This window comes from Nocardiopsis sp. NPDC049922 (assembly GCF_040660275.1).
Lineage (GTDB): Bacteria > Actinomycetota > Actinomycetes > Streptosporangiales > Streptosporangiaceae > Nocardiopsis.
Genome location: NZ_JBFAME010000004.1, coordinates 224635 through 281097, shown reverse-complemented (window position 1 = coordinate 281097; position 56463 = coordinate 224635). Strand labels below are relative to the sequence as shown.

50 protein-coding genes and 1 tRNA gene (2 of these 51 cut by a window edge) are annotated in these 56463 nt (G+C 73.4%); 22 read left to right on the top strand and 29 right to left on the bottom strand.

Features of this window, described 5'->3' with window-relative positions; translation table 11 throughout:
- The 8 genes from AB0I72_RS10230 to AB0I72_RS10195 all read right to left on the bottom strand — a co-directional run.
- Positions 1 to 1302, bottom strand: partial view of a TIGR02678 family protein gene (locus AB0I72_RS10230; protein WP_358565225.1) — the 5' portion only. The gene continues 75 nt to the left of window position 1, outside the view; 1302 of the gene's 1377 nt are visible here — the first part of the coding sequence; the start codon lies at positions 1300 to 1302; its stop codon lies beyond the left edge, outside the window.
- 9 nt (positions 1303 to 1311) lie between these two features.
- Positions 1312 to 2172: a DUF2397 family protein gene (locus AB0I72_RS10225; RefSeq protein ID WP_358565222.1), complete on the bottom strand. Its 861-nt coding sequence runs from the start codon at positions 2170 to 2172 to the stop codon at positions 1312 to 1314.
- 137 nt (positions 2173 to 2309) lie between these two features.
- Entirely contained in the window at positions 2310 to 2792 is a 483-nt protein-coding gene (locus tag AB0I72_RS10220; protein WP_358565219.1) for a hypothetical protein, read from the bottom strand.
- Positions 2793 to 2919: 127 nt separating this feature from the next.
- A complete protein-coding gene (locus tag AB0I72_RS10215; protein WP_358565216.1) occupies positions 2920 to 3186 on the bottom strand; it encodes a hypothetical protein in 267 nt (88 codons plus the stop codon).
- A 12-nt stretch (positions 3187 to 3198) separates the two neighbouring features.
- Positions 3199 to 3447 carry a hypothetical protein gene (locus tag AB0I72_RS10210; protein ID WP_358565213.1) on the bottom strand — a complete coding sequence of 83 codons (249 nt, stop codon included), beginning with the start codon at positions 3445 to 3447 and terminating at the stop codon, positions 3199 to 3201.
- Between the two features lie 12 nt (positions 3448 to 3459).
- Entirely contained in the window at positions 3460 to 3708 is a 249-nt protein-coding gene (locus AB0I72_RS10205; RefSeq protein ID WP_358565210.1) for a hypothetical protein, read from the bottom strand.
- Positions 3709 to 3763: 55 nt separating this feature from the next.
- The gene (locus AB0I72_RS10200; RefSeq protein WP_358565207.1) at positions 3764 to 4009 is read right to left on the bottom strand and encodes a hypothetical protein; all 246 of its coding nucleotides are present in this window, start codon (positions 4007 to 4009) and stop codon (positions 3764 to 3766) included.
- Positions 4010 to 4650: 641 nt separating this feature from the next.
- Positions 4651 to 4732, bottom strand: a tRNA-Tyr gene (locus AB0I72_RS10195).
- A gap of 232 nt (positions 4733 to 4964) precedes the next feature.
- Between AB0I72_RS10195 and AB0I72_RS10190 the strand changes: the two genes are divergently transcribed.
- Complete coding sequence (locus AB0I72_RS10190; RefSeq protein ID WP_358565204.1) at positions 4965 to 5462, top strand: YajQ family cyclic di-GMP-binding protein; 498 nt, start codon at positions 4965 to 4967, stop codon at positions 5460 to 5462.
- Positions 5463 to 5533: 71 nt separating this feature from the next.
- Here AB0I72_RS10190 and AB0I72_RS10185 read toward each other — a convergent pair whose 3' ends face one another.
- Positions 5534 to 6394: a M48 family metalloprotease gene (locus AB0I72_RS10185; RefSeq protein WP_358565201.1), complete on the bottom strand. Its 861-nt coding sequence runs from the start codon at positions 6392 to 6394 to the stop codon at positions 5534 to 5536.
- A gap of 463 nt (positions 6395 to 6857) precedes the next feature.
- On the opposite strand from AB0I72_RS10185, the gene AB0I72_RS10180 reads away from it, so the two are divergent.
- The 6 genes from AB0I72_RS10180 to AB0I72_RS10155 all read left to right on the top strand — a co-directional run bounded on the left by AB0I72_RS10180 (position 6858) and on the right by AB0I72_RS10155 (position 12076).
- On the top strand, positions 6858 to 8711 hold the full coding sequence (locus AB0I72_RS10180) for a 2-oxoacid:acceptor oxidoreductase subunit alpha (protein ID WP_358565198.1): 1854 nt from the start codon (positions 6858 to 6860) through the stop codon (positions 8709 to 8711).
- Positions 8712 to 8739: 28 nt separating this feature from the next.
- On the top strand, positions 8740 to 9816 hold the full coding sequence (locus AB0I72_RS10175) for a 2-oxoacid:ferredoxin oxidoreductase subunit beta (RefSeq protein WP_358565631.1): 1077 nt from the start codon (positions 8740 to 8742) through the stop codon (positions 9814 to 9816).
- Between the two features lie 84 nt (positions 9817 to 9900).
- The gene (locus tag AB0I72_RS10170; RefSeq protein ID WP_358565195.1) at positions 9901 to 10563 is read left to right on the top strand and encodes an NAD(P)H-binding protein; all 663 of its coding nucleotides are present in this window, start codon (positions 9901 to 9903) and stop codon (positions 10561 to 10563) included.
- Between the two features lie 153 nt (positions 10564 to 10716).
- Positions 10717 to 11256, top strand: a complete 540-nt coding sequence (locus AB0I72_RS10165; protein WP_358565192.1) for a hypothetical protein — start codon at positions 10717 to 10719, stop codon at positions 11254 to 11256.
- Between the two features lie 322 nt (positions 11257 to 11578).
- Positions 11579 to 11788 (top strand): hypothetical protein, encoded by a 210-nt coding sequence (locus AB0I72_RS10160; protein WP_358565189.1) that lies wholly within the window; start codon positions 11579 to 11581, stop codon positions 11786 to 11788.
- 78 nt (positions 11789 to 11866) lie between these two features.
- Positions 11867 to 12076, top strand: a complete 210-nt coding sequence (locus AB0I72_RS10155) for a hypothetical protein (protein ID WP_358565186.1) — start codon at positions 11867 to 11869, stop codon at positions 12074 to 12076.
- A gap of 51 nt (positions 12077 to 12127) precedes the next feature.
- On the opposite strand, the gene AB0I72_RS10150 is transcribed toward AB0I72_RS10155, so the two are convergent.
- Positions 12128 to 12667, bottom strand: coding sequence for a GNAT family N-acetyltransferase (locus AB0I72_RS10150; RefSeq protein WP_358565183.1), 540 nt, complete (start codon positions 12665 to 12667; stop codon positions 12128 to 12130).
- Positions 12668 to 12882: 215 nt separating this feature from the next.
- Between AB0I72_RS10150 and sigJ the strand changes: the two genes are divergently transcribed.
- Together sigJ and AB0I72_RS10140 are read left to right on the top strand one after the other, a co-directional pair.
- Positions 12883 to 13797, top strand: a complete 915-nt coding sequence (gene sigJ / locus AB0I72_RS10145; RefSeq protein WP_358565180.1) for an RNA polymerase sigma factor SigJ — start codon at positions 12883 to 12885, stop codon at positions 13795 to 13797.
- A 4-nt stretch (positions 13798 to 13801) separates the two neighbouring features.
- Positions 13802 to 14950: an FAD-dependent oxidoreductase gene (locus AB0I72_RS10140; protein ID WP_358565177.1), complete on the top strand. Its 1149-nt coding sequence runs from the start codon at positions 13802 to 13804 to the stop codon at positions 14948 to 14950.
- Between the two features lie 167 nt (positions 14951 to 15117).
- Here AB0I72_RS10140 and AB0I72_RS10135 read toward each other — a convergent pair whose 3' ends face one another.
- The gene (locus tag AB0I72_RS10135; RefSeq protein WP_358565175.1) at positions 15118 to 15552 is read right to left on the bottom strand and encodes a hypothetical protein; all 435 of its coding nucleotides are present in this window, start codon (positions 15550 to 15552) and stop codon (positions 15118 to 15120) included.
- A gap of 282 nt (positions 15553 to 15834) precedes the next feature.
- Here AB0I72_RS10135 and AB0I72_RS10130 point away from each other — a divergent pair, with 282 nt between their 5' ends.
- On the top strand, positions 15835 to 16440 hold the full coding sequence (locus AB0I72_RS10130) for a redoxin domain-containing protein (protein ID WP_358565172.1): 606 nt from the start codon (positions 15835 to 15837) through the stop codon (positions 16438 to 16440).
- Positions 16437 to 17339: a cytochrome c biogenesis protein CcdA gene (locus tag AB0I72_RS10125; protein ID WP_358565169.1), complete on the top strand. Its 903-nt coding sequence runs from the start codon at positions 16437 to 16439 to the stop codon at positions 17337 to 17339. Before AB0I72_RS10130 ends, AB0I72_RS10125 begins: the two co-directional genes overlap by 4 nt.
- Positions 17340 to 17396: 57 nt before the next feature.
- Here AB0I72_RS10125 and AB0I72_RS10120 read toward each other — a convergent pair whose 3' ends face one another.
- Positions 17397 to 18296 (bottom strand): hypothetical protein, encoded by a 900-nt coding sequence (locus AB0I72_RS10120; protein WP_358565166.1) that lies wholly within the window; start codon positions 18294 to 18296, stop codon positions 17397 to 17399.
- A gap of 34 nt (positions 18297 to 18330) precedes the next feature.
- A complete protein-coding gene (locus tag AB0I72_RS10115; protein ID WP_358565163.1) occupies positions 18331 to 19347 on the bottom strand; it encodes a methyltransferase in 1017 nt (338 codons plus the stop codon).
- A 212-nt stretch (positions 19348 to 19559) separates the two neighbouring features.
- On the opposite strand from AB0I72_RS10115, the gene AB0I72_RS10110 reads away from it, so the two are divergent.
- From AB0I72_RS10110 to AB0I72_RS10100, 3 genes are all read left to right on the top strand, one after another.
- Entirely contained in the window at positions 19560 to 21215 is a 1656-nt protein-coding gene (locus AB0I72_RS10110) for an FAD-dependent monooxygenase (RefSeq protein ID WP_358565160.1), read from the top strand.
- A 51-nt stretch (positions 21216 to 21266) separates the two neighbouring features.
- Positions 21267 to 22505, top strand: coding sequence for a cytochrome ubiquinol oxidase subunit I (locus AB0I72_RS10105; protein ID WP_358565157.1), 1239 nt, complete (start codon positions 21267 to 21269; stop codon positions 22503 to 22505).
- Positions 22506 to 22666: 161 nt separating this feature from the next.
- Positions 22667 to 22939: an AbrB/MazE/SpoVT family DNA-binding domain-containing protein gene (locus AB0I72_RS10100; RefSeq protein ID WP_358565628.1), complete on the top strand. Its 273-nt coding sequence runs from the start codon at positions 22667 to 22669 to the stop codon at positions 22937 to 22939.
- Positions 22940 to 23303: 364 nt separating this feature from the next.
- Here AB0I72_RS10100 and AB0I72_RS10095 read toward each other — a convergent pair whose 3' ends face one another.
- From AB0I72_RS10095 to AB0I72_RS10070, 6 genes are all read right to left on the bottom strand, one after another.
- Positions 23304 to 31799 carry an SDR family NAD(P)-dependent oxidoreductase gene (locus AB0I72_RS10095; protein WP_358565154.1) on the bottom strand — a complete coding sequence of 2832 codons (8496 nt, stop codon included), beginning with the start codon at positions 31797 to 31799 and terminating at the stop codon, positions 23304 to 23306.
- 47 nt (positions 31800 to 31846) lie between these two features.
- A complete protein-coding gene (locus AB0I72_RS10090; protein WP_358565151.1) occupies positions 31847 to 32557 on the bottom strand; it encodes a sulfotransferase family protein in 711 nt (236 codons plus the stop codon).
- 29 nt (positions 32558 to 32586) lie between these two features.
- Complete coding sequence (locus AB0I72_RS10085) at positions 32587 to 33366, bottom strand: putative hydro-lyase (protein ID WP_358565625.1); 780 nt, start codon at positions 33364 to 33366, stop codon at positions 32587 to 32589.
- 53 nt (positions 33367 to 33419) lie between these two features.
- The gene (locus AB0I72_RS10080) at positions 33420 to 34637 is read right to left on the bottom strand and encodes a Xaa-Pro peptidase family protein (protein ID WP_358565148.1); all 1218 of its coding nucleotides are present in this window, start codon (positions 34635 to 34637) and stop codon (positions 33420 to 33422) included.
- A gap of 26 nt (positions 34638 to 34663) precedes the next feature.
- Complete coding sequence (locus AB0I72_RS10075) at positions 34664 to 35713, bottom strand: cysteine synthase family protein (protein ID WP_358565145.1); 1050 nt, start codon at positions 35711 to 35713, stop codon at positions 34664 to 34666.
- Between the two features lie 73 nt (positions 35714 to 35786).
- Positions 35787 to 37622, bottom strand: coding sequence for an asparagine synthetase B (locus AB0I72_RS10070; RefSeq protein WP_358565142.1), 1836 nt, complete (start codon positions 37620 to 37622; stop codon positions 35787 to 35789).
- Positions 37623 to 37943: 321 nt separating this feature from the next.
- Here AB0I72_RS10070 and AB0I72_RS10065 point away from each other — a divergent pair, with 321 nt between their 5' ends.
- Positions 37944 to 38138, top strand: coding sequence for a DUF5957 family protein (locus AB0I72_RS10065; protein WP_358565139.1), 195 nt, complete (start codon positions 37944 to 37946; stop codon positions 38136 to 38138).
- Positions 38139 to 38378: 240 nt separating this feature from the next.
- Here AB0I72_RS10065 and AB0I72_RS10060 read toward each other — a convergent pair whose 3' ends face one another.
- Complete coding sequence (locus tag AB0I72_RS10060) at positions 38379 to 40337, bottom strand: BTAD domain-containing putative transcriptional regulator (protein WP_358565136.1); 1959 nt, start codon at positions 40335 to 40337, stop codon at positions 38379 to 38381.
- Between the two features lie 506 nt (positions 40338 to 40843).
- Between AB0I72_RS10060 and AB0I72_RS10055 the strand changes: the two genes are divergently transcribed.
- From AB0I72_RS10055 to AB0I72_RS10045, 3 genes are all read left to right on the top strand, one after another.
- The gene (locus tag AB0I72_RS10055; RefSeq protein ID WP_358565133.1) at positions 40844 to 42040 is read left to right on the top strand and encodes an aminotransferase class V-fold PLP-dependent enzyme; all 1197 of its coding nucleotides are present in this window, start codon (positions 40844 to 40846) and stop codon (positions 42038 to 42040) included.
- A gap of 185 nt (positions 42041 to 42225) precedes the next feature.
- Positions 42226 to 43500, top strand: a complete 1275-nt coding sequence (locus AB0I72_RS10050; RefSeq protein WP_358565130.1) for a cytochrome ubiquinol oxidase subunit I — start codon at positions 42226 to 42228, stop codon at positions 43498 to 43500.
- Between the two features lie 10 nt (positions 43501 to 43510).
- A complete protein-coding gene (locus tag AB0I72_RS10045; protein ID WP_358565127.1) occupies positions 43511 to 44503 on the top strand; it encodes a cytochrome d ubiquinol oxidase subunit II in 993 nt (330 codons plus the stop codon).
- Positions 44504 to 44624: 121 nt separating this feature from the next.
- On the opposite strand, the gene AB0I72_RS10040 is transcribed toward AB0I72_RS10045, so the two are convergent.
- Genes AB0I72_RS10040 through AB0I72_RS10030 form a run of 3 tightly spaced genes read right to left on the bottom strand, consistent with a single transcriptional unit; the run spans position 44625 to position 46806 of the window.
- On the bottom strand, positions 44625 to 45290 hold the full coding sequence (locus AB0I72_RS10040) for a response regulator transcription factor (protein WP_358565124.1): 666 nt from the start codon (positions 45288 to 45290) through the stop codon (positions 44625 to 44627).
- A 54-nt stretch (positions 45291 to 45344) separates the two neighbouring features.
- A complete protein-coding gene (locus AB0I72_RS10035; RefSeq protein ID WP_358565122.1) occupies positions 45345 to 46610 on the bottom strand; it encodes a histidine kinase in 1266 nt (421 codons plus the stop codon).
- A complete protein-coding gene (locus AB0I72_RS10030) occupies positions 46597 to 46806 on the bottom strand; it encodes a DUF5957 family protein (RefSeq protein ID WP_358565120.1) in 210 nt (69 codons plus the stop codon). The genes AB0I72_RS10035 and AB0I72_RS10030 overlap by 14 nt, the downstream gene beginning before the upstream one ends.
- Positions 46807 to 47067: 261 nt before the next feature.
- Here AB0I72_RS10030 and AB0I72_RS10025 point away from each other — a divergent pair, with 261 nt between their 5' ends.
- Positions 47068 to 47949 carry a DUF6410 domain-containing protein gene (locus AB0I72_RS10025; protein ID WP_358565118.1) on the top strand — a complete coding sequence of 294 codons (882 nt, stop codon included), beginning with the start codon at positions 47068 to 47070 and terminating at the stop codon, positions 47947 to 47949.
- Between the two features lie 249 nt (positions 47950 to 48198).
- Here the strand turns inward: AB0I72_RS10025 and AB0I72_RS10020 are convergent, their stop codons facing one another.
- The 6 genes from AB0I72_RS10020 to AB0I72_RS09995 form a co-directional block, all read right to left on the bottom strand.
- Positions 48199 to 48396 (bottom strand): hypothetical protein, encoded by a 198-nt coding sequence (locus AB0I72_RS10020; RefSeq protein WP_358565116.1) that lies wholly within the window; start codon positions 48394 to 48396, stop codon positions 48199 to 48201.
- Between the two features lie 152 nt (positions 48397 to 48548).
- Positions 48549 to 49460 carry an NADP-dependent oxidoreductase gene (locus AB0I72_RS10015; protein WP_358565113.1) on the bottom strand — a complete coding sequence of 304 codons (912 nt, stop codon included), beginning with the start codon at positions 49458 to 49460 and terminating at the stop codon, positions 48549 to 48551.
- Between the two features lie 64 nt (positions 49461 to 49524).
- Positions 49525 to 51111: a multicopper oxidase family protein gene (locus AB0I72_RS10010; protein ID WP_358565110.1), complete on the bottom strand. Its 1587-nt coding sequence runs from the start codon at positions 51109 to 51111 to the stop codon at positions 49525 to 49527.
- 125 nt (positions 51112 to 51236) lie between these two features.
- Complete coding sequence (locus AB0I72_RS10005) at positions 51237 to 52325, bottom strand: acyltransferase domain-containing protein (RefSeq protein ID WP_358565108.1); 1089 nt, start codon at positions 52323 to 52325, stop codon at positions 51237 to 51239.
- Positions 52325 to 53863 (bottom strand): MFS transporter, encoded by a 1539-nt coding sequence (locus tag AB0I72_RS10000; protein ID WP_358565105.1) that lies wholly within the window; start codon positions 53861 to 53863, stop codon positions 52325 to 52327. The genes AB0I72_RS10005 and AB0I72_RS10000 overlap by 1 nt, the downstream gene beginning before the upstream one ends.
- On the bottom strand, positions 53860 to 54336 hold the full coding sequence (locus tag AB0I72_RS09995) for a DUF1772 domain-containing protein (RefSeq protein ID WP_358565622.1): 477 nt from the start codon (positions 54334 to 54336) through the stop codon (positions 53860 to 53862). The genes AB0I72_RS10000 and AB0I72_RS09995 overlap by 4 nt, the downstream gene beginning before the upstream one ends.
- A gap of 234 nt (positions 54337 to 54570) precedes the next feature.
- Between AB0I72_RS09995 and AB0I72_RS09990 the strand changes: the two genes are divergently transcribed.
- The 3 genes in view from AB0I72_RS09990 to AB0I72_RS09980 are tightly spaced (at most 53 nt apart) and all read left to right on the top strand, a layout consistent with a single transcriptional unit that may run on beyond the window.
- Positions 54571 to 54894, top strand: a complete 324-nt coding sequence (locus tag AB0I72_RS09990; RefSeq protein ID WP_358565102.1) for a TcmI family type II polyketide cyclase — start codon at positions 54571 to 54573, stop codon at positions 54892 to 54894.
- 53 nt (positions 54895 to 54947) lie between these two features.
- A complete protein-coding gene (locus tag AB0I72_RS09985) occupies positions 54948 to 55379 on the top strand; it encodes a cupin domain-containing protein (protein WP_358565099.1) in 432 nt (143 codons plus the stop codon).
- A protein-coding gene (locus AB0I72_RS09980; protein WP_358565096.1) for a beta-ketoacyl-[acyl-carrier-protein] synthase family protein crosses the window boundary here: on the top strand, positions 55376 to 56463 show its 5' portion. The gene runs 184 nt beyond the window's last position; only the first 1088 of its 1272 coding nucleotides appear in the window; it begins with the start codon at positions 55376 to 55378; the stop codon falls past the right edge of the window. Before AB0I72_RS09985 ends, AB0I72_RS09980 begins: the two co-directional genes overlap by 4 nt.

The window sequence follows — 56463 nt, the reverse complement described above, 5'->3', positions numbered from 1 at the left end:
CGCGAGCAGCACGGACGCCACGCGGCTCAGATCACCGTGGGGGTCGGCGGGGGCCCCGGGCGCACCGTGGTCGGCGCCGCTCGTTTCGTCGGGGTGTGTCCGGCTGTTGTCGTCATTGTCCTGGATCGGGGGGACACGCTCGTCCGTGTCGGCTCCGTAGCGGGCGGCCGCGGCGGTGAGCCGCCGGTGTCCGGGTCCGCCGCGGAGGAGACCGAGGTCGGCCAACAGGGCGAGCACCCGTGCGCGGAGCCGGTCCGGGTCGGGGACCTCGGGACCGGCCGTGCGGGCCCACTCGGCCCGTTCGGGGGTCCCGTGTGCGCACAGGACGTCGAGCGCGCCGTCCAGTTCGGCGTCGGGGACGAGGACGGAGGTGGCGGGGCGACCGGGGTGCAGGCGGCCGGAGAGGTGTCGGACCAGGGTCAGGGCGACCTGGCCGACGGGGTCGTCGGAGGGGAAGGCGGGGCGCGGGGCGGTCTCGTCGGGGAACACGAGCGCCACGCCCTCGGCGCGGACCTCGGTGTCGGCGCCGAGGAGGTTGCCGAGCGCGGCGGCCGCGCGCCACTGGTGGGCGGCGAGGCGGTCGCGCTGGCGGTCGGGGAGGTCCTCGCGGTAGACGACGGCGGTCTCGGCGAGCAGGCGGCGCAGGGCGATCTCGCCCGCGTGGTCGCCGGAGGGGTCGGGGTCGGCGGCCTCGCCGAGGAAGGTGTCGGGGGTGTCGCCCGCGCGGGGCGGGTGGGGGGCGACGGAGCGGAGGACCTGGGGTTCGGGGCGCAGGCTCGGGTCGGCGGTGGCGTCGTCGCGGTGGTCGGCGAGGGTTCCGGACACCTCGGTGAGCGCGCCGAGGTCGACCAGGCGGGTCAGGGCGGCGCAGAACGCGCGGCGTTCGCCGAGCCCGAGGGCGGGGTCGGCGTCGACGCCGGCCTCGCGCGCGGCGGAGCGGACGCGGGCGGCCAGGGTCCGGACCGGGACGGTCTCGGTCTCCTCCAGCAGGACGGCCAGGGACAGCGCGAGGTAGGTGTGGACGCGCGGGGTGAAGCGGGCGCCGGTGTGCCGGGTCTGGGGACGGGTGACCTCCGCGACGAGGCCGCGCTTGGCGAGCCGGGCGTGGTCGTCGGCGACGGTCAGCCGGTAGCCGAGCACGCGTTGGAAGCGTTGCACGAGCCATTCGGCGTGGGAGCTCACGAGCGCGAACTCGGCCGGGTGGGTGCGCGCGCTGATCAGCGGGTGCGCCATGAGGGCGCGTGCGGCCGCCTGGCGCTCGCCGAGGAGGGCGGCGTCCTCGCTGTGGGTGTCCGTCTCCATCACCCCCGTCTACAGGGCCTCGCGCCGGTGCGCGGACAGGTCGATCGGTCCGGTGGTCTCGTTGTCGGGGTTGGGGGTCCCGTCGTGGGGAGGGGTGTCCGTGCTCGCCCGGATCTGGTCGCGGTGGCCCCCGTCGACCGGGGGTTCGGGGATGTCGGCCGTGACGACGGGGATGGGGCCGGTGACGGCGTCGGCCGCCGACGGGGCGGTCGGGGCGGCTGGGAGTTCGAGGACGTGCTGGTCGTAGGGGGTCACGCACAGCCGCAGCCCCTCGAGGGTGAGCTCACCGCCCTCCCCCAGGATCGTGACCTCGGCGCCGGGCGCGGAGAACACGTGCAGCCGGAGGGCGAACTCCAGGTCCCCGGCGGAGGTGGGGCGTCGGCTGGCGTCACCGGACCCGAGGGCCGCGGTGAGCAGCTCCATGAGGACCTCCATCCCGGGCCCGGACAGGTCCAGGCGGGCGCGGTCCCCGGTGGGCTCGGCGAGCAGCGCGCGGATCCGCGAGGCGCCCGCGCGGCGCCAGTGCGCGGAGGACTCGGCGGCGTCGCGCAGCCGGGCCCGCTGGTCGCGGTGGTCGCGGACCGGCTCGGGCGGGCGGGTGCCGGGGCGCTCGGTGACCGTGCCGCGGTCCGGGTCGGCGTGCCACCAACTGGTGGTGGCGGCGACGCCGTCGTCCGCGCGGCCCGCCAGGCGCAGGTCGGAGTGCAGGCCGTAGGCGGCGGTGGCCAGCGCCTCGGCGCGGTCCGGGTCGGCCTCCTCGAACCACGAGGCCAGGCGCAGCAGGGCGGCGCGGCCGTGCCGTGGCACCGGCGGGTCGCCGAGGCCCTGTCCGTCGTCCGCGCGGTCGTCCGGCCGCTCCTTGAGTCCCACAACTCAGCAGAGTAGAGACCTCACGGACACGCCACGCCCGGATCGGCCCGGCATAGTCCGGGTGGACCACCCCCATCACCCGTTCTGAGCAGGGATTATGTACTTTTTCGGAAGTTTGGGAGGATTCCTGGTGGGCGCTACTCCGGCGGCAGGTCCAGGCGGCCCCCGTCCGCCTGCTCCATCGCCTCGCGGGCCTCGTCGGGCATGTCCCCGGCCGGGTCGCTGATCGTGTACGTCGTGAAGTACTCGGTGCCGCCGACCTCGCGCGGGCCGGAGAGTTCGACGTCCACCTCGTAGGGGTCGTCCGTGCAGTCCCACTCGAAGCACCAGGTCCCGGACAGCTCGCCGTGGCCGCGCGCGGTCTCGGCGGACCACTCCTCCCAGTTCATCCGGCCGAAGGTGGTGAACTCGGTGGCGACGTAGTCGGTCGGGCGCTGGTCGTCGAACCCTTCGGGGTCGCCGTACCGGTTGAAGACGTAGGGCGCGCCGTTGGGACCGCCGGTGTTCGGCGAGACCACCTCGTCCGGGCCGCCGTCCTCGGGCTCCCTGGGTGTGGCGACCTGCTCTCCGCAGGCCGTCACCAACAGCAGGACCGCGCCGCTCAGGAGAACACGCTTCATTCCGACCTCCTCCGTGTGCGCCCCATCATGCCCCCGAACCGCGAGAAGGCCCCCCAGCACACGCCGGGGGGCCTCCGAACCGCTCTTTTCCGTCACTGTGGGGCCGTCAGGCCCCGCCACTCAAGGACTAGTACCTGTCGTTCTCGTGGCTCAGGTTGAGGCTCTCGGGGCCGTTGGTGCAGTCGCCCGTGGTCTGCGGCGACAGAACCGGAACGTTGACGGCCACCAGACCCACAGCCGCGCTGGTGTTGCACAGCTGGACGGGAATGACCTGCAGGTTCTGGTTGTACTGCTGGTCGCCGCCGTGTGAGTCCGCGGAGGCCGGGGCGCCCATGAGAGCCGCCCCGAACGCGATCCCCGCGAGAGCACCGGCCGCGGTGAGCTTTCGCAACATGACCTGGTGCTCCTAGTGGACGTTGGTGCTGGCCGGCCCGTTGACGCAGTCGCCCGTGGTCTGCGGCGACAGGATCGGGATGTTCACGCCGGCCAGGAGACCCACGGTCAGCTCGGTGTTGCAGAGCTGGATGGGAACGACCTGCAGGTTCTGGTTGAACTGCTGGTCGCCACCGTGCGAGGCGGAGGCGGGCGTGGCGGCCAGGACGGCGCCCAGAGCGATTCCGGCGACGGCGCCGGCGGTGGTGAGTTTGCGCAGCATGTCAGAGATCTCCTAGTCGATGTTGGTGGCGACCTGGCCGTTGGTGCAGTCACCGGTGGTCTGCGGCGACAGGACCGGGATGTTCACGGCCACCAGGCCGACGGCCGCGCTGGTGTTGCACAGCTGGACGGGGATGCCCTGGAGGTTCTGGTTGTACTGCTGGTCGCCACCGTGCGAGCCGGCGGAGGCCGGGGAGCCGGAGAGAACGACACCGAAAGCGGCACCAGCGACGAGGCCGGCAACACCGAGCTTACGCAGCATTTGTATTACCCTTCAGAAAAGTTGGAGAACTGTCTCGGCGAGCTAATTGCCGGAACTAGCTGATGTTGGTGCCGATGGGCCCGTTCACGCAGTCGCCCGTGGTCTGCGGCGACAGGATCGGGATGGTGACGGCAACCAGGCCGACGCTGCCGGTCAGGTTGCAGGACTGGATCGGAACCACCTGCAGGTTCTGGTTGAACTGCTGGTCGCCACCGTGCGAGGCGTACGCGGGAGCCCCCGTGAGGATCGCGCCCATCGCGGCACCGGCGACCAGGCCAGCAGCGGCCATCTTCTTGATCATGACTTCCCCCGAGTATCAATGCGAGGTGTTGACAGAAAAAGACGCAGGCGCTTCTTGCACCTGTGTCGCGGTGGACTGGGGCAATCATCATCCGACCCCGGTTTTTTGTCAACGCCGAAACTCGCAAAGCAATTTGCCCGAATTGTCGGTGACATTCTTTTTGTTCGGGGGCGAATCCCTACCGATCCGACACTTCCACGTGACCGACGTCAACGCAGCGAAACCCCTCGGGTCCTCCCACCCACGGCGAGACGGGCGAAACGAGCCAGACCCACGCGGAGCACACCGACCGTGAGCCGCCGATTCGCCCACCCCGTCGGCGAATCCGCAGTTCAGGGGCGCGCGAGGGACAAGCCCGGCCCATGAGGGGGTCACGACACACCCATTACCGTGCGTAATTCGCCCGTGACGCTAACGCGATCGATTCGCGATCGGCCGAATCCCCCGAGGGCGACCGCGGCGCCGTGGAGAGTGACGCACGCCACTCCCATCGCCCTCCAAGCACCCCGGGGACCACGCGGGGCGGACCCCGCCATCCGCCCGTGACCACCGCCACACCCCACGGGCGGGCACGGACCCCCGACATGCGAAAGGCCCCGGTGGTCAGCGTTTTCGCTGACCACCGGGGCCTGATCCCAGTGTGGCAGGTGAAGGATTCGAACCTTCGAAGGCTAAGCCGACGGATTTACAGTCCGCTCCCATTGGCCGCTCGGGCAACCTGCCTGGGCTGCGGCGACGTGTTCGTCGCGGCGCATGAACGAGAATAGCGGATCTTCGCCCCGAACCTGAAATCGTTTACCCGCGCGCCTCCCCAGCAGGGCGTTCGGGCGTCCTGAGCAGCGCACGGCTAAGCTCGTGACCCCACCCGGCCGGACCGTCGGCGCGGGCAGGACGAGACCGCGCGGGCGCCCACGAGCGCCCGCGACCCATGACAGACAACGGGGTGTGAGCGTACGTGGCCGCCGAATCCAGTTTCGACGTGGTGTCCAAACTCGACCGTCAGGAGGTCGACAACGCCCTGAACCAGGCGGGCAAGGAGCTGGCCCAGCGGTTCGACTTCAAGGGCACCGGAACCACCATCGCCTGGCAGGGCGAGGACGGGGTCGAGATCAGGAGCGGCTCCGAGGAGCGCGCCAAGGCCGCCCTGGAGCTCTTCAAGGAGAAGCTGGTCAAGCGGAAGATCTCCCTCAAGGTCCTCGACCCCGCCGAGGAGCCCAAGGTCTCCGGCAAGGAGTACCGCCTCCCCATCAGCCTCAAGGAGGGCATCTCCTCCGAGGACGCCAAGAAGATCTCCAAGCTCATCCGCGACGAGGGCCCCAAGGGCGTCAAGGCGCAGATCCAGGGTGACGAGCTGCGCGTCAGCTCCAAGAAGAAGGACGACCTCCAGAGCGTCATGAAGCTCATCGAGGCCAAGGACTTCGACCTGGCGCTCCAGTTCGTCAACTACCGGTAACCGCCGCCGGGTACCGGACGCGAACACGGCCGCCCTCTCCCGAGCCGGGAGCGGGGCGGCCGTGGCGCGTCTCAGCCCAGGTCCCACCCGCTCCGCAGGCCCCGCAACCGCCGCACGCGCTCGGCCACCGGCGGGTGCGCGGAGAACAGGCGGCCGATCCCGCACGGGAACGGGTTGGTGGTCATCAGGTGCGCCGCGGCGAACAGGGGGCGTTTCTGGGGCAGCGGATGCGTGCGCGCGCCCGCCTCCAGCTTGCGCAGCGCGCTCGCCAGGGCCTCGGGGTCCCCCGTCAGCCGAGCCGCCTCCTCGTCGGCCCGGAACTCCCGGTGCCGCCCGACCCCGCAGTGGACCACCACGGCCGCCAGCGGCGCCAGGAGGGCCAGCAGCAGGCCGCCGAGCAGGTTGGGCATGTCGGTCTCCTCCGACTCCCCCAGCGGCAGCAGGAACGTCACCAGGGTCAGCGCGGCGATGAGCCCGGTGAGGGTGGCGGCCACGGAGCTGATCACGGTGTCGTGGGAACGGATGTGCGCCAGTTCGTGCGCCAGCACACCGCGGAGCTCGTCCTCGCTCAGGGTGCGCAGCAGGCCCGTCGTGCAGCACACGGCCGCCCGCCGCGGGTTCCGGCCCGTGGCGAAGGCGTTGGGCGACCGCACCCGCGACAGGTACAGGCGGGGCATCGGCTGCCGGGCGGCCGTGGCCAGCTCGCGGACGATCCGGTACAGCTCCGGCTGCTCGATCTCGCTCACCGGGTGGGCCCGCATCGCGCGCAGCGCCAGCGTGTCCCCGAACAGGTGGACCAGGACCCCCGCGCACACGACCAGCGCGAGGCCGAACTGGGCTCCGGCGGCTGCCCCGCACAGCCAGCCGCCGGCCACGACGAGGGCTCCGGCGCCGACGAACAGACCGACCGCGCGAACCGCGTTGACGTGCACGCCGTCACCTCCCCCGTACCGTGGCCGCGCCCGCTTTGGATGCGTACATGGTGACAAACGTGCGGGTCGGCGTCTTGCGTTCCCCATGTGACCGGCTGTCCGTCACATCCCTCCGCCCCTCCCCCGCCCACCGGCTGTGACAATCGCCACCCGGGAGAGAACCGCCCACGGGCGAAGACCTATAGTGCGAACGTGGCCCTTATCACTGGGAACGTCGGGCCGGGGCCTCCCCTGTCCGACGCCGAGCGGCCGTGTCGTCGATGGCTGGCCCCTACACGACCGACCGTCGCGACGACGCCGCGTGAGGCCGGGTTGGCGCGCCCGGTCACCGCGAGGGCCGCACCCGCTGTCCCCACGTCCCCGGATCGGCCGCCCTGCGGCGTGACACGGACCGACCGGGGCTGACAACCGAGCGCCGCCGCCCCTCACGACGGGCGGCTCACCAAGGAGGTCGTCGATCTCAGTGGCCAAACAGATCGAACAGCTCGACCGCGTCGTCATCCGCTTCGCCGGCGACTCCGGCGACGGGATGCAGTTGACCGGTGACCGATTCACCCAGGAGACCGCGTCGTTCGGCAACGACCTGTCGACCCTGCCGAACTTCCCCGCGGAGATCCGCGCCCCCGCCGGGACCCTGCCGGGCGTGTCCAGCTTCCAGCTGCACTTCGCCGACCACGACATCATGACCCCGGGCGACGCCCCGGACGTCCTGGTCGCCATGAACCCCGCGGCTCTGAAGGCCAACCTCGACGACCTGCCGAGGGGCGCCACGGTGATCGTCAACACCGACGAGTTCACCCGGCGCAGCCTGGCCAAGGTCGGCTACGACGCCGACCCGCTCACCGACGGCACCCTCGACGGGTTCAAGGTCAGCGCGGTCCCGCTGACCTCCATGACCGTGGAGGCGCTGGCGGGGGCCGACGTCTCGAAGAAGGACGCGCAGCGCGCGAAGAACATGTTCGCGCTCGGCCTCCTGTCGTGGATGTACAACCGGCCGACCGAGGGCACACGGGCCTTCCTCAAGGCGAAGTTCGCCAAGAAGCCGGACATCCTGGCCGCCAACCTGGCCGCGTTCCAGGCGGGGTGGAACTTCGGGGAGACCACGGAGGACTTCGCGGTCTCCTACGAGATCAAACCGGCGCGCCTTCCCCGGGGCACCTACCGGAACATCACCGGCAACCTCGCCACCGCCTACGGGCTGATCGCGGGGTCCCAGCGGTCCGGGCTACCGCTGTTCCTGGGCTCCTATCCCATCACCCCGGCGTCGGACATCCTGCACGAGCTGTCCCGGCACAAGCGGTTCGGCGTGCGCACCTTCCAGGCCGAGGACGAGATCGCCGGTGTCGGCGCGGCCCTGGGCGCGGCCTTCGGCGGCGCGCTCGGCGTGACCACCACGTCGGGTCCGGGCATGGTGCTCAAGCAGGAGACGGTCGGCCTGGCGGTCATGACCGAACTCCCGCTCGTGGTGATCGACGTCCAGCGCGCGGGCCCCAGCACGGGCATGCCGACCAAGACCGAGCAGACCGACCTGCTCATGGCCCTGTACGGCCGCAACGGCGAGTCGCCGCTGCCGGTGGTCGCGCCGTCCTCGCCCGCGGACTGCTTCGACACCGCGCTGGAGGCCGTCCGGTTGGCGGTCACGTACCGGACGCCGGTCGTGATGCTCTCGGACGGGTACCTGGCCAACGGGTCGGAGCCCTGGCGGCTGCCGGAGGTCCACGCGCTGCCCGAGATCGACCCCGGGTTCGCGACCGCGCCCAACGGGCCCGACGGCGCCTTCCTGCCCTACGAGCGCGACCCGGACACCCTGGCCCGCCCGTGGGCGGTGCCCGGGACCGCGGGGCTGGAGCACCGGATCGGCGGCATCGAGAAGCACGCCTCGACCGGTGACATCTCCTACACGCCCGCCAACCACGACCTCATGGTCCGCACCCGGCAGGGCAAGATCGACGCGATCGCGCGCGACATCCCGCCCGTGGACGTGTCCGACCCGACCGGCGACGCGGACGTCCTGGTGCTCGGGTGGGGCGGCACCTACGGGTCGATCACGGCGGCGGTGCGGCGGGTCAGGCGCGCGGGCGGGCGGATCGCCCAGGCCCACCTGCGCCACCTCAACCCGTTCCCGGCCGATCTCGGCGAGGTGCTGCGCCGCTACGACCGGGTGGTGGTCCCGGAGATCAACCTCGGCCAGCTGGCCCTGCTGCTGCGCGGCAGGTACCTGGTCGACGTCATCGGCTACAACAAGGTCCGCGGTCTGCCGTTCCGCGCCGAGGAGCTGGCGGGCGTGCTTCAGGAGGTCATCGACCGTGGTGAGTGAGAACGGCGACCGCGCGGCGCGCGGAGCGGTGAACGCGGACGGGAGCGGCGCGGGGGCCGGGGACGGCGGGGGGTTCGCCGGACTGAGCCTGGTTCCCAGGACCGACGCCGCCTACCGGGCGAAGGACTTCAAGTCCGGCCAGGAGGTGCGGTGGTGCCCCGGCTGCGGCGACTACGCGATCCTGGCGGCCTTCCAGTCCTTCCTGCCCGAGCTGGGCGTCCCGCGCGAGAACATCGTGATCGTGTCGGGGATCGGCTGCTCCTCCCGGTTCCCCTACTACCTGAGCACCTACGGGATGCACTCGATCCACGGGCGGGCCCCGGCCATCGCCACCGGTCTGGCGAGCAGTCGGCCGGACCTGTCGGTGTGGGTGGTGACCGGCGACGGGGACGGGCTGTCGATCGGCGGCAACCACCTCATCCACGCGCTGCGGCGCAACGTCAACGTCAACGTCCTGCTGTTCAACAACCGCATCTACGGGCTGACCAAGGGGCAGTACTCCCCCACCTCGGAGCCGGGCAAGATCACCAAGTCCTCGCCGGTGGGGTCGCTGGACCACCCGTTCAACCCGGTGTCGCTGGCGCTGGGGGCCGAGGCGGGGTTCGTGGCGCGCACGGTCGACTCCGACCGCAAGCACCTGACCTCGGTGCTGCGGGCGGCCGCCGACCACCCGGGCGCGTCCTTCGTGGAGATCTACCAGAACTGCCCGATCTTCAACGACGACGCGTTCGAGCCGCTCAAGGACCCGTCCTCGCGTGACACGCGCCTGCTGCGCATGGAGCACGGCGAGCCGCTGCGGCTGGGTCCGGACCGCGGCGTGGTCGCCGGGGAGTTCGGCGGTCTGGAGGTCGTGGACGTGGACGCCGTGGGTGAGGACCGGCTGATCCGGCATGACGCGCACCGGGAGGACCCGGGGTACGCGTTCGCGCTGTCGCGGCTGGACCAGCCCGCCTTCGAGCACGTGCCGGTCGGGATCTTCCGCGACGTGCGGCGGCCCACCTACGACGAGCTGCTGAACGAGCAGGTCGCCGACGCGCGGGCGGCGCAGGGCGGCGGCGACCTGGCGTCGTTGTTGGCCAGCGGCGACACCTGGACGGTCGACTAGGGGGTGTGCACCCGCCGCCCCCGGGCCGGGCGCCGTGCACGGCGCCCGGCCCGGGTGTCGGCTTCGAGGGAATACGCTTCGGGCATGCGTATCGTCATCGCCGGGGGACACGGGAAGATCGCGCTGCGTCTGGCCAGGCAGCTGGCCGACCGCGGTGACGAACCCGTCGCCCTCATCCGCAACTCCGACCACGCCCGGGACGTCCGCGACGCCGGCGCCGAGCCGGTGGTGGTGGACCTGGAGAAGGCCACCGTCACCGAGCTGGCCGAGAAGGTCATGAACGCCGACGGGGTGGTCTTCGCCGCCGGCGCCGGGCCGGGCAGCGGCGCGCCGCGCAAGGACACCGTGGACCGCGCGGCGGCCGTCCTGACCGCCGACGCCGCCGCACTGGCGGGTGTGCGCCGCCTGATCCAGATCTCGGCCATCAACGTGGACGAGCCCGTCCCCGAGGGCACCGACGAGGTCTGGGCCGCCTACGTCGAGGCCAAGCGCGCCGCCGACGCCGACCTGAGCGAGCGCCACCTGGAGCTGGACTGGACGATCCTGCGGCCCGGACGGCTGACCGACGGCCCCGGCACCGGACTGGTGGCGCTCGGCCCGGACGTCGAGCGCGCCGAGGTGACCCGCGACGACGTGGCGTCGGTCATCGTCGCGCTTCTGGACGAACCGGGGACGGTCGGCAGGACTCTCAACCTGGTGAACGGTGAGACGCCCGTCGCGGACGCGGTCCGTGCCATGTCGTCCTGAGCGGCCCGTTCCGGCCGATCTGTGGCCAGATACGACCACAGGGGGCATGATGGATCCGGAGCCCGGCGGAGTCCCGCCATGCCGGACGCGGACGCCCGGGAGGCCCTCGGCGGGTGAAGCAGCTCCGAACAGAGCAGATGGGTACGGTTATTCATGAGCGTCACACAGGTCGTGAGGGACAGCACGGTCGTCGAGCACGCCAAGGTCGCCGCACAGCAGAAGCGGCGGATGTTCATCATCCAGCTCGACGTCAACGCCTACGACGAGAAGGACAGCAAGCTGCGCCCCGGCCTGACCCGGATCCTCGAGGGGATCGAGGAGGCGGGGTGGCGGCTGGAGATGACGTCGCCGAGCGAGGCCGAGAACACGGCGGCGCGGCTGTTCGTCTTCCGACCGGACCCGACCGCGGGCCAGGGCTCCGCCGAGCGGGCCGAGGCCCAGCAGGCCCCGCAGCACCACGACCACTCCGGTCAGCAGCAGGCCTACCCGACCCCGGCCACGGGCGCGCAGCAGGCACAGGACCCGTACGCGGGCTACGGGCAGCACCAGCAGGGCTACGGGCAGCACTACCCGGGATATGACCAGCAGCAGTACCCGGGGTACGGCCAGCAGTACCCGGGGTACGGGCAGCAGCCGGGCTACGGCCAGCACCAGCAGGGCTACGGGCAGCACTACCCGGGGTACGGCCAGTAGGAGGACACCGGACGCCGTTCCACACCGGTTGGGCTCGCGCACCGCGCGGGCCCTTTTTCGTGCGCGTCGACCGGAACGGGCGTCGATGTGGTCGCCGGTGGGGGGCGGCACGCCCGAGGTCGGACGTGTCGTGTTCTCAGTTCGGTAACACCGGCCGCCGAGTCGGCATGACATGTCCGGTCATGTCGGATCCAAGGCCGGGAAAAGTCGCGGGAACCTCTGGATTCTTCCCGTGAAGCACTCCAAGCATGCGCGTGACTACGCTAAGTTATTTCCGGCGGCTACAGCCACCCTGTTTTGGATCTTCCGAAAGGTGACCTCCATGCCTCGTATCGCCAAGGCGTCCGGGCTCATCCTCGCGACGGGCCTCGCCCTCGGTGCCATGACCGGCACCGCCGCCGCGGACAACAACGCCCGGGTTCAGAACATCACGATCCCGATCTGCCTGGACCTCATCCAGGCCGCCGGGCTGTCCGCCGACGGCTGCAACGTCGTCGACGTGGACCACAACGGCAACATCAGCGCCCACTAACCACGGGCACGCCATTCGGGGGCCGTCCGGCCTCCTCAGTACCAACGATCACATCGCGAACCGACAAGGACCAACACCATGAAGCGCTTCTCCACCGTCTCCGGCCTCGTTCTCGCCACCGGCCTCGCCGTGGGCTCCATGACCGGCACCGCCGCCGCCGACAACAACGCCAACATCCAGAACATCACCGTCCCGATCTGCGCCGACGTTCTCCAGTTCGCCCTGGTCTCCGTGGACGGCTGCAACGTGATCGACTTCGACGCCAACAACAACATCCACAACCACTGACCCACAGGACACGCGGAGGCGGGGCACGGCGACCACCGTGCCCCGCTCGCGTCAGAGGCCGCCGCAGGGTCGGGGGTCCACACCCTCGACCGGGTCGGTGGCCAGCCGGGCGTGCGCCCCGACGTCGAACCGCTCGGTCCCGTGGCGCAGCCGCGCCCGCCGCACACCCTCGGGCCGGAACCCGGCGCGTCGCGCCACCACGCACGAGCCGGGGTTGTTGATCCGGTGCGCCAGTTCCAGCCGGTGCAGGGCCAGGGCGCCGAAGGCGTGGTCGGCGGCCAGCCGCGCGCCCGCTGAGGCCACACCCCGCCCCCGCTCGGCGGGGTGGGTCCAGTAGGACACCCAGCCGGTGTCGTGCCGCGGGTCGGTGACGGTGATCTCGACGTGTCCGAGCACCGGCCCGTCGGCCTCGACCACGGCGAACGCGAACGCCCGCCCGCTGGTGGCGCGGTCCCGACACTGGGCGATCCACTCCAGCGCCAGCGCGCGCGTGCGCGGCACGACCGTGGTCTGCCGCGCCAGGTCGCGCTCCTCGAACGCCTCCGTCAGACGGTCGGCGTCCTCAGGCGCCCACTCCCGCAGTCGGTACACCCGGCCCCCTCGTGATCGTGGTCGGCGACCGCGCCACGCTAGGCACGCGGAAGCCCGTGGGGCAAGGGGTTTCACGGCGTGGGGACTGGGCTGGTCTCTTCACTGGCTGGTCGCCAACGGCCCTTGGCGAAGGAAGCTCGGCGGCGCCGACGGCGAGTGACGTGACTCACGCCCCGGGATGTCACGCCCGGGGCGCTGTGATACGTCTTTCCGACATGACCACCGATGTCTTCGAAGAGCACCGCTCCCTCCTCACCGGCGTGGCCTACCGGATCCTGGGCAGCGCCGCCGACGCCGAGGACGTGACTCAGGAGACCTGGCTGCGCTGGAACACGGTCGACCGCGCCATCGTCGACGATCCCCGCGCCTACCTGGTCACCGTCGCCTCCCGGATCGCGCTCGACCGGCTCCGCTCCGCCCGCTCCCGGCGCGAGTCCTACGTGGGCGAGTGGCTCCCCGAACCGGTCAGCGACATCCCCGACGGGGCCGACCACGCCGAACTCGCGGACTCGGTGGAGTACGCGCTCCTCGTCGTCCTGGAGACCCTCAGCCCCCTCGAACGCGCCGTCTTCGTCCTCCGCGAGGCCTTCCAGTTCCCCTACGCGCGCATCGCCGAGGTCATCGGCCGCGAGGAGGCCACCGCCCGGCAGCTCGCCCGGCGCGCCCGCGACCACGTACGCGAGCGGCGTCCCCGGTTCGACGCCGACCGGGGCTCCCGCCGCCGGATCACCGAACGCTTCCTCCAGGCCTGTCTGGAGGGCGACCTCGACGGCCTCACCGCGCTGCTGGCCGACGACGTGACGCTGGTCGGCGACGGCGGCGGACGGGTCCGGGCGCCGATGCGGGTCCTGCACGGTATCCGGAAGGTCGCCGGTTTCCTGCGGGCCATCGGCCAGGAGCGCAACACCCAGCGCTTCCTCGACTCCGCCGGGGTCGAGGGACAGGCGGACCCGGCGGACCTCGACATCGGGGTCATGGAGGTCAACGGCGCCCCGGCGGCCTACGTCGCGGCGGACGGCCGGATCGTGACGTTGGTCGTGCTGGACGTGGTCGACGACCTGGTCCGACACGTCTATCTCGTCGCCAACCCCGACAAGATGTCACGTCTGCGGACGCCCGCCTCGTCCTAGGGGCATGGACATCACCGTTGTGGGCGGGGGCCTCGCCGGACTGACCGCGGCCATCGCCAGCGCCGAGAGGGGCGCGAACGTCACCCTGTGGGAGACGCGCGGGAGGCTGGGCGGCAGGGCACGCTCGACCGAGCCGCCGTACGTGGCCAACGACGGCCCGCACGCCCTGTACAGCGACGGAACCCCGTACGCGTGGCTGGCCGCCCGCGACCTCGTTCCACCGGTCTCCCGGCCGACGCCGGCCTTCCTGGCCGGCGGCCGGATCCGGAACGGGGGGCGGGTCACCCCGCCGCTGTCGGCCGGGCTGGTCGGAGCGGTCCGGAGACGGTCACTGCGCGCGCCGCACGACCAGGACTTCGCCACGTGGGGGCGGGCGAACCTGGGCGAGGCCGCCACCCGCGCGGTCTGCGGCTTCCTGGGCGTGGTCACGTACGAAGCGGACCCGGGTCGGCTCTCGGCGGCGTTCGTGTGGGAGCGCTTCGTCCGGGTCGCCGCGCCCCGGTGGCCCTCCGTCCGCTACCCGCGCGGCGGCTGGGGCTCCCTGGTGGAACGCATGGCGTCGCGGGCGCGGGAGATGGGGGTCCGGATCGAGACGGGCGCCCGGGTGACGGAGCTGCCCGACACCCCGACGATCGTGGCGGTCCCGCTGGCCTCGGCCAGGTCGTTGCTCGGCGACGACACGCTGGAGTGGGAGAGCGGCCACTCCCTGCTCGTGGACCTGGGGGTCCGACGGGCCAAGGCCCCGACGATCGTGTTCGACCTCGACGAGTCCGGGTTCGTCGAGTGCTACTCCTTCCTCGACCGGGCGATCGCGCCCGAGGGCGAGGACCTGTACCAGGCGCAGCTGCCGGTACGGGTGGGCGAGTCCCGGGCGGAGGTCACCGCACGGATGGACCGCCTGCTGGACGACGTGCTGCCCGGCTGGCGGGAACGGGTCACCTGGCGGCGCGACCAGATGTGCCGGGGGCGGACGGGCGCCCTGGACCTGCCGGGACGCACGTGGCGGGACCGGCCCGCGATCGACCGGGGCGACGGCGTCTACCTGGCGGGGGACTCCGTGGCGGCGCCCGGGCTCCTGGCGGAGGTGTCGGTCACCAGCGGGCTCGCTGCGGCCGGGGCCGCCGTCACCGGGGTGCGGGCCTCGGTGGCGTAGGGCCCGGCTCGGAGCGGGCGGTCCCGCGCAGTGAGGAGCGGGGTCCGGCGCGGTGTCCGCCCCGGCGGGACGCGGGACCAGGTACGCGGCGGGTGGGATACGGACACGACGGCGCCGACGCCCCGGCGGGCGTCGGCGCCGTCGGCACGCGTGTCGCCGGACCCGGTCTACACGTGCTTCCTGCTCAGGCCGTACATGGAGGCGGCGACCACCAGGCCGTAGATGGCGTGCCCCAGGAGGCTCATCATCGACATCTGCCCCATCGGGAACATCGCCATGCCGAGCATCGCGGGCATCAGGATGAGCCCGCCGACGACCCACAGCACGATCCCGTAGGCCAGGCCCGCGCCGAGGGTGGTCCACGCGTGGTCGGCGAGGGCGCCCATGAGGAGCCCGAACACCACACCGAACACCGCGGAGATCGCCAGGTGCACCACCGCACCCACGACCGCGTTCTCACTGCCGACCAGCATCGCGACCATCGGCAGCATGCCCGTCATGGCCATCAGGATCCCGAAGACGACACCACCGATCACACCGGCCACCGCACCCCTCCAGGCGTGCGTCATGGCGTGTGAGCGTGCGTGCGCGATCGTGGACATGGTCCCCACCTCCTCGGGGTCACGGGTCCATGGCAAGAACCCGGAAATGTGACCCGCCTCACTATGTGCATTACCCCGGTGAGGGCCGTTGGTCACCCGCCGGACCCCCCTTCCCCATGCGTTTTCGGCGCGTTCGCGCAGGCAGCCCCGATCGCGGTACGGCACCCCCGGTCTGGACGGCCGGGAACGCGCGCCCGAGAATACGGAGGTGCGATCCCGCCGGTCCGCGGACGCGTGACCCCGCGGACCGCCCCCATCCCCGAACGAGATCCCGAGGTGACCATGGCGACGACGGCCTCCAGACGCGGCACCCCCCTGACCCTGACGGCGGCCCTGCTGGCGCTGCTCCTGGGCCTGACGGCCTGTGCCTCCGGCGACGCCGAGAACGGTGCGGGCGACGGGACGGCCGAGGCGCCCGCGGCCCAGGAGGGCGCCGAAGACGGCGGGGACGCCGCCGGGGACTCCGGTGGCGAGACCCCCGACGCGTTGGCGTTCGAGACCCGGACCGTGGACGGGGACGCGTTCGCCGGCGCCGACCTCGCGGGTGAACCGACCGTGCTGTGGTTCTGGGCCCCCTGGTGCACGATCTGCCGGGGCGAGGCGGCGGGCGTCGCCGAGGCCGCCGCACGGCACTCCGGCGACGTCGAGTTCATCGGGGTCGCCGGGCTCGGGGAGGTCGAGGCCATGCGCGGCTTCGTCTCCGACACCGGGACCGGGGAGCTGACGCACCTGGTGGACGAGGACGGCTCGATCTGGTCGGGCTTCGGTGTGGCGAGCCAGCCCGCGTTCGCGTTCGTCTCCGCCGACGGCACCTTCGCGACGGTCCAGGGCACGCTCTCCGACGACGACCTCGACGCCCAGGTCGACCTGATCGCCGACGGGTCATGATCGGGCTCCCGATCGCGATCGCCGTGGTGGCCGGGATGCTGGCCGTGCTCAACCCCTGCGGGTTCGCGCTGCTCCCCGGCTATCTCGCGCTGCTGGTCGCCTCCGACGACGCGGGGGACGCGTCCTCCGGCGGCACCTCGGCCGGCGCCCGGTGGCGGTCGCTGGGGCGCGCCCTGGCCACGACGGCGGCGATGACGAGCGGGTTCGTGCTCGTCTTCGCGGGGTTCGGGCTGGTCGTCACCCCGCTCGCGCTGTCGGTGGAGCGCCACCTGCCCTGGGTGACCGTGGTGATCGGCGCCGCCCTGGTGGGTCTGGGGGCGTGGCTGGCCGCGGGCCGGGAGATCACCCTGCTGCTGCCCAAACCCTCCCCCGGACGGCCGGTGCGCTCCCCGCGCTGGGCGCTGGTCTACGGCGTCACCTACGCGGTGGCGTCGCTGTCCTGCACGATCGGCCCGTTCCTCGCCCTCACCACGACCGCCCTGCGCTCGTCGAGCGCGGTCGGCGTGGTCACGACGTTCCTGGCGTACGCGCTGGGGATGGGCCTGGTCGTCGGCGTCGTGACCGTGGCCGTCGCGCTGGCCCGGGACTCGGTGGCGACGCGGCTGCGCCGGGCCATGCCGTACGTGACGCGGGCCGGTGGTGTGCTGCTCGTGCTGGCCGGGCTGTACGTCGCCTACTACGGCTGGTTCGAGCTGCGCGTGTTCGCGGGCGGCTCGGCCGACGACCCGGTCGTGGGCGCTGCGACCCGCGTGCAGGCCGAGCTGGTCCGCCTGGTGGAGTCCGTGGGACCGGGGTGGACCGCGCTCGTGCTCGGCGTGCTCGTCGCCGGTGTCGGCGGGCTCGCGTGGCGGCGGTCCCGCCGGAGCGGTCGGCGCGGCTCCGCTGCTCCGCCCCGCTGAGCCGCGGGGGTGGGCGTCCGGCGCGGCGGGCGGTGCCCCCCGCGCCGGACAACCGGATCAGACCAGTTCGACCAGCCGGAACACCCCCTCCAGCGCGTGGTTGTAGCCGGTCTCGTGGTTGATGGTGAAGGAGAACAGCGCGTACGGGCCGGGTGTGAACTCGGCGTGCAGCGTCCCGTACTGCCGCGCGCCGAGCGGGGCCATGCCCACGGGTCGGGTCAGCAGCGGCTGCACCGGCGGCGTCCGGCCCTCGCGCAGGGCGTCGAAGTAGGCCCGGACGTCCTCCTCCGTGGTCCCGTCCTGGACGCGGCAGAACATCGCCTCCTGGGGGGTGCCGGTGGTGTTGAGGAGGGTGTACCGGCCGTTCGCCGGAAGGCGGCGGGAGACGGTGAACTCCACGCCGTCCGACGTCTCGCGGTGCACGACGAAGCCGTCCGTGCCCGCGTGTGCGGCCCAGGACTGCCGGGTCGCGCGGACCTCCCGGGCGACCGGACGTCCTCCGCTCGCGTACCCGAAGTTGATCAACAGGTAGGGGCCGGGCCGCAGCACCTGGGTGAACCCCGCGTCGGTCCCGGCCGCGACGACCGCGCCGCCGAGGTTGTGCGCGGCCGCGGCGACGGCGCGGGCGGCCTCCGCCTTCTCGGCCGGGTCCCAGGTGGAGGTCGCGGCGAGCAGCTCCAGGTACCGGTCGGCGGTCACGCCGTCGGCGAGGCGGACCAGCAGCAGGGAGCGGCCGACGGCCTCGGGGGTGCTGACGTGGAAGGAGACCACGCCGCAGGGGATCTCCTCGGGGACGTCCAGGGTGTCGGGTTCGAGGACGACCTCGATCGTCCCGCCCCGGCCCGCCCCGCCCTCGGCGGCGGCCGCGGCGCCGGGCAGGGCCGCGGCGGCGGTGCCGAGCAGTGCGGCGCCGGCGAGGATCCGGCGGCGGGAGAGCCCCGGTGCGCGATGCGTCATGTCCATTCCCTCTCCGGGTGCGTGGGTGGGCGGGTCATCCGCGCTTGTACGCGGTGACCAGGGAGTCGGTGCCGAACAGCGGCTGGGCGCTGACGTCGGTGAAGCCCGCCTCCTCCAGCCAGGCGCGGCACTCGGCGGCCGTGTACTCGGAGCCGCCGGGGGTGACCAGGCGCATACTGAGGCTGCGCAGCAGGTTGGCGGCGTCGGTGCGGTCGTCGTCCACGAGTGCGTCGTAGATCAGCACGCACCCGTTCTCGGGCAGGGCCTCGTGGGCGCGGCGCAGCAGGCGGACGCGGTCCTGGTCGTCCCAGTCGTGCAGCACGTGGCCGAAGACCATGACCTCGGTCTCGGGCAGGGGGTCGGCGAAGAAGTCGGCGGCGTGGAAGGTCACCTTGCCGGTGAGGCCCAGCCGCTCCATGTGCTCGTCGAAGACCGGCTCGACCGGCGGCAGGTCCAGGCAGCCGCCCCGCAGGTGCGGGTGGGCGCGGACGATGTCGGCGGCGAGGTTGCCCCGGGCGCCGCCGACGTCGACGAACGAGGTGTGCTCGGTCCAGTCGAAGGCGCGGGCCAGGGCCGGGCCGATCTCGGCGTTGGCGCCGTCCATGGCGGCCATGAACCGCTTGACCGCCTGGGGGTCGCTGTAGAAGGCGTTGAAGTCGCGGTCCTGGTTGGCCTGCCGTTCACCGGTGCGCAGCAGGTCGGTGAGGCCGCCCCAGACGCGGTAGCGCCAGTTGAGCAGGCGCAGTCGCCCGGCCACGCAGGTGGGCTTGGCGGTGTCCAGGTACAGGTCGGCCGCCTCGCCGTTGGCGTAGGCGTCGCCGTCGCGCCGCAGCAGGCCCAGTCCGACCAGCGCGTCGAGGAAGTCGCGCGTGGCGCGCGGGTGCAGCTCCAGCCGCTCGCGGACGGCCTCCTCGGTCAGCGGCCCCTGGCCCAGGAGGGTGAAGAGGTCGAGTTCGACCGCGGTGAGCAGGGTCTTGGCCGCCCAGAAGCCCTGGGCCAGGTCCAGGAGCTCGGAGGTGTCGGGTGCGCCGTCCGCTTTCGTGCCGTCCATGTCGGGACTCCTTCTCGCACTGCGCCGCGTTGGTGTGCGGCCCGGTCGGGATCGCGTGCACCCTCGCAGGCGCCGATCGTCGATCGGTCGTCGCGCGCTCGACCCGACATGGCTCCGAGCGGTTCCGAGCGTTCCTCCAGCGGACGTACAGGGGAACTTCAGGGGCGCCTGCGAGCCTGGCGGCCCGGAACCGTGCCGTCGAAAGGGCCGTCGTGCGTACCGAGTCGACTCCTGTCCTGATCATCGGAGGCGGACTGGTGGGGCTGTCCGCCTCGCTCTTCCTGTCCTGGCGCGGGGTGCGGTCCGTGCTCGTTGAGCGGCATCCCGGGACGTCGATCCACCCGAGGGCGTGGGGGCTGTACCCGCGCACGCTCGAACTGCTGCGCGGGGTCGGCGTGGAGAAGGCGGTGCTGGCGGAGAGCGCCGGGTTCGCGGGGCACGTGCTCAACGGCCGGGTGGAGTCGCTGGCGGGCGCGGAGATCGCGGTGTCGCGGATCCCGGAGCCGGAGGACGTCAGCGGGGTCAGCCCGGTGGAGCGGATCGTGTCGCTGAGCCAGGACCGGGTGGAGCCGATCCTGGTGGAGCGCGCCCGCGAGCTGGGGTCGGATGTGCGGTTCGGCACCGAGGCCGTGGAGCTGGCGCAGGACGCGGACGGGGTCACCGCCGTGCTGCGCGACCGCGCCGACGGGGGCGAGTACGCGATCCGCGCGGAGTACGCGGTCGCGGCCGACGGGGCGCACAGCCCGGTGCGGGAGCGGTTGGGGATCGTGCGTCGGGGGCGTGGGGTGCTGCGGCACCAGATGAGCATCCTGTTCGACACCGACCTGCGCGGGCCGCTGCGCGGTCGGCGGTTCGCCATCTGCCAGGTCCGCAACGCCGAGGTGGAGGGGGTGCTGGGACACGACGACTCGCTGGGGCGGGGCACGCTCATCGTCACCTACCGGCCCGAGCGGGGGGAGAGCCCCGAAGACTTCACCGACGAGCGCTGTGTCCGGCTGGTTCGCGCCGCGGTGGGTGTCCCCGACGCGCCCGTGGGGCTGCGGGGGGTCATGCCGTGGGAGATGGCGGCGCTGACGGCCGAGCGGTTCGCCGCGGGACGGGTGTTCCTGGCGGGCGACTCCGCGCACGTGATCCCGCCGGTGGGCGGGTACGGGGCCAACACGGGTGTGCAGGACGCCTACGACCTGACGTGGAAGCTGTGGGCGGTGCTGGACGGGATGGCGCCCCGGGAGCTGTTGGACAGCTACGACGAGGAGCGCCGCCCGGTGGCGGAGGCGACCGTGCGCCAGGCGGCCATGCGGCTGGCGGCGCGGTCGGGCGCGGGTGGCGGTCCGGGCGCGGGCGCTGGAGGGCCGGGGCGGTCGGCGTTCGGGGGGTCGGCGGCGTTGGCGGAGCCGCTGGCCGTGACGTTCGGGTACCGGTACCGGTCGTCCACGGTGACCGACGACGTGGCGGACGCGGACCCGCGGGAGAGGGAGTTCACCCCGCCGCAGCGGCTGTCCGGACGGCCCGGCACCCGGGCTCCGCACCTGTGGGTGCGCCGGGACGGCGAGCGGGTCTCCCTGATCGACCTGTTCGGTCCACGCCCGGTGCTGCTGGCCGGATCGGACGGGCTGAACGGCGGAGCGTGGGCCGAGGGCACCCGGGGCGCCGCCGACGCGCTGGGCGTGCCGCTGGACGTGTACGTCGTGGGCCGGGACCTGGTCGACGACGACGGCGACTGGGCGCGGCGGTACGGCGTCACCCCGGGCGGGGCCGTACTGGTCCGGCCGGACGGGTTCGTCGCCCGCCGCTGGCGCGAGGGCGCGCCGTCCGCCGACGCGGTCGGGGCCGCCCTGGCCCGGATGCTCGCCCGACCCACCGCCTGACCGCTCGTCCCCGCTCCCCCCTGTCCCCGCGTCACACGAGGTGCGCTCCCGATGTTCGACGACCCCCTCACCCTGGCCAGACTCCAGTTCGCGCTCACCGCCGGAACCCACTACGTCTTCGTCGCCCTGACCCTGGGGCTCGCCCCGTTCCTGCTGTTCAGCCAGTGGCGGGCGGTCCGGCTCCGCGACCCGGCGCGGAGGGCGGCGGTGCGGTTCTGGGGCGGCCTGTACGTCGTCAACTACGCCATGGGGGTGCTGTCGGGCATCGTCATGGAGCTCCAGCTGGCCGTGAACTGGTCGGGGCTGACCGAGGTCTTCGGGTACGCGTTCGCCGCGCCGCTGGCGGCGGAGACGATGGCGGCGTTCTTCGTCGAGTCCACGTTCCTGGGCCTGTGGATCGTCGGGTGGGACCGGATGGGCCGCTGGACGCACCTGGGCTGCTTCGCCGTGGTCACGCTGACCGCCTACGCCTCCGCCTACTGGGTGATGGTGGCCAACGGATTCCTGCGCAACCCGGTCGGGTTCCGGATGAGTGACGGCCGGGCGGTGCTCACCGACCCCCTCGCGATGGCGCTCAACCCGTCGGCCCTGCTCGGATTCGCGCACGTGTCGGTCACCGCGCTGTTCGTCGGAGGGCTGTTCGTGTGCGCGGTGAGCGCCTACCACCTGATGCGCGGCCGGGACCCGGAGGGGATCTTCCGGCGGGGCGTGCGGTGCGGGCTGGTGCTGGTGATGGCGGCGATCGCGCCGGTCGCGGTCACCGGCGGCACCCAGTTCCGGTTCACCGAGGGGCCGACGCCGACCACGGGGCTGACCTACGGCGAGGCGGAGATCGCGGAGATCGAGGGGGCCCACGACTCCGCGTACTCGTGGATCTGGGACGTGGCCGGCGGCGCGATGACGGTCGTCTGGGAGCTGGTCGTCCTGTTGACGCTGGTGGCGACCGTGGCGTGGGTGGCGCGCCGACTCGACCGGTGGCGCTGGTTCCACCGGGTGCTGATCGCCGCGCCGGTGCTGCCGTACACGGCGAGCGTGGGCGGATGGGTGTACCGGGAGTTCGGCCGCCAGCCCTGGACGGTGACGCACCACCTGACCACGGCGGAGGCGGTGACCCCGTTGTCCCCGGCGATGGCGGCGGTGTCGTTCACCCTGTTCACGTCGGCGTTCGCGCTGCTCGGGGGCACGACCTTGTGGCTGTTGGTGCGGTACGCGCGCCGCGGGCCCGAGGGCGGTCCGCTCGCGCGGCCGACGGCGGAGGAGGGGGTCGAGGAGCCCGTCTCCGTGTACTGACCTCGGTGTCAGGGCCACCGTGCGCGTAGGAAAGTTGAACTATCTGACTTTCGGAGTCATCCTGATGGTGTACTGCTGGGGCGGTGAACCCGGCGCACGACCCCGACACAGGAGCCGCGCACATGATGGGTGAGACGAGGGCCAGACGTCGACGTGCGGTGATGCGCCGCAAGAACCAGATCACCCTGCCCCGCGAGGTCGCCGACGCCCTGCACATCCGTGAGGGCGACGAGGTCGAGTTCGACATCTCTGAGAGCGGCCAGGTCATCCTTCGAGGCATGACCCCGGTCCCCACCGACCAGGCGTGGTTCTGGGACCCGGAATGGCAGCGAGGCGAGCGAGAGGCAAGCGAGCAGATCGCCGCAGCGCAGACCGAGGAGTTCGAGGACGCGGAGTCGATGTTCGACGCTCTGGAACACGATGAGGAGAGCTGAGAACACTGGCCACGTTCTCCACCACCCCCCGGTTCAAGGCTGACTTCAAGAAGCTGACCCGCCAGCAGGCGGAGCGCTTCCGGCGCGTGGTCACCACCGAGTTCGCATCCGATGTGGAGAAGGGACGGTTCCGGCCCGGCCTGCGTGTCAAGGGAGTCCAGGGAGCCCCGGGAGTCTACGAGATGACCTGGGCACCCGATGGACGCGCCACATGGGAGTACGGCGACGAGCGCTACCCGGGCAAGCCGCACGTGATCTGGCGCCGGGTGGGCACACACGCCATTTTCAACCCCGGTCCGCCCTGATCACACGAGCGTGGGCCTCCCTTCCCGGCCGGGAAGGGAGGCCCACGGCGCGGTCGCGCTCAGGGGCGGCTCCTCCCGTCCGCCAGATCGCTGAGCAGGCGGTCGGCGAGGACCGGGATGGTCGGGTAGTCGAAGGCGATCGTGGCGGGCAGGCGCACCCCGGTCGCCGTCCTCACCCGGTTGCGCAGCTCCACCGACGTGAGCGAGTCGAAGCCCAGCTCCTCGAAGGTCCGGCCGGGGTCGACCCGGTCCGGGGAGTCGTGCCCGAGCACGGTCGCCACCTGGGTGTGCAGCAGCACCCGCAGACTCTCCCTGCGCTCCTCCTCGCTGGCGCCGATCGCCGTCCCGTCCCACCCGGGCGCCGGGGTCGGCTCGGCCGCGCGACGGCGGGCGCTCGTCCGGGTCGGCGCGGCCGGTCGGGCCAGGCCGCGCAGGACGGCGGCCAACCCGGCGGAGTCGCCCGAGAGGCCGTCGCGGTCCAGCCGGACGGGCACCAGATGCGGCACGTCCAGGCGGAGCGCCGTGTCGAGCAGAGCCAGGCCCTCGTCGGTGGGCACCGGGGCGACCCCGCCGCGCGCCATCCGTGCCACGTCCGCCCGGTCCAGGTGACCGGTCATGCCGCTGGCCCGCTCCCACAGTCCCCAGGACAGCGAGGTCGCGGGCAGTCCTTCGGCACGGCGCCGTCGGGCCAGGCCGTCGAGGAAGGCGTTGGCGGCGGCGTAGTTGGCCTGGCCCGCCGTCCCGACCACACCGGCGACCGAGGAGAACAGGACGAAGGCCGACAGCGGCAGGTCACGGGTGAGCTCGTGCAGGTTCCAGGCGGCGTCCACCTTGGGGCGGAACACCGCGCGCACCCGGTCGGGGGTGAGCGCGCCCACGGTCGCGTCGTCCAGGACGCCCGCCGCGTGGACCACCGCGGTCAGCGGGTGCTCGTCGGGCACGTCGGCCAGGACGGCGGCGAGGGCGTCGCGGTCCGCGGCGTCGCAGGCGGCGAAGGCGGCGTGGGCGCCCGACTCGGCCAGCTCCGCGCGCAGCCCGTCCGCGCCCTCGGCGTCGGCGCCGCGCCGCCCGAGCAGGAGGAGACGGCGCACGCCGTGGCGCTCGGCCAGGTGGCGGGCGACGAGTCGCCCGAGGGTTCCGGTCCCGCCGGTGATCAGCACGGTGCCGTCGGGGTCGGGGGCCGCGGGCAGGGTGAGGACCACCTTGCCGACGTGTTCGGCGCGTTGCAGCAGGCGGAGGGCGTCGGGGGCGCGGTGCGCCGGGCGTTCGGTGACGGGCGGCGGCGCCAGCGCGCCGTGCTCGAACAGGTCGACCAGGTCGGCGAGCAGGCGGGCGACGTGGTCGGGGTCGACCTCCAGGAGGTCGAAGGCCTGGTAGTCGACGCCGGTGGACTCCGCGTCCCGCGGGTCGGTCTTGCCCATCTCGACGAACCGCCCGTCGGCGGCGAGCAGGCGCAGCGAGGCGTCGGTGAAGTCGCCCGCGAGCGCGTTGACCACGACGTCGACCCCAGCGCCGCCGGTCGCGTCGTTGAACGCGTCCTCGAAGTCGAGCGTCCGGGAGCTGGCCACATGGGTGTCGTCGAGGCCGAGCCGGTGCAGCTCGGGCCACTTGGCGGGGCTCGCGGTGCCGAACACCTCGGCGCCGAGGTGGCGGGCGATCTGGACCGCCGCCTGGCCGACGCCCCCGGCGGCGGCGTGCACGAGGACGCGCTCGCCCGGCTGGACGTCGGCCAGGTCGACGAGGGCGTGGTAGGCGGTGAGGTAGGCGACGGGGACGGCCGCGGCGCGGGTGAAGGACCAGTCGAGCGGGATGCGGGTGAGCATCCTGTGGTCGGTGGTGGCGGCGGTGCCGATCGCGTGGCCGGGGAAGACCCCCATGACACGGTCGCCGGGGCGCAGGCCGTCCACGCCGGGCCCGGTCTCGACGACGGTTCCGGCGGCCTCGGTGCCCATCAGGGCCTGGCCCGGGTACATGTCGAGGGCGATGAGGACGTCGCGGAAGTTGAGCCCGGCGGCGCGGACGGCGACGCGCACCTCGCCGTGGTCGAGTGCGCGGGGTTCGTGTGCGACGGGGGTCAGTCCGTCGATCTCGCCGCCGCCGTCGGTCAGGTGCCAGTCGCCGTTGGTGGGCGGTTGGAGGGCGCCGGGGCCCGGGTAGGCGGACAGCCGGGGCACGTGGATCCGTCCGTGGCGGACGGCCGACTCGGGTTCGGCGGTCGCGAGCGCGGCGGTCATCGGTGTGCCGGTGTCGGGGTCGAGGTCGATGACGCGGACCCGTCCGGGGTGTTCGGTGCGCGCGGTGCGCAGCAGGCCCCACAGGGGCGTCCCGGCCAGATCGCGGACGGGATCGTCGGGGCCGACGACGACGGCGCCGCTGGTCAGCACGGTGAGGACGGTGTCGGCCAGGCGGTCGTCGGTGGACCAGGTCGCGAGGAGGGCGGCGGCGTCGCCGGTCCGCCGGTGCGCCTCGGCGAGGACGGTGTCGGAAGCCGCGCCAGCACCCCCCGGCCCCTCGGAACCGGCCGCGCGCAGGTCGACGACGACGTAGTCCGGGACGGGAGCGCCCTCGTCGACGGCGGCCAGCAGGGAGTCGAGGTCCGGGTGGTGGTCGGCTCCCGGCAACTCCAGGTCCCCCGGCCCCACGACCGCGTACCGGCCGTCGAGGGTGGGGTCCGGTTCCGGGACGGTCTCCCAGGTGACGTGGAACAGGGAACCCTCGGCTTCCGGAGCGGCGAGCGCCCGACGCCCGGTGGTCATCGGCCGCAGCGCGACGGCGGCCACCTCCGCGACGGGCGCACCGGTCGGGTCGGTCAGCGTGATCTCCGAGCCCCCGTCGGCGGGCCGGATCCGGACCCGCAGCTCATCCGCGTCGGTCGCGTGCAGCCGCACCCCGCTCCACGAGAACGGCAGTTCCACCGGGACGGCGCCGTCCGGGGTCAGGAGAGGGTGCAGCGCGGCGTCGAGCAGCGCCGGGTGCAGCCCGTACCCGGCCGTGTCCACCCCCTCGGGCGCGCGGACCCGCGCGTACCACTCCTCACCGACCCGCCAGCTGGCCCGGAGCCCCTGGAACCGGGGCCCGTACCCGTAGCCGTGCGCGGCCAGCGCCGGATAGTCCGGTTCGACCGGCTCCGCCCCGGGCGGCGGCCACTCGGCGGGCATCGGGTCGCCCGCTGGCTCGGTCCACGGCGCCAACAGACCACTCGCGCAGCGGGTCCACGCGCCGCCGTCGGCCGCGCGGACGTGCAGTCCGAGGGCGCGCCGACCGCTCGCGTCGGCGGGGGCGACGGTCAGCTGGACCTCCACCGCGCGGTCGTCGTCGAGCGGGACCGGCCGCTCCAGGGTCAGGTCCTCCAGAACGGGCAGGCCGACCCGGTCGCCGGCCTGCAGGGCGAGCTCGACCACCGCCGCACCCGGCAGCAGCAGGTCGCCGCGCACGGTGTGGTCGGCCAGCCACGGATCCCGGTCGGGGGAGAGACGGCCGGTGAACACGGTCTGTCCGCTCTCCGCCAGGTCCAGGGAGCCGGGCAGCAGCGGGTGTCCGGCGGGCGCGGTCTCGGGTGCGCCCGCCGGCGCGGGCGCCGCCAGCCAGTGGCGCTCGCGCTGGAAGGCGTAGGTGGGCAGGTCGACCGGGGGCGCGCCGTGCCCGCCCATGAGCCGGGGCCAGTCGACGCGGGCCCCGCTGACGTGGGCGGCGGCGAGGGCGGCCATCAGGCGCTGGGGGCCGCCCTCGTCCCTGCGCAGGGTGCCGACGGCGTGTCCTGGGGCCTCGGCGTCGGCGATGATGTCGAGCAGCGCTCCGGTGAGCACCGGGTGCGGGCTGACCTCGACGAACACCTGGTGCCCGTCCTTGAGCAGGCGGCGCACGGCCGGGTCGAAGCGCACGGTGTTGCGCAGGTTGCAGTACCAGTAGTCGGTGTCCAGGCCGGAGGTGTCGATCGGGCGTTCGGTCACGGTGGAGTACATCGGCACGCTCGACGAGCGCGGGGACAGTGCGCCGAGGCGCTCCAGCAGCCGATCGTGCAGTTCCTCCATGGAGGGGGTGTGGGAGGCGTAGTCGACGTCGACCAGGCGCGCCCGTACCCGGTCGGCGCGGCACTCGTCGACGAGTTCGGCCAGCGCGGCGGCGTCACCGGCGACGATCGTCGATTCGGGGCCGTTGAGCGCGGCCACGTGCACGCGGTCGCCGAACCGGGACATCCGCTCGCGCGCGCGGGCCGCGGGCAGCGGGACCGACGCCATGCCTCCGACGCCCCTGATCTCGGCGATCGCCTGGCTGCGCAACGCGACCACGCGCGCCCCGTCGTCCAGGCTCAGCGCGCCCGCGACGCACGCGGCGGCGATCTCCCCCTGCGAGTGGCCGACGACGGCGGCGGGCTCCACCCCGGCCGAGCGCCACACGCGGGCCAGGGAGACCATGACCGCCCACAGCACGGGTTGGACGACGTCGACGCGGTCCAGCCCCGGCGCTCCGGGGGCCTGACGGACGACCTCGGCCAGGGACCAGTCGGTGTACCGGGCCAGTGCGCGGGCGCACTCGTCCATGGCGGCCCGGAAGACCGGGGAGCCGTCGAGGAGTTCGGCGGCCATCCCCGGCCACTGGGATCCCTGGCCGGGGAAGACGAACACGACGGGGCCGTCGGGGAGCGCGCGCCCCTCCACGGTGTGGGGGGACGGGCGGCCCTCGGCGAGCGCGGACAGCCCCTCCAGGAGGGTGGCCCGGTCGGAGCCGACGACGGCGGCGCGGTGCTCGAACACGGTGCGCGTGGTGGCCAGGGCGTGCCCCACCGCCTCGGGCGTCAGGCCCGGGTCGGCGGCGACGCGGTCGCGCAGCCGGGCGGCCTGGGCGCGCAGGGCCGGTTCGCCGCGCGCCGACAGGGTCCAGGCGACCGTGCGGCCGTCACCGGTCGGGCGGCCCGGTCCCGGTGGTTGTTCGAGGACGACGTGGGCGTTGGTGCCGCTGATGCCGAACGAGGAGACGCCCGCGCGCCGCACGCCGCCGCGCGGGGTCCACGGGACGGCGCCGGTGAGCAGCCGCAGCGGGCCCGACTCCCAGTCGACGTGCGGGGTGGGTTCGGACACGTGCAGGGTGCGGGGCAGAACGCCGTGCGCCATCGCCTGCACCATCTTGATCACCCCGGCGACGCCCGCGGCGGCCTGGCCGTGGCCGAGGTTGGACTTGACCGACCCCAGCCACAGGGGTTCGTCGCCCCGGTCGGGGCCGTAGACGGCCTGGAGGGCGCGGGCCTCGATCGGGTCGCCGAGGACGGTGCCGGTGCCGTGCGCCTCGACCGCCTGCACGTCGGCGGGGGTGACCCCGGCGTCGGCGAGGGCGGCGGACACGACCTCCTCCTGGGCGGGGGCGCTGGGCGCGGTGAGCCCGTTGCTGGTGCCGTCGGAGTTGATCGCCGACCCGCGCACGACCGCGAGGACCCGGTGGCCGAGCGCGCGGGCGCGGGAGAGGCGTTCGAGGACGAGCACCCCGGCGCCCTCGGCCCAGGCGGTGCCGTCGGCGTCGGCGGAGAAGGACTTGCAGCGGCCGTCGGGGGCGAGCCCGCGCTGCATGCTGAACTCGACGAACATGCCGGGGGTGGACATGACGGCCACGCCTCCGGCGAGGGCGGCGTCGCAGTCGCCGTGGCGCAGGGCGCGCACGGCTTGGTGGAGGGCGACGAGGGAGGAGGAGCACGCCGTGTCGATGGTCATGGTGGGCCCGTGGAACCCGAAGACGTAGGCGAGTCGGCCGGAGGCGACGCTGACCGAGCCGCCGGTGAGGAGGTGGCCGCCGTGGCCGGGGGCGGACTCGTGCAGGCGGGGGCCGTAGTCCTGGGCCATCGCGCCGACGAACACGCCGACGCGGGCGTCGCGGAGCCGGTCGGGCGGGGTCCCGGCGCGTTCGAGGGCCTCCCAGGCGACCTCCAGGAGGACACGCTGCTGGGGGTCCATGGCGGCGGCCTCGCGGGGGCTGATGCCGAAGAAGTCGGCGTCGAACGCGTCCGCGTCGTGGAGGAAGCCCCCGTGGCGGGTGGAGGAGCGGCCGGGGACGCCGGGTTCGGGGTCGTGGAGGGAGTCGACGTCCCAGCCGCGGTTGTCGGGGAACGCGGTGATGGCGTCGGTCCCGGCGGCGACGAGGTCCCACAGGTCCTCGGGGGACCGGACGCCGCCCGGGTAACGGCAGCCCATGCCGACGATGACCACGGGGTCGTCCTCGGGGGCGTCGGGGGCCGTGGCGGGCGCGGCGGCCGTGACGGGGACGGTGTCCGGGGCGGCGTCGGTGGGCGGGGGCTCGGCGGGGTCGGTCAGCAGGGCGGCGATGTGGTCGGCGACGGCCCTGGGGGTGGCGAGGTCGTAGGCGAGGGTGGGGGCGAGGTCGAGTCCGGTCTCCTCGCGCAGGACGTTGCGCAGTTCGAGGGCGGCCACGGAGTCGAGGCCCTGGGAGCGGAAGGTGGCGGTGACGTCGATGTCGCGGCCGTCGCCGAGGACCGACCCCGTCGCCGCACGGACCATGCGAAGGACGCGCCCGGCGAGTTCGGGATCGGGGCGTCGCGTCCCCGTCGGCGAGGAGCCGCCGGACGCGGGGCCGACGCCGTCACCCGGGCCGGAGGTGATGACGGCGTCGGAGTTGCTGGCCGTGCCGGACGTGACCCCTGTGCCCGCAGGTTCAGCCGTGAAGGCGTCGCCTGGCGCCGAGAGCCCACCGAGCGTGGCCGCGTCGGTGGTGCGGGCGCCCCGGAGCGCGGGGCCGTCGGCCGGACCATCCGGCACCGGACCACGACCCAGACCGGGTGCCCAGTAGTGACGGCGCTGGAAGGCGTAGGTAGGCAGGGGGACCCTGCGACCAGCGGGGATCAGGTGGCTCCAGTCGACGTCAGCGCCTCGTGTGAACGCTTCCGCGAGGTCACCGATCCCGGCGTCGCCGTCCGTCACGTCCGACGCGGCGTCAGCGTCGTCTCCCGCCTCGGCTCCCCGGCCGTCGTCGGCGCGGACACCATCGGCCACCCGGTCGGGCACGGCCTCACCGACCCACACCCCCTCCGGAACCTCCCCGTCCGCCAGCGCGCCCAACAGCTCCAGGGCCCGCTCCGCACCCTCGGCCCCGACCACCGCGCGGTGCCCGAACACCGTGCGCGTGGTGACCAGGGAATGCGCGACATCCCTCGGGTCCGCCCCCGTCGACTCCAGGTGGTCCCGCAGCCTGGCCGCCTGCCCGCGCAGCGCGGGCGCCGAGGCCGCCGACAGCACCAGGGGAACGGTCCCGCCGGAACCCTCGGGCCTCTGGGGCGTCGGCTGGTCGGGGGCCCGCTCCACCACCACGTGGCAGTCGGTTCCCCCCAGACCGAACGAACTGACCCCGCCCAGCGGCGGCGCGCCGTCGTCCACCGGGGTCGCCTCGGTCGGCACGCGCAGCCGCAGCTCCTCCAGCGGGATCCTCGGGTTCGGCTCGGTGAGGTGCAGGCTGGCGGGCACCACCCCCTCGCGCACGCTCAACGCCGCCTTGACCAGGCCCGCGACGCCCGCCGCCCCCTCCAGGTGGCCGATGTTGGTCTTGACCGACCCCACCAGCAGCGGTGTGTCGGCGTCCCGCCCGACTCCGTGCACCGCGCCCAGCGCCCGCGCCTCGACGGGGTCGCCCGCGCGTGTGCCCGTTCCGTGCAGTTCGACGAACCGGACCTCCTCCGGCCGCACACCGGCGTCGGCGCACGCCCGGCGCAGCACCTCCTCCTGTCCGGCGCCGTCCGGCGAGGTCAGCGCGTGTCCGCCGCCCTCGTTGCCCACGGCCACACCCCGGATCACGCAGTGGATCCGGTCGCCGTCGGCTAGGGCGTCGGCCAGGGGCCGCAGCACGAGCGCCGCTCCGCCCTCGCCCCGCGCGAACCCGTCGGCGCGTGCGTCGAAGACCCGGCACCGTCCCTCGGGGGACAGCGCCCCCAGGGCCCTCGGCGCGGCGGACCCGTCGCCGTCGAGGATCAGGCTCACCCCGCCCGCGACCGCGACCGGCGTCGCCCCGCCGCGCACGCTCTGCACCGCCATCGCCACCGCGACCAGCGACGACGACTGGCCGCTGTCGACCACCAGGCTGGGGCCGCGCGCCCCGACCAGGTAGGACAGCCGGTTGGCCAGCATCGACCGCTGCGTCCCGGCCATCGTGTGCGCCCCGACGGGCGCCCCTGCCCGGTGCAGCAGCGCCGCGTAGTCGTCGGCCATCCCGCCGACGAACACGCCGACCGCCGCACCGCGCAGGGAGTCGGGCACGATCCCCGCGTCCTCCAGCGCCTCCCAGCCCAACTCCAGCATCAGGCGTTGCTGCGGGTCGGCGGCGGCCGCCTCGCGCGCGGACATCCCGAAGAAGTCCGCGTCGAACCCGCCGACGTCCTCGATCAGCCCGGCCCGGGGCAGCCCGTCCAGCCCCCGGTGGGCGGGCGGCCGGGCCACCGCCTCCCGCCCCTCCCGCAGGAGCCGCCAGAACGCACCCGGATCGGGCGCCCCCGGCAGGCGACAGGACAGCCCGACGACCGCGACCGCGTCGGTCCCTTCGTGTGTACGCGCGTGTGCCTTCAAGGTCGCTCCCATCCGATGCGGGGGTTGTGCGGTTCGGGGGCGGCGGCTCAGCGCCGCCGTCGGCGCAGCGCCACCCCGGCGAGCGTGGCCAGGGCGAGGGACGCGCCGAGCGAGCCCACCAGGACCCGGGCCCGGCGGATCTTCGACTTCTGGTGGTCGCGGTCGTTGACGTGCGGGAACGGCCGGTCCGGGGGCGCCTCGACCCCGAGGAACCGGCACAGCGGCTCCCAGCCCTCGCGGACGTCGTAGACGAGCAGGCGGTCGGCGGGCACGTGCGCGCGGACCTCCTCGATGTGGCGTTCGAAGACACCGATGGCGTGCTCCCGGTCGGTGAACCGCCCGCCGAAGGTGCCGTTCCAGATGATCGCCTCGGTCATCCCGGCCATGCCGCGCGCGGTCGGGAAGAAGGGGGCGGCCACCCGGGCCACCCAGGTGGAGAGCCGGTAGATGGTCTCCCGGGTGCTGCTGTACCAGCGTTCGGGGTCGCGCACGGTCAGCACCACCCTGGCCTCGGGGTAGGCCTCGATCAGCTCGCGCCAGAAGTAGCACCCGGGCCAGTCCACGGTGGACCGGTATCCGCCCAGGAGCCGGTCCCAGTCCACGGGGCCGCCCTGGGCCGCCTCCAGCCAGAGCCGCTTGTGGCCGGGCGAGGCGATCGCCTCCCGCATGTGGTAGCAGGGCCCGAGTCCGAGCTCCTCCAACGCGACCTTGAGCGACAGGGTGCCGGTCCGCCCGAACCCCACTCCGATCACGTGCATCGCCAACTCCTTCCGTCGGTCCGCGCGTCTCAGCGCATGTAGGTGGAGTGCGGGACGTCGGTGACGAACATCCGCCCCGGCACGTGCGTGACCGCGAACTCCAGCCGCGAGGCGGCGACCGCCGCCTGGGTGGTGACGCCGCACGCCCAGAAGGCGGGGACGTCGTCGCCGACGGTCACCGGGTCGCCGAAGTCGGGGCGTCCCAGGTCGGCGACGCCCAGCGCCTCCGGGTCGCCGATGTGCACGGGGGCGCCGTGCACGTCGGGGAACCGGTCGGTGATCCGCACCGCCGTGGTGACCAGGTGCGCGGGGATCGGCCGCATCGACACCACGAGCGGCCCGGACAGCGCGCCCGCCGGGCGGGTGGCCCGGTTGGTCACGTACATCGGGTCGGTGACGCCCTCCTCGATGTGCCGGATCGGCACCCCCGCCTCCATGAGGGCGAGCTCGAAGGTGAGGCTGCACCCGACGAGGAAGCCGACCATGTCCTCCCGCCAGTACGGGGTGGCGTCGGTGACCCGGTCGACCACCTCGCCGTCCCGCCACACGAGGTAGGCGGGCAGGTCGGTGCGCAGGTCGGCGCCCTCGGCCAGCACCGTGGCGGGGCTGCCGACGTCGGTCACGTCCAGCAGCGGGCAGGCCTGCTGGTTGCGCTGGGCGAACAGCAGCAGGTCGTAGGCGGCCGACCGGGGCACCGCGATGAGGTTGGCCTGCGCGTGGCGGCTGGCCCACCCGATCGTGGCGGTGTCCAGCCCGCCCCGGAACAGGGCGCGCGCCCGGGCCGCCGTGAGCTCGGCGGGGTCGCCCACGTCGGGGGGTCCGGCGACCGCCCCGACCGCCGCCACGCCGTTCGTCGCCGCGCTCATCCGACCACCGCCAGGTCGCGGTCGAGCGTGGTGAGCAGCTCGTTCCCGGCGGCGCGGACCACGAACGGGTCCTCCACCTGGACGGCGCCGAACCCGAACTCGTAGTAGGGCGTCTCGATGTTCACGACCGTCCCCTCCTCGATCACGTCGTCGTTGTCGGGGGCGATCAGCACGCGGTCGTAGACCTCCACGCCGATGCCGTGCCCCACGTGGTTGCGCCGGTAGTGGCCGACACCGGCCGCGCGGACCGCCTCCACGGTGATGTCGAACAGCTCCTTTCCGGTCATGCCGGGCGCGGCCTCGGCGATCGCGCGCTCCTCGCCCGCGAGCATGGCCGCGTAGTGGTGGCGCAGCTTCGCGGAGGGCTCGCCGACGCTCACGACCCGGGCGATGTCGGCCCAGTAGCCCTCGTGCACGCATCCGACGTCGAACCAGACCGCGTCCCCGGAGCGCAGCGGCGTGTCGGTCGGCCGGGTCTGGCCCATGACGGCGTTGGCGCCGACCTTGACGTGCGTGAACCTCGGCCGACCGCCCTCCCCGGCCACCGTCCGCTCGAACTCGCGGACCAGCGCGCGCTCGGTGACGCCGGGGCGGGCGATGTCGGCGACCGCCCGGATCCCCCTCTCCGCGACGGCGGCCACGGCGCGCAGTCGGCGCAGCTCCTCCTCCGTCTTGACCTTGCGCACCCAGCGCAGCAGCGCGGACCCGCCCGGCCGGACGTCGGCTCCGGGCAGGGTCTCCCGCAGGGTGGGCAGCAGGTCGGCCCGGGCGGCGTCCTCGTCGACCATGACGCGGGCCGTGTCCAGGCCCGCCCGCCGCAGCACCGCCACGAGGGCGTCGGCGGGGGTGGCGGGCGCGGTCCCGTCGCCCCACAGCTCCCGCAGCCGCCGCTGGCGGTCGTCGAGCCCGTCGGCGTCCGCGCGCTCCCGGTGGAAGCGGCCGTAGCCCGTGGCGCCGTCCAGGTCGACGGCGGCGTCGAGCGCCTGGTCCAGGTCGCAGCGGGAGGTGATCAGGTGGGGGCGGGTGAGCCGGTCGCGGGTGACGACGGCGAAGCACGCTCCGGTGTGCGGGAAGATCTCCAGGGTGACGCTGGCGACGCCGGTCAGGTAGTGGACGTTCTCCAGCGTGGTCGCCACCAGGACGTCCACGCCCTGCTCGTCCATGCGGCGGGCCAGCCGTTCGGTGTGGGCGAGCGGTGCGGTGCGGGCCGGCAACGGGCCCCTCCTCTCCTCGGGTGCCGTCACGGCCGCCCCCCTCCCACGGGTCGGGGCGTGGCGGGGTGGTGCGGAGTGCGTGCGGCGGCCAGCAGGCCCTCCAGGGTGTCCAGACCGGCTTCGGCCAGGGGCGTCGCGATGCCGCGCGCCTCCAGCCAGGCGTCGTCGAAGGACTCGCCGAGGTAGTTGACGCCGCCGTCGGGGGCCACGACCACGATCCGGCTGCCGGGGTGGTGGTGCGCGAAGTGCAGGGCGCCGAAGACGGCCGCGCCCGCCGACTCCCCGACCAGCAGCCCCTCGGTCCGGGCGAGCATCCGGCTGGTGGCGATGCCCTCGTGGTCCTCGACCAGGTGCACCCGGTCGACGACCTCGGCTCTGAGGTTGCCGGGCGGCCAGGCGATCCCCAGGCCGCGCATCGCCCAGCACCCCACCGGGTAGCCGAAGGCGGCGGAGCCCGCGGCGTCCACGCCGAGGGTCACCACGTGCGGGCGCTCCTCCTTCAGGGCGGTGGACACGCCGCTGATGTGGCCGCCGGTGCCCACGGCCGCGACGAGCGCGTCGAAGTCGGGGACCTCGTCCATCAGCTCGCGGGCGGTCCGCTCGGCGTGCGTGGCGGAGTTGTCGGGGTTGTTGTACTGGTCGGGCCAGAAGGAGTCCGGGATCTCGTCCATGAGCTGCCGGACGCGTTCGCGGCGGGGCCGCTGGTAGCCGCCGTTCTCGTCCGGGGTGCGGATGATCTCCAGTTCGGCGCCCAGCGCGGAGACGAAGTCGATCATCGACCGCGGCGCCTTGGGGTCGGTCACCAGGACCACCCGGTAGCCCTTGGCCGCGCCGATCATGGCCAGGGCCTTGCCCATGTTGCCCGAGGTGGACTCGATGATCGTGCCGTCGGGTTTGAGGCGGCCGTCGAGTTCGGCGCGGGTGATCATGCCGAGGGCGGTCCGGTCCTTGATGCTGCCCGCGGGGTTGAACCCCTCCAGCTTGACCAGGATCTCCGAGCCGTTGCCCACGCTCATCCGGCACAGCCGCACGATCGGGGTGTGCCCCACCGCTTCCAGTACGTTGTCGTAAACCATGTTCAGCCCCCCAGGGGCGTTGGATCGCCGATGTGTTCGGTTCCGCGGACGAGGCGGAGGCGGGTCGGGGCCGTCAGAGGGCCAGCCGGACCCGGTAGTGGTCGAGCCACAGGTTCAGTTGCAGGACGAGGTCGATGTCGGCCCTGCTCAGGCGGTTCCGGACGAGTTCGTCGGGCGACTCGGCGAGGCGGGCCGCGGCGTGGAGGTCGATGAGCGGCAGGACCGGGGAGGCGGGGTCGGCGAGGATCGCGGTGAACTCCTCCTGGAGCCGCCGCGCGTAGGCGGGGTTCCTGCTCACCGGCGTGGCGCTCTGCGGGCGCCGGACCACCTTCTCCGGGAGCGTGTCCGCGACGGCGGCGCGCAGGAGCCCCTTCTCGATCCCGCCGTGCCGCTGCATCTCGGCGGGGATGTTGTAGGCGTACTCCACCAGTTCGACGCTGTTGATCGGCGCCCGCATCTGGAGGCCGACGGAGTTGTACAGCCCCGCGTCCGTGCGGAATCGGGTGAGGAGCAGGTGGGAGAGCCGCCGGATGCGGCGCTGCGCCTCGTCGTCCTCGGGGAGGAACTCGACCTCGGCGACGCTCTCGGCGTAGGAGTCCCGGTAGTAGGTGGGCAGGTCGAGCTTGCGCAGGGTGTCGTGGTTGAGCAGGCGGGTGCCGAACCCGTTCTCCGCCCCGTGCCGCTGCGCCAGCGCGATCCAGGGGAAGGTCCCGGAGTCGACCAGCTGGGGGTCGGTCGACCAGCGGGCGCCGTGGAAGAGCTGGTCGCCCATGCCGCCGGTGAAGGCGGTCCGACCGCCCTCGGCCGCCACGTGCTGGAGGAAGAGGTACTGGGAGGCGTCCATGTCGTAGATGCGGGTGGGGCAGTCCTTGGCCCGCATCAGACCCAGGCGCACGTCGGGGTCGAGGATCTGGCGGGCGTCCAGCTCGACCAGCCGGTGCCGGGAGCCGACGTGCTCGGCGACGGCGCGGGCGAAGGGCGCGTCCTGGGTGTCGCGGACGGCGTCGCGCTGGAACTCGCCGTCGGTGAAGCCGACGGTGAACGTGCGCAGGTCGGCGGCGCCCCTGCGGCGCAGCTCGGCCGCGACCAGGGCGGTGACGGAGGAGGAGTCGATGCCGCCGGAGAGGGTGGCGACCAGCCCGTCGGTGTCCTCCGGCACGGACCGCCGGACGTTCTCCTCCAGGAGTTCGCGGACCCGGGCGACGGTGGCGTCCACGTCGTCGGTGTGCGGGCGCGGCTCCAGGTCCCAGTAGCGGTGGCGGTGCCAGCCGGACCGCCCGTAGCGGACCACCTCGGCGGAGTCGACCTGGCCGAACCCGCTGAAGAGGGGGCCGGGCGGGAGGGCGTGCGCGATGACCTCCCGCAGCCCCTCCATGTCCACGACCGGGTCGACCTCGGGGTGGGCGAGCAGGGTCTTGCGCTCGGAGGCGAAGACCAGGCCGGTGCGGGTGGGCGCGTGGTACAGGGTCTGGCCGCCCATCCGGTCGCGGGCCAGGACCAGTTCCTCGGCGCGCCCGTCCCAGATCGCGAGGGCGAACGCGCCGCCCAGGCGGCGCACGACGTCCTCGCCCCACATCAGGTAGGCGCGGGCGACGAGTTCGGCGGTGGAGGCTCCGGGGGTGACGCCGCACCGGCCCGCGCGGAGCTGGCGTGCCAGCTCGCCGAGGCCCGTGGGGGCGCCGGTGACGCACGTGACGACCGTCGCGCCGCCGACGTCGATCGCGAACGGCTGGTCGGCGGCCCCCGCCCCGGTCCCGAGGGCGCGGTAGCCGAGAGCGGCCCGGGGGGAGAGCCAGAGCCCCTCCCCGTCCGGGCCGCGGTTGGCCATGGTCGCGGTCAGCGTGATGAGCAGTGACCGGTGGCGTTCCAGATCCCGTTCGAAGTCGATCACGCCAACAACGCCGGACATCGCGGCACCTCAATTCCTGTGGATCGGCTGGATCGGCCCCACGGTCCGGTACGGCGGACTCCGTACCTTCCCGTCTGCCCGACCAAGGCTCGCAGCGGCGCATCGAAGCCGAATCGAACGCGGCTGAAGGTGCTCTGGGGAGGAAGCGCCCACGGTCGTACATCCCGCGCGGTATCCGGCACGGAACGCGTACAGCGCGAGTCGTCCACGTGTTTCCGTCGCGCGCACGTTGGAGGGCGGCTGGTCGCGCGGTTACCTTCGGCGCGCATCGAACGTGGATCGCACCGGAGAGGGAACCACGCGAAAGGGAGGGAGACACCGATGCGCGTACTTCTCATGGGCGTCGTCGGACTGGTCGCCGGATTCCTGGTGGGGCTGGTCGTCGACCAGGTCGTCGGGGTCGTCTCGGTCCTGGCCTTCGACCGGCCCGTCGGCATCCGCGGGCTGCCGATCGTCCTCGCGCTGGTGTTCTGCGCCGGCGGGCTGGTCCTCGGCTCGCGCTCGCGCTCCAGCTGACGTCCGCCGGAAGCACGGGCGGGCGTCAGCCGTCGCGGTGGAGCCGCGGGCGTCCGCCGTCTGGGACGGGCACGGGCACGCGATCACGTCCGTCGTGGGGAACGGAACGCGGGAGTCAGTGGGGGGCGGAAGGGAGACCCCGGGCCGACGTCAGGGGCCGTCGGGGTCGTGGGAACGCCGGGACGCGGCGATGTGGGGAGGTGGGGAGGTGGGGAGGTGGGGAAAGGTGGGTCGGGCCGCTCAGCGGTCCAGCGCGAACGGTCGGGCCGCCGGCTGGAGGCGGGGATCGGCTCCGTCGCTGTCGCTCTTGAGCCGCTCCCGGGCGTAGAGCTTGATGAGCTCGTGGAAGTAGAACTGCACGTCCCGCTGGCCGCCCTGCATCCAGACCTGGAGGAAGCGCTTCTCGACGAGTGCGGCGAGCAGCGGTTCCACCTCCTCGACCGGGGTGCTGAGGAAACAGGCGACCTGCGCGGCGGTGAACACGTTGTCCTGGAGGATGCTCAGCAGCCGGAACAGGCTCGCCTCGCGAACGTGCAGCTGCACGTAGCTGCTGTCGTACCGCGACCGCAGGTCCAACCCCTGGAAACGGAGGTAGTCCAGGCGGCGGTCGGCGTCCTCGAGCTCGCGCGCGATGCTGGCCAGCGGGAGCCCCGGCACGGCCGCCAGGCGGGCGCCGACCACCCGCACCGCCAGGGGCAGCCCCCCGCACGCCCGCACGATCGCGGCCGCCTCGCGGGGTTCCCGGTCGACGCGCTGGGCGCGCACGATGCTCCTGAGGGCGTCGATGGCGTCCTCCCCGTCCAGCCCGCTCAGAGAGATGGCCTCGGCCTCGTGGAGGATGTGCGGTCGGCTGGTGACGATCACCCCGCACTCGGCACTGCCGGGGAAGAGGTGTTCGACCTGTTCGGCCGAGGCCGCGTTGTCCAACACGACGAGGATCCTGCTGTCGGCGGTGCAGGTACGGAAGAGCTTGCCCGCCTCCTCCAGGTCGTCGGGAACGGTCTCGGCCGGGACGCCGAGCGCGCCGAGGAAGCCCTCCAGTATGTGCAGGGGGTCCACGGGGCACACCTGGTCGCCGCCGAGCTTGGCGAACAACTGCCCGTCCTCGAACCGCCACCGCAGCCGGTGCGCGGCCCGGATGGCCAGGGCGGTCTTGCCCACGCCGGGCATCCCCGTGACCGACGCGACCCGTACACCCGCCTCCCCGCCCTCACCGGAGAACTGCTCCTCCAGCATCCGCATCTCGCGCCGGTATCCGCGGAAGTGCGGGACGTCCGGCGGGATCTGCGCCGGGGTGTGGGCGAGGGAGTGGTACCGCTGGCGCGGAGCGCGCGGGGGGTGGTCCTCGGGTCCGGGGTCGGCGGACAGCAGGTCCTGCTGTATGGCCCGTACCTCCAAGGAGGGCTCCAGCCCGAGTTCGAGGACGAGCGTCTCGCGCAGGGCACGGTAGACGTCGAGTGCCTCGTAGCGCCGCCCCGCCTTGTTGAGGGCGACCATGAGCTTGGCGTGCAGCCCCTCGTGGAGCGGATGCGCCGAGGTCAGCGAGCGCAGTTCGCCGATGAGCCCCTCGTGGCGGCCGAGCCGGAGCTCGACCTCGATCCGCAGTTCGAGCGCCCGCAGCCGGAGTTCCTCCAGACGCGCGACCTGCGACGCGAGGAGATCCCCCTTTTCGACGTCGGCCAACGCGGGTCCGCGCCACACCGACAAGCCGTGGGTCAGGCGGTCGACGGACTCTTCGAGATCGCCCGCGTTGAAAAGCGCCTTTCCATCATTGACGCATTCTTCGAACTGTGCTATATCCACCTCGGCTTCGGGAGAGGAAACCATGTAACCGGAGGGGCGCGTCTGGATATCGACGCCCTCGCCGGCCGAGCGCAGGATCTTGCGCAGCTTGTACACGTAGGTTTGCAGCGTGGGCACCGCACTCGGAGGGGGCGACCCCCGCCAGAGTTCGTCGATCAATTCCGCCGTCTGGACCAGCGCGTTGCTTCTCAGCAGCAGCAGCGCCAACACCTGGCGGAGCTTGGGAGCGCTCGGTGTGACGTCAGAGGCGCCGATGCGGACCTCGAGTGGCCCCAGTAGGCGGAAATCGACGCACGCGGGACGCTCCAGGCACTGGACTCCCCCGGGGATCCGCCCGGGCTCGTTCGTGCAGCTTTCCAGTCCGGTTGGTTCTCTGTACCTGGTCAATCGAGACACGCCAACTTTCCACAATGGTCGTGATCATGCACGGTCAGCGAACGATCAATCCTCTTCCTGGGAAGTTTTTTTGCGGGTCAACCACCCTTGTGGGGGGTCGGCACAAAGTTTCACCCCCCGATAGAATCCAGGTTGTAACCAACATGCAACCCCCCGCAACCCCGGCTGGCGCACTTTTCTCCCGCCACCCTCGACCGCTTCACCGGTCGGCCATCAAACGTTGCTCCACCAGGTGGCTTCCCGGACGGTATGAGACCTTCGGCAGTATCGATCCGACCGCTGGAAAACCGCTAGTCCGCCCATAGAACCCGCCTCCCCCAGGCCGTCCGTCCGACGACCGTCGACCGGCCACCACCGCCCTGAACTCGACGGACGCCCGGACACACCGCATCGAACCGACTACAGCGTCCGGTCAGCGGGACACCACCGGACCGGTGGACAATCCTCGCGTCGGTCGCGGCGCCCCGGTCCGGACACCGAGGCCGACACCCACGGAAGGGACACGCATGATCGACATCGAGGCCGCCCGCGCCGACACGCCCGGCTGCCGGGGACGGATCTTCCTCGACAGCGCGGGCTCCTCCCTGCCGCCCGCGCCCGTGCTCGACGAGGTGGTCGCCCACCTGCGGCGCGAGGCGGAGATCGGCGGGTACCGCGCCTACGCCGAACGGGCGGAGGACGTCGAGGCGGGCCACGCCGTGTTCGCCGACCTCCTCGGCTGCGCGCCCGACGAGGTGGCCTTCACCGACAGCGCCACCCGGTCGTGGCTGACCCTGGCCGGGTCGGTGCCGCTGGGCGCCGGGGACCGCGTCCTGGTCACCGAGGCCGAGTACGGGGCGAACGCCGTCGCGCTCCTACGCCTGGCCGAGCGCGCCGGGGCGAGCGTGGAGGTCGTCCCCTCCGACTCCTCGGGCGCGATGTCGGTCGAGGCGCTGCGCGGAATGCTCGACGAGCGCGTGAGACTGCTCTCCCTCGTCCACGTCCCCACCAACTCCGGACTGACCAACCCCGTACGCGAAGCGGTCAAGGCCGCGCACGAGGTGGACGCGCTGGTGCTGCTGGACGCCTGCCAGTCCGTGGGCCAGCTGCCCGTGCGGATGGACGACCTCGGGGTCGACATGCTCTCCGGGACGGGACGCAAGTGGCTGCGCGGCCCGCGCGGCACCGGTTTCCTCGCCGTCCGCCGCTCCGCCGCCGAACGCCTACGACCGCTGCTCGTCGACCACTCCGGCGCGGAGTGGGACAGCGCCACCACCTACCGGCTGCGTGACGACGCCCGCGTCCACCAGCTGTGGGAGTACGGCGTGGCCGAGCGCCTGGGTCTGATCGCCGCCGCCCGCTACGCCCTGGACCTGGGGGTGGCGGCGATCGCCGCCGCCGTCGCCGACCGCGCGGGACGGCTGCGCCGGGGGCTGGGCGGGATCGGGGGCGTGGAGGTGACCGACATCGGCGCCGAGCACAACGGGATCGTCACGTTCACCTGCGCCGGGGCGGAGCCGCGGCGGGTGGCGACGGCGCTGTGGGACGCGGGGGTGGCCGTCACGGTGAGCCCGCGCGCGTCCACCCGGTTCGACATGGAGCGACGCGGGCTGGAGGCGGTCGTACGGGCGTCGCCGCACTACTTCGTCTCGCACGACGACATCGACCGGGCGGTGGAGACCCTGGCGGGGATCCTGCGGGGCGGGCGGGGGGACGTCCGGTGAGCCCGGTGCCGCGCCCTACGTTCGGGCGCGCCCCCGGGATGAGGCCGCCTACATCCGAGGACGTAGGCGCGCCGCACCCTCCCCCGTCCGGAGCTGTAGGCCGATTGCAGCCTCAGGAGCGATGCCCCGGCGGCCCGGGGCGGGCGAGCATGACGTGACGAACGCGCCCCGAAAGGCCATCCACGATGCTCGACGATCCCCTGCTCCTGGCGCGACTCCAGTTCGCGCTCACCGCGGCGACGCACTACATGTTCGTCGCCCTCACCCTCGGACTCGCCCCCTACATCCTGTTCACCCAGCTCGGCGCCGTGCGGCGCCGCGACGGGGCCCGGCTGCGCGCGGTGCGGTTCTGGGGCGGGCTGTACGTGGTCAACTACGCGATGGGCATCCTGTCCGGGCTGGTCATGGAGCTGCAGCTCGCGCTCAACTGGCAGGGCCTGACCACGATGTTCGGGTACACGTTCGGCGCGCCGCTGGCCATCGAGACCATGGCGGCGTTCTTCGTCGAGTCGACCTTCCTGGGCCTGTGGATCTTCGGTTGGGACCGGATGTCGCGCTGGGCGCACTGGGCGTGCTTCCTCGTCGTCACCCTCACCGCCTACGCCTCGGCGTACTGGGTGCTGGTCGCCAACGGCTTCCTCAAGTGGCCCTCGGGCTTCTCGGTCCAGGACGGGACGGCGGTCCTCGACGACCCCGTGGCCCTGCTGGTCAACCCGTCGGGCCTGATGGCCTTCGCCCACGTGGCGGCCTCGGCCCTGCTGGTGGGCGGCGCGGTGATCGCGGCGACCAGCGCCTTCCACGTCCGACGGGGGCGCGACGCCGAGGGGATGTTCCGCCGGAGCCTGCGACACGGGCTGGCGCTCGTGATGGTCGGGCTGATCCCGACCATCGCCACCGGCTTCTCGCAGCTCACGATGTACGGCCAGGAGCCGCCGACCAGCGGGATGACCTACACCGCCGAGGAGATCGCGCGGATCGAGCGGGGTTTCCGGGGGTTCGAGGAGGGCTCCGACGTGAGCACCTCACTCATCCTCAGCGTGTCCGGCGACATGCTCATGATGACGTCCTGGGCGCTGCTGTTCCTGCTGTGCCTGGTGTCGGCGACGGTGTGGCTGTCCCGGCGGCTCGACCGGTGGCGCTGGCACCTGCGGATGCTCGCCGTCACGCCCGTCCTCCCCTACGCGGCGAGCGTCGGCGGGTGGGTCTTCCGCGAGACCGAACGCCAGCCCTGGACCGTGCGCCACCACCTGACCACCGCCGACGCGGTCACCGACATGTCGCCCCTGATGGCCGCGACCTCGTTCACCCTGTTCACCCTGGCCTTCGCCGTGCTCGGCACGGTCACCGCGTGGTTGCTGGTCCGGTTCGCCCGCCGGGGCCCCGAGGCCGGCCCCCTGGCCGCCGCCCCGGAGGGTGCGGCCGACGAGGACCGGGACCGCCTGACCACTCCGACCCTGTAAGGGAGCCAGCATGGAAACCGTCCCCGTACTCTTCCTGACCGGCCTGGTCGTGGGCTACTTCGTGCTCGCCGGATGCGACGTCGGGCTGGGCATGCTCACGCCCTACCTGGCCCGGACTCCCACGGAGCGGCGCCGGTTGGTGTCGGCGCTCGCGCCCTACTTCCTCGGCACCGAGGTGTGGCTGGTCGGCACGGTCGGTGTGATCGCCGGGCTGTTCCCGGCGCTGAAGGACGTGCTGTTCGGCGGTGGGATGTGGGCGGTGTTCACCGCGCTGCTGGCCGGGTGGCTGTTCCGCGACGCGGGGCTGTGGCTGCGGGCGCGGGTGGACGCGCCCGGGTGGCGGTCGGTGTGCGACGCGGCGGTGACCGGCGGCAGCTGGGTCCTGGCGGTGACGTGGGGGCTGGCGCTGGGCGGCCTGCTCTCCGGCGGCCAGCCGCTCAGCCCGTTCTCGCTCGCGTGCGCGCTGGTCGTGGCCGTGCTGTTCCTGCTGCGCGGGGCTGCCTTCGGCGCCGAGCGCATGGTGCCCGCGCACGCCGACACCACCGCGGCGCCACGCGAGGCCGACGCCGCGCCGAGCGCGGACGAGGCGGCCCGGCTCACACGTCAGCTGGCCCGGATCGGACTGGTCGCGGCGGTGATCGCGATCGTCCTGGCCGTGCTGCCGTTCGGCGGGCTGGAGGTGGACCGGCCGCTGGCGCTGGCCGGGGTGGCCGCCGTCCCGGTGGTGGCGCTGGCGGCGACCGCCGGGCTGTCCGGACCGCACCTGTCGCGACACACCTCGGCGGTGGCGATCGGGGCGGTGCCGGTGGTGGCCGGCGCCGCGCTGTCGCTGCCGTTCGGTGTCGCACCGACCGGGACGCTCGTGCTCACCGGTGTGTCGATCCTGCCGGTGCTGCCGCTCATGGTCATCGGCCAGGTGGCGCTCTACCGGATGCTGCGGCGCCCGACGGAGGAACACGGGTTCTTCACGGCGTCCGTACCCCCTGCTCCCGTCGCTCGGTGACCGCGCGTCCCTCCCCTCCCATCCCAGTGGGGTCACCGGGCACGGGTGGGGCGGGTGGGGCCGGGCCGGTCCCACCCGCCCGTGCTCTCTCGGGCCTCCGCTTCGCGGGTCCGGGGGACGGTCAGGAGAGCCAGCCGGGGCGGACGGCCCCCGACTCGTAGGCGATGACGACCAACTGGGCGCGGTCGCGGGCGCCGAGCTTGGTCAGGACCCGACTGACGTGCGTCTTCGCGGTGGCGATGGAGACGACCAGCCGTTCGGCGAGCTCCTCGTTGCTGAGCCCGGCCGCCACGCCCGCCAGGACCTCGCGTTCGCGCTCGGTCAGGCTGTTCAGCCGCGGAGCTGGGGGCGGCTCCTTGATCCGGTCGACGAACTCGGCGATCAGCCGCCGGGTCACCGCCGGGGCGAGCAGGGAGTCGCCGCGGGCGGCCACCCGGACGGCGTGGATGAGCTCCATCGGCTCGGTGTCCTTGACCAGGAAGCCGCTGGCCCCGGCGCGGAGCGCGGAGTAGACGTACTCGTCCAGGTCGAACGTGGTGAGGATGACGACGCGGACGTCGGCGAGCCTGGGGTCGGCGGCGATGCGCCGGGTGGCCTCCAGCCCGTCGACCCCCGGCATCCGGATGTCCATGAGCACCACGTCGGGCCGCTCGCTGACGGCGAGCCCCACGGCCTCCTCGCCGTCGGCCGCCTCGGCGACGACGGAGATGTCCTCCTCGCCGTCCAGGATCGAGCGGAAGCCCGCCCGCACCAGGGTCTGGTCGTCGGCGATCACCACGTTGACCACAAGGATCCCCTTCTGTCGCCCGTCGGCGGCAATGTTCTATCAGACGGGCGCGCGCTAACGCAGCGGGAAGACGGCACGCACCAGGAAACCTCCCGTCGGCAGCGGCCCCGCCTCGAAGCGACCGCCCAGGGCGGACACGCGCTCGCGCATCCCCCGGAGCCCGTTGCCCTCGGGCCGGGTGTCGGCGGTGGCCGCGCGGCCGTCGTCGACGATCCGCACCGCGACCTCGCCCGGGGCGCGCTCGATCGCCACGTCCGCCCGGCGGGCGCCCGAGTGCCGACGGATGTTGGTGAGCGCCTCCTGCGCGATCCGGTAGGTGGCCAGGCCGACCGGGGCGGGCAGCCCGACCGCCGCCGCCACGGTCGCGCCGTCGGCCCGGTCCGCGTCCTCGACGCCGTCCACGACGAGCCGGACGTCCACCCCGGCCTCCCGGGTGCGGCGGACCAGCTCCGGCAGCTGGTCGACCCCGCGCGTGGGCGCGACGGGCGCACCGCCCTCCGCACACCCGCTCTCGGCCTCGTCGACCTGACGCAGCACGCCCAGCGTCGCCCGCAGTTCCCGCAGGGTGTCCTTGCTGGCGGTCTTGATCGCCGCCAGGGCCGCGTACGCCTCGTCGGGGTCCCGGCGGTGCACGGCGGAGGCGGCCTGCACGTTGATCAGGGAGATGTTGTGCGCGATGACGTCGTGCAGTTCGCGGGCGATGTGCAGGCGCTCCTCGGTCGCGCGGCGCCGCGCCTCCTCCTCCCGGGTGCGCTCGGCCTCCAGCATGCGCTCCTCGACCTGGCGCAGGTAGGCGGCGCGGTGACGGCAGATCTCGGCGGCGGCGATGACGACGATCATCCAGGCGAGGATGGTCAGGGCGCGCCAGGGTTCGAACGCGATCGACTCGCCGACCATGAACACGCCGAGCGCCACGAGGATCGTGACGGCGGGCGCGGCCCGCAGTCCCCGCGCGGCCAGGCGGATGACCGCGACGAAGAACAGCAGCCAGGCGGTCCAGGCGTCGGTGGGACCGGTGACGTAGTACAGGGGCAGACTCAGCCCGACGACGACGGCGGTGACGAACGGCCAGCGGCCGAGAATCGCCAGGGAGGCGGCGCCGACGAGCAGCAGCGCCATGCTCTGCGGCGCGGGCAGGCCGCCGCGGTCGAACTCGACGAGCACGTCCGCGATGAGGAGGGCGGCCGCCGTGACCACGGCGATGGCGACATCGGTGGCCGTGTCGCCCCGGTCGCACTCGACCCGCAGGTCCGCGCCGACCAGCGCCCGCCACATCCTCCGGGCCCTCCCGGGTTCCGCGCCCACGCTACCGACCGCCACGGGCGACGAACATGGGCGCGGCCACCAGGCCGAGGGCGGCGCAGACGGCGATGAGATATCTGAGCAGCGGCGCCCAGGCGGGCAGCGCGCCGCCGCCGGCCACGAGCAGGCCGATGCCGAGCACGTTCGAGAGTACGAAGCCCACGAGACCCCCGCCGATCAGTCCGAGCGCCGCCGCCCCGATGAGCTTGAGCACGCTGCTCCTCCAGGGATCGGTTCTCACACGGGTGTGCCGGGACACTACCCGTCGAGGCACCGGACGGCCGTCCGTCTGTGGCTGACACTTCCCCTCCGCCCTGAGACGTACACGTGCCGACGGGGATACGCCCGGCCGGGGCGTGCCGGGGTGGGCGCGGGGCACGAGGGATCGTCGACCGGCGCACCAGCCGGGGTTGCGACACTCGTGCCCGCTCGCGCGTCGAACGGACCTCGCGCGCCGAAGGGAAAGGGGCCCGTCGTGGTCAACACCAACCCGCCCACCGACGCCTCGCCCGCCGCGACGCCGGTGACCGGACGGGACATGGGCCCGTTCGGCCGGGCGTTCCGGTTCGTCTCCGGTGTGTGCGGGCTGATCCTGCTGTACTTCCGGCTGCCGTGGGACGAGGGCGCCGCGGCCTACCTCGGCATGATGGCGGTGTATCTGGTGCTCATCGCCGGGGCGTACATCGCGGTGTTCGGACTGTTGCGCGAGAGGATGCTGGGGCGGGTGAGTCCGTGGATCCCGGCGGGACTGTTCCAGGCGCCGATCCTCATCTACCCGTTCGGGCTCGGCACCGGGCCGCTGCACGACGCGTTGGCGCTGTACACGGCCGGGTCGCTCCTGGTCAACACGTTCAGCGGGTACGCGGGCCTGGAGGTGACGGCGGTGCCGTCGCTGGTGTGGCGGCGGCGGTACCCGATCTACTCGCCGTTCAACGGGGTGGACCTGGCCGAGCGGTCGATGCGCGAGGGGCTGGCGGCGCACTCCGGCGCGGCGCGGCTGCCGTGGATCGGGGCGGCGCTGGTGACGGCGTTCGTGTTCTGCGCGTTCTGGCTGATCGACTACATCGCGTTCATGCCGTTCCTCCAGGAGAACGGCATCGGCCCGGCGCTGCGCCTGCCCGGACCGGTCGCGGTGGTGCTGCTGCCGGCCGCCGCACTGGTCGCGTGGGACGCTCGGGTCCGGCGGGACCGGGGGCAGGGCGTGGCGGCGCTGGTTCTCGTGCTGCTGACGCCGGCGTTCGCGGTGGACATGGTGCCGGAGGTGCTGTGGATCGCCGTGATCGCGGGCGGGCTGGGCGTCGCCGTGTTCACCGGCGTCCGGGCGCTGGTGCGCCGGTCCCGGTCCGCGCACGTGTGAGGGCCGCCCCGATCGAGCGGGGCGGCCCCGGTCAGAGGGCGTCGAGCAGGGTCCTCGCCAGGTCGGCCGGGGCACCGCCGCCGTGCTCGGTCGGAACCCCGGGATCCTCAGGACCGGGAGGAAGTCAAGTGCCTCACTCGTCACCCTCGGCGAGATCGGAGATCGCTGTGAGGACACGCTTACGCACGGGACCGTCGAGTTTGCGCAACACCTTCCGAGCTGACGCCGAGATCTCGATGGTGTACCGGCTCACTCGTAATCCTCCATCCGGAACCGGACCATTGCGTCACGTCCCGCACGGATGTCGTCCTTCACACGATCGATCTCAGCGCCGTCCAGCAGGTCCTCGTAGTGCTCCACCAATGCAGCGGGGACCAGTACGTACCCCGCGAGATCATGCCCCACGAACGGCGTCGGATCCCTGGGTTCCAGGGGTTCAGCGCTCATCTCTTCTCCTCCTCGTCCGCCATCTGGTCAAGGACCCGATCGCGCTCCCGTCGAGTGCGCTCCTGATGGTCCAGCACGTCCCGAAGCAGCACTCGCCGGTGCCGCCCCCGCACAGCGAAGACTCCCTGAGCGCCCCGGCCGGACTCGCCACGTCATTCAGCGACGATCAGCGCCAGCTTCCCCCGCGTCCGCCGAAGCTCCGACACCCGGTGCGCCTCGGCCGCCTCCTCCAGCGGGAACGCCCGGGACACGTGCACCCGCAGCGCCCCCCGCTCGTACAGCTCCACGATCTCCCGCAGCCGCCCGACCGACCGCCGCGACCGGATCCCCACGACGCCCAGCTCGGCCGCCCCCGGGTAGTCCACGATCGTCCCGACCCGCTCCCGGTCCTTCACCAGCTCGGCCGAGGTCCGCAGCGTCTGCCCGCCGACCATGTCCAGCGCCGCGTCCACCCCGGCGGGCGCCACCGCGCGCACCCGGTCGGCGAGGCCCTCGCCGTGCCGCACCGGCACCGCGCCCAGCGCCCGCACGTGGTCGGCGTTGGCCGCACCGCACGTGCCCAGCACGGTCGCCCCCCACGCGCGCGCCATCTGCACCGCGAACGTCCCCACCCCGCCCGCGGCCGCGTGCACCAGGACGGTGTCCCCCTCGCCGACCCGCAGGGTCCGCAGCGCCGTGTGCGCGGTCTGCCCGGACGACGCGAACACCCCGGCGTGCTCCCACGGCATCCCCTCGGGCCGGGGCACGATCTGGTCGACGCCCACGACCACGAACTCCGCGTAGCAGGCCATCAGCGACCAGCCGAGGACGGCGTCCCCCACGGCCACCGCGTTCACTCCCTCGCCGAGGACGTCCACCGTCCCGGCGAAGTCGTTGCCCAGCACCTGGGGCGACGCCACCTCGAACCCGAGGCGCACACCCCGGCGGATCGCGGTGTCCACGGGCTGCACCCCGGCCGCGCGCACGCGGACGCGCACCTGCCCGGGGCCGGGATCGGGGTCGGGAAGGTCGAGGACCTCCAGGACGTCGGGGGGTCCGGGTCGGTGGAAGGCGACGGCTCGCATCGGATGTCCCTCTCGGGTCTCGGGGGGCGGAGCGGCCGGGCCCCGTGGCCGGCCGCGGGTCACCTCAGGTCACCTCGAAGTTGGCCATCATCATCATGTCCTCGTGTTCGAGGTTGTGGCAGTGGTACACGAACTTCCCGCGGTACCCGCCGAACGTCATGATGATCTCGGCCTCCTCCTCGCTGCCGAGGTCGATCGTGTCCTTCCACCCGGCGTCGTACGGGCCGGGCTCGCCGCCGTTGCGCGACAGCACCTGGAAGCGCACCAGGTGCAGGTGGACCGGGTGGTGGACGTTGGTGGTCAGCCGCCAGATCTGCGTGGAGTCCAGCGGGATCCGGGCGTCGACGGCGTCCGGGGAGAACGTCCGCCCGTTGATCGTCCACAGGTTGGGGCCCGGCCCGTGGGTGTTGGGGGCCTCGCGCGAGAACCGGGCGCGGTGTTCGGCGTCGGCGGACTCGCGGGTCAGGGGCACGAAGTCGGACAGGCGGTCGGGGATCGCGGTGTCGTCCTGGGCCTCGGACGTCACGCGGAACCGCATCACCTCGGCGGTGCGCCCCTCACCGAACTCGTTGACCAGCACGACCTCGGTCCCGACGGAGTACCCGGAGAAGTCGACGATCACGTCGAAGCGCTCGGCGGGCGCGGTGACGATCGCGTCGTGCTCGATCGGCGCGCCGAGGAGCCCGGCGTCGCTGGCGACCTGGACGAAGGGCGCCACCCCCTCGGGGGCGGGGTCGAGCACGAGGCGGTAGCGCCGGGCGTTGGAGGCGTTGAGGAGGCGGAACCGGTAGCGGACGTCGGCCACCTCCATGTACGGCCAGGGCGCCCCGTTGACGAGGATCGCGTCGCCAAGGACGCCGGACATGTACTGGTTGGCGACTCCCGGCTCGCTGACCAGGTCGGAGGAGAGCGCGGGGTAGAGGAACGACCCGTCCTCGTCGAAGGCCCGGTCGCAGATCATGAGCGGCACGTCGCGGTCCCCGGTGGGGAGGGGCAGCGCCTCCTCCTCGTCGTCGTGCACCAGGTGGAACCCGGCCAGCCCCTTGTAGACCTGCGGCCCCGTGAAGTCCATCCGGTGGTCGTGGTACCAGAGCGTGGCCGCGGGCTGGTTCATCGGGTACTCGTAGACCCGGCTGCCCTCGGTGGTGTCCCCGGGCAGCTCGTACCGGCTCTCCCACCCGCTCCGGGGGAAGATCAGGTCGGTGGGGTAGCCGTCGTGCTCGGGCGGGGTGTGGCCGCCGTGCAGGTGGACGACCACGGGCACGGGCAGCTCGTTGCGGTGCTCGACGACCGTCCTGCGCCCGGCCCGCGACACGATCGTCGGCCCCGGGAAGATCCCGTCGTACCCCCACACCTCGGTGGTCAGGCCGGGGAGGATCTCCGCCTCCCCCGACCGCTGGGTGATGACGTAGTAGTCGGCGTCCGCGTCGCTGCTCCGCGGCTCCAGCACGGGCGGGACCGGCAGCGGGACGGTGCCCGGTTCGGGCAGGTCGGCGGCGCTCTCCAGGAGCCGACCGGTGCTGCCCTCGTTCTCGTTGCCGCCGCCGTTCCCCCCGGCGCCGTTCCCGCACGAGACCGCCGCACCGGCCAGGGGCGCCGCGACTGCCGAGAACGTCGCCAGCCTCAGGGAGTCGCGTCGGGACATACTCATGGGCACTCCATGCCTTGTCGGTGGCCGTCCGGCGGGGCGCGGGCGGGGCACGGCCGCACCGGCCGCGTCAGCGCCCCTTCCGGATGCTAGGAAGGCGGTCACGGGGTGTCGTCGACCGGCGGTCGTCAGTGCGGATGGGCCGGGAGGTGTATGCCCGCGTCCACGCCTACATCCCCAGCACGAGATCCCCCGCCGCCCGCCGCCGCCCGCACGCGTGGCGCGTGCCCCTCGGCGCCCAGGCGCTCGACCGCCTCGTCGAACACGGCCAGGTCGTCGGCGGTGTCGCGCGGACGGGCCGGAAGCAGGGGGACGACGGCGCTGCGCCCGTCGACCACGGCCGGGTGCCGACGCGCGAGCGCGCTCAGCCCCTGTCCCGCTCCGGCCTCCAGCAGCAGGACGTCGTGGTCGCCCAACATCCGGTCGAGGGCGGGCCAGAACAGCACGGGCCCGGAGAGCTGACGCGCCCAGAACTCCGGGTCGCGGGCGCGGTCGGCGGTCAGGAGCCCGCCGAGTCCCGCCGAGTAGACGGGTGTCCGGGGAGCGCGGAGGCCGACCCGGCTCCAGGCGCTGACGGTTCCCTCGACGGCCCCGTCGAGCGCCGGGCTGTGGAACGCCTGCCGCGACCGGGCGAGGCGGCAGGTGAACCCGTCGGCGCGCAGGTCGGCGCGGACGGCGTCGACCTCCTCGGCGGGACCGGCCAGCAGCGTCTGCCACGGCGCGTTGACCGCCCCGACCACGACGTCGCCGCGCAGGTACGGATCCAGGTCGTCGACGGAGGCGGCCACGGCGAGCATCGCCCCGGGCGCGCTGTCGGCGAGCACGTCGATCCGGTCGCGGATCAGGGCGACGCCGTCCTCGAAGTCCAGTACCCCGGCCAGGGTCGCCGCCACGAGCTCGCCGACGCTGTGCCCCACGAGCGCGGCCGGTTCCAGCCCCAGGTCGAGCACGGCGCGGCCGAGCGCGTAGCCGACCGAGTAGAGCAGCGGCTGGGCGCGGGTGACGTCGTCGAACCGCTCCCGGGCCGCCCCGTCGTCGGACCCGCCCTCGCCCAGCCAGTCGGCGCGGATCGCCGCGCCCTCCGGGCCGAACAGGGTGAAGGCCTCGTCCATGGTCTCGGTGAACGCGGCGTTGGGCCCGTACAGTCCGGCCGCCATGAGCACCTGCTGGGACCCCTGGCCGGGGAACATCAGCGCGATCGGTCGGGTCAACTCCATCACTTCCTCGGGGTGTCGGCGCCGGAGGGCACGCGCGCGGGTGGGGACGGCATCAGGAAGAGCAGGGCCCACACGAGCAGGCAGCCCGCGGTCTCGCAGGCGACGACGGCGGTCATCGCGGCGACGTGGGCGGTCGGCGGTCCGTCGGGCCCGCCGAGCACGGCGAAGAACACCGCGCCGACGGCGGCGACCCCGAACGCGGCCCCGACCTGCTTGAAGGTGGTGAACACCCCGGCGGCGGCGCCCGCGTCGGCCTCGGGGAGGACGGTCAGGACGACGTCCATGATCGGTGCGCTCACCAGCCCCATCCCCACGCCCACGACCAGCAGGACGGGGGCGACGAGCAGGGGCGAGGGGTCGGTCTGTCCGGTGCGCACGACGGCGGCCAGGGCGGCCATCCCGGCGGTCATCACCACGGCCCCGGCCATGAGCACGCGACGCCCGTGGCCGCGCGCCCACCGGATCGCGGGCCCGGAGACCGCGGCGGTCCCGAGCGCCCACGGGCACACGAGCAGACCGGTCGCGCCCGGCGAGAGTCCGGCGCCGCTCTGGAGGAAGACCACGAAGACCAGGAAGAACCCGCCGACGAGCGCCGCCGTGACCGCCGTGACCAGCAGTCCGGCGGTGAACACCCGGTCGCCGAACAGCGCCGTCGGCACCAGCGGGAGCCCGCCCGCGCGCTCCCGGCGGCGCTCGGCGACCGCGAACAGCACCACGGCCGGGACCGACGCGGTCAGCATGACCCAGGTGTGCCACGGCCACCCCGTCTGGGCGCCGCCGACCAGCGGGTAGAGCAGGAGGAGCAGCGCGGTCCCGCCCAGCAGCACCCCCGGCGGGTCGAGCCGCGCTCCGCCGCGGGCCCGCGCCTCGGGCAGGCGGAGCCCGCCCAGGGCCACGAGCAGCCCGAGCGGCACGTTCACCGCCAGAACCGCCCGCCAGCCGAGGTCGAACGGCGCGAACTGGACGAGCACGCCGCCCAGGACGGGTCCGCCGACGGTCGCCAGCCCGATCACGGCGGCGTACGCGCCGAGTGCCGCCCCGCGCCGCTCCCGGGGCACGGCCGAGCGCAGCACGGCCAGGACCTGCGGTCCCGCCACGGCCGCGGACGCGCCCTGGAGGACCCGCGCCGCCAGCAACGTGGCGGGCCCCGTGGCGAGGGCGGCGAGCAGGGAGGCGAGGGTGAACCCGACCACCCCGGCCAGGAAGGCCCGCCGACGGCCGAGGATGTCCCCGAGTCGGCCGCCGGTGATGAGCAGCAGCGCGAACGGCAGGGTGTATCCGGCGAGGATCCACTGCATCACCGCGCCGCCGACCGCGAACTCCCGTTGGATCGCGGGCACGGCCACGTTGACGGCGGTGACCCCCGCCTGCGTCATGAAGGCCGCCGTCAGGACGGTGGCCAGGACGGCCCGGGTGCGCCCCGGGGCGGCGCCCGCGCCACCGTGGACGTCCGCGTCCCCCGCCGGGGCCGCCGCGCCGCCGGACGGCGGCGCGGCGTCCGCGCCCGTGCCCACGTCCTTGCCCGTGTCCGCGCTCACGGCGTCGGCAGGAGGGTCGCGGCGGTGGCGGTCGCGACCAGGGCGCCCAGCGCGCACACCGTGCGCCACCGGTGCCAGCCGCGCCACGACGGCCGGGGGTCGACCCAGCCCGGGGGCAGGTCGTCCGGGTCGACCCCGTTGACCCGCTTGTTGATCGGCACGTTCCCGAACTGCGACACGACCTGGACCCCGACCAGCATCGCCAGCCCGGCCCCGAACAGCACCCGCGAGGGGACCGTCGGCGCCAGGAGGACGAGCGCCAGGCAGGAGACCGCCGCCGCCGACACCACCAACGGCATCGACGGGTGGTACCCCTTGCCGAGCCGCCTGTGCAGTTCGATGTAGGAGCCCATCGGCATCGCCTCGACGGCGGGCAGCACGCTCACCGCGACCGCGAAGAACACCCCCGCGACGATCCCGCTTCCCAGGACCGCGACGATTCCGAGTATCTGTCCCAGCACCTGCACCACCATCGGCGACACCGCGTCTCCCTTCCGCGAATTCCGGTCGCCCCCACTAACCCACCCGGGCGTCGCACTCGTCTGGAACGGGGGTCGAGGATCCCTGGAGCGCTTTCTTCCGCGCATTTAAGGAACTACGACCGGCGACTGCGAATCTCTGCGGGACCGTGCTCCCAGCACACCCGCCGACGCCCGGCCAGCCCGGGCGGCGCCCGGCGGGGCCGCACCCGTGGAGAGGCCCCAGGCATGCACCGAACACTCATCGTCGCGCGCATGAACCCGGGTGACGCCGCTGACGTCGCCCAGGTCTTCGCCGACTCCGACGCGACCGAACTGCCGCACCTGATCGGCGTCGACCGGCGCACGCTGTTCCGGTTCCACGACCTCTACTTCCACCTGGTCGAGGCCGACGAGGACATCACCGGAAACCTCTACCGCGCGCGCAGCCACCCCCTGTACGAGGACATCCACCACCGGCTGGCGCGGTTCATCAGCCCCTACGACCCGGCCTGGGCGGAACCCAAGGACGCCATGGCCGAGGCCTTCTACTCGTGGACACCGGCCACATGAGCGGCGGCGGACACGTGGAGACCCCCCAGGAATGCGCGGAAACGGAGCAGCCCATGGCCGCCGCACCGGTGGTGAAGGTGTCGGAGCGCGACGTCCAGCCCGACCGCAGACGCGGGGGCGAGGTACGCGTCCTGCTCAGCCCGAGGACGGTGACGTCCACGTCGGGGTTCGGAGGAACGCTCACCCTGGGACCCGGTGAGTACGTGTGCGAGCACACCCACCCCTACTCGGAGGAGTTCGTCTACGTCGTGCGCGGCACGGTCGTGATGCGGGTGGCGGACGAGGAGATCGAACTGGGCGCGGGCGACGCGCTCATGGTCCCGATCGGCGAGCGGCACCGGGTCCGCAACCCCGGGTCCGAGACGGCGCACGTGGTGTTCCACCTCGGCCCGCTGGCCCCGCGCCCCGAGCTGGGCCACGTCGACCTGGAGCACCTGCCGACGGCCCCGGAGGGCCCGGCCGCCCAGGTGGGAGGCGTCCGATGAGCGGGCACGCGGTGGCCGTCACCGGCATCGGCGTGATCGCCCCGGGCGGCGTCGGCCGGGAGGCCTTCTGGGAGAGCGTCACCGCCGGGCGCACCGCCACGCGCGCGATCACGTTCTTCGACACCACCGGGTTCCGGTGCCGGATCGCCGCCGAGGCCGACTTCGACCCGGTCGCGGCCGGGCTGACGCCGCAGGAGGTCCGGCGCATGGACCGCGCGACCCAGTTCGCCGTGGTCTGCACGGGCGAGGCCCTGCGCGACAGCGGGCTGACCGTCGGCGACCTGACGCCCGGACGCACCGCGGTCAGCGTCGGCAACGCGGTCGGCTGCACGATGGGCCTGGAGAAGGAGTACACGGTCGTCAGCGACGGCGGCCGCAAGTGGCTGGTGGACCACGAGTACGCGGTGCCGCACATCTACGACTACTTCACCCCCAGCGCGATGGCCCGCGAGGTGGCCTGGGCGTGCGGCGCGGAGGGCGCGGCGCACGTGGTCTCCTCCGGGTGCACGTCGGGGATCGACGCCCTGGGCTACGCGGCGGAGCTGGTCCGCGAGGGCAGCGCCGACGTGGTGATCGCGGGCTCGACCGACGCGCCGATCTCGCCCATCACCGTGGCCTGCTTCGACGCCATCCGCGCCACCTCGATCACCAACGACAACCCCGCCGAGGCCTGCCGACCCTTCGACGCCGAGCGCAACGGTCTGGTCCTGGGCGAGGGGTCGGCGATGTTCGTCCTGGAACGCGCGGACGCCGCGCGCAGGCGCGGCGCGCACGTGTACTGCGAGATCAGCGGGTACGCCACGCGCGCCAACGCCTTCCACATGACCGGCCTCAAGCCCGACGGCCGCGAGATGGCCGAGGCGATCCGCGTCGCCCTGGACCAGGCACGGCTCGACCCGACCGACGTCGACTACGTCAACGCGCACGGCTCGGGCACCAGGCAGAACGACCGCCACGAGACCGCCGCCGTCAAGGCGAGCCTGGGCGAGCACGCCTACCGCACGCCGATGAGCGGCATCAAGTCGATGGTCGGCCACTCCCTGGGCGCGATCGGCTCGATCGAGGCGGCCGCCTGCGCACTGGC

What these genes read in the sequence shown, in the direction of transcription:
- AB0I72_RS10165 (WP_358565192.1), top strand. Translation starts at nt 10,717, where the DNA reads ATGAGCGTCACACAGGTCGTGAGGGACAGCACGGTCGTCGAGCACGCC.
- AB0I72_RS10115 (WP_358565163.1), bottom strand. Translation starts at nt 19,347, where the DNA reads ATGGACGGCACGAAAGCGGACGGCGCACCCGACACCTCCGAGCTCCTG.
- AB0I72_RS10125 (WP_358565169.1), top strand. Translation starts at nt 16,437, where the DNA reads ATGATCGGGCTCCCGATCGCGATCGCCGTGGTGGCCGGGATGCTGGCC.
- AB0I72_RS10050 (WP_358565130.1), top strand. Translation starts at nt 42,226, where the DNA reads ATGCTCGACGATCCCCTGCTCCTGGCGCGACTCCAGTTCGCGCTCACC.
- AB0I72_RS10070 (WP_358565142.1), bottom strand. Translation starts at nt 37,622, where the DNA reads ATGTCCGGCGTTGTTGGCGTGATCGACTTCGAACGGGATCTGGAACGC.
- AB0I72_RS10140 (WP_358565177.1), top strand. Translation starts at nt 13,802, where the DNA reads ATGGACATCACCGTTGTGGGCGGGGGCCTCGCCGGACTGACCGCGGCC.
- AB0I72_RS10135 (WP_358565175.1), bottom strand. Translation starts at nt 15,552, where the DNA reads ATGTCCACGATCGCGCACGCACGCTCACACGCCATGACGCACGCCTGG.
- AB0I72_RS10010 (WP_358565110.1), bottom strand. Translation starts at nt 51,111, where the DNA reads ATGAGTATGTCCCGACGCGACTCCCTGAGGCTGGCGACGTTCTCGGCA.
- AB0I72_RS10090 (WP_358565151.1), bottom strand. Translation starts at nt 32,557, where the DNA reads ATGCACGTGATCGGAGTGGGGTTCGGGCGGACCGGCACCCTGTCGCTC.
- AB0I72_RS10200 (WP_358565207.1), bottom strand. Translation starts at nt 4,009, where the DNA reads ATGATCAAGAAGATGGCCGCTGCTGGCCTGGTCGCCGGTGCCGCGATG.
- AB0I72_RS10220 (WP_358565219.1), bottom strand. Translation starts at nt 2,792, where the DNA reads ATGAAGCGTGTTCTCCTGAGCGGCGCGGTCCTGCTGTTGGTGACGGCC.
- AB0I72_RS10055 (WP_358565133.1), top strand. Translation starts at nt 40,844, where the DNA reads ATGATCGACATCGAGGCCGCCCGCGCCGACACGCCCGGCTGCCGGGGA.
- AB0I72_RS10170 (WP_358565195.1), top strand. Translation starts at nt 9,901, where the DNA reads ATGCGTATCGTCATCGCCGGGGGACACGGGAAGATCGCGCTGCGTCTG.
- AB0I72_RS09990 (WP_358565102.1), top strand. Translation starts at nt 54,571, where the DNA reads ATGCACCGAACACTCATCGTCGCGCGCATGAACCCGGGTGACGCCGCT.
- AB0I72_RS10205 (WP_358565210.1), bottom strand. Translation starts at nt 3,708, where the DNA reads ATGCTGCGTAAGCTCGGTGTTGCCGGCCTCGTCGCTGGTGCCGCTTTC.
- AB0I72_RS10105 (WP_358565157.1), top strand. Translation starts at nt 21,267, where the DNA reads ATGTTCGACGACCCCCTCACCCTGGCCAGACTCCAGTTCGCGCTCACC.
- AB0I72_RS10215 (WP_358565216.1), bottom strand. Translation starts at nt 3,186, where the DNA reads ATGTTGCGAAAGCTCACCGCGGCCGGTGCTCTCGCGGGGATCGCGTTC.
- AB0I72_RS10160 (WP_358565189.1), top strand. Translation starts at nt 11,579, where the DNA reads ATGCCTCGTATCGCCAAGGCGTCCGGGCTCATCCTCGCGACGGGCCTC.
- AB0I72_RS10020 (WP_358565116.1), bottom strand. Translation starts at nt 48,396, where the DNA reads ATGAGCGCTGAACCCCTGGAACCCAGGGATCCGACGCCGTTCGTGGGG.
- AB0I72_RS10155 (WP_358565186.1), top strand. Translation starts at nt 11,867, where the DNA reads ATGAAGCGCTTCTCCACCGTCTCCGGCCTCGTTCTCGCCACCGGCCTC.
- AB0I72_RS09985 (WP_358565099.1), top strand. Translation starts at nt 54,948, where the DNA reads ATGGCCGCCGCACCGGTGGTGAAGGTGTCGGAGCGCGACGTCCAGCCC.
- AB0I72_RS10015 (WP_358565113.1), bottom strand. Translation starts at nt 49,460, where the DNA reads ATGCGAGCCGTCGCCTTCCACCGACCCGGACCCCCCGACGTCCTGGAG.
- AB0I72_RS10130 (WP_358565172.1), top strand. Translation starts at nt 15,835, where the DNA reads ATGGCGACGACGGCCTCCAGACGCGGCACCCCCCTGACCCTGACGGCG.
- sigJ (WP_358565180.1), top strand. Translation starts at nt 12,883, where the DNA reads ATGACCACCGATGTCTTCGAAGAGCACCGCTCCCTCCTCACCGGCGTG.
- AB0I72_RS10065 (WP_358565139.1), top strand. Translation starts at nt 37,944, where the DNA reads ATGCGCGTACTTCTCATGGGCGTCGTCGGACTGGTCGCCGGATTCCTG.
- AB0I72_RS10075 (WP_358565145.1), bottom strand. Translation starts at nt 35,713, where the DNA reads ATGGTTTACGACAACGTACTGGAAGCGGTGGGGCACACCCCGATCGTG.
- AB0I72_RS10100 (WP_358565628.1), top strand. Translation starts at nt 22,667, where the DNA reads ATGCGCCGCAAGAACCAGATCACCCTGCCCCGCGAGGTCGCCGACGCC.
- AB0I72_RS10045 (WP_358565127.1), top strand. Translation starts at nt 43,511, where the DNA reads ATGGAAACCGTCCCCGTACTCTTCCTGACCGGCCTGGTCGTGGGCTAC.
- AB0I72_RS10120 (WP_358565166.1), bottom strand. Translation starts at nt 18,296, where the DNA reads ATGACGCATCGCGCACCGGGGCTCTCCCGCCGCCGGATCCTCGCCGGC.
- AB0I72_RS10210 (WP_358565213.1), bottom strand. Translation starts at nt 3,447, where the DNA reads ATGCTGCGCAAACTCACCACCGCCGGCGCCGTCGCCGGAATCGCTCTG.
- AB0I72_RS09995 (WP_358565622.1), bottom strand. Translation starts at nt 54,336, where the DNA reads ATGGTGGTGCAGGTGCTGGGACAGATACTCGGAATCGTCGCGGTCCTG.
- AB0I72_RS10005 (WP_358565108.1), bottom strand. Translation starts at nt 52,325, where the DNA reads ATGGAGTTGACCCGACCGATCGCGCTGATGTTCCCCGGCCAGGGGTCC.